General features: G+C 63.4%; 57 protein-coding genes (2 of these 57 cut by a window edge). 27 read left to right on the top strand and 30 right to left on the bottom strand.

Going from position 1 to position 55,079, the window contains the following annotated elements:
- From AAFO92_RS09240 to lexA, 6 genes are all read left to right on the top strand, one after another.
- A protein-coding gene (locus AAFO92_RS09240) for an aminodeoxychorismate/anthranilate synthase component II (protein ID WP_347534443.1) crosses the window boundary here: on the top strand, positions 1-41 show its final stretch. 541 nt of this gene lie to the left of the window's left edge; only the last 41 of its 582 coding nucleotides appear in the window; its start codon lies off the left edge, out of view; the stop codon is at positions 39-41.
- Entirely contained in the window at positions 38-1,060 is a 1,023-nt protein-coding gene (trpD, locus tag AAFO92_RS09245) for an anthranilate phosphoribosyltransferase (RefSeq protein ID WP_347534444.1), read from the top strand. The genes AAFO92_RS09240 and trpD overlap by 4 nt, the downstream gene beginning before the upstream one ends.
- Positions 1,057-1,872: an indole-3-glycerol phosphate synthase TrpC gene (trpC, locus tag AAFO92_RS09250; protein ID WP_347534445.1), complete on the top strand. Its 816-nt coding sequence runs from the start codon at positions 1,057-1,059 to the stop codon at positions 1,870-1,872. Before trpD ends, trpC begins: the two co-directional genes overlap by 4 nt.
- Positions 1,873-2,349: a cyclic pyranopterin monophosphate synthase MoaC gene (gene moaC / locus AAFO92_RS09255; protein WP_347534446.1), complete on the top strand. Its 477-nt coding sequence runs from the start codon at positions 1,873-1,875 to the stop codon at positions 2,347-2,349.
- The gene (gene glp / locus AAFO92_RS09260; RefSeq protein ID WP_347534447.1) at positions 2,346-3,518 is read left to right on the top strand and encodes a gephyrin-like molybdotransferase Glp; all 1,173 of its coding nucleotides are present in this window, start codon (positions 2,346-2,348) and stop codon (positions 3,516-3,518) included. The genes moaC and glp overlap by 4 nt, the downstream gene beginning before the upstream one ends.
- A gap of 352 nt (positions 3,519-3,870) precedes the next feature.
- Positions 3,871-4,572, top strand: a complete 702-nt coding sequence (gene lexA / locus AAFO92_RS09265; protein WP_347534448.1) for a transcriptional repressor LexA — start codon at positions 3,871-3,873, stop codon at positions 4,570-4,572.
- Here lexA and AAFO92_RS09270 read toward each other — a convergent pair.
- The gene (locus tag AAFO92_RS09270) at positions 4,566-6,572 is read right to left on the bottom strand and encodes a ComEC/Rec2 family competence protein (protein ID WP_347534449.1); all 2,007 of its coding nucleotides are present in this window, start codon (positions 6,570-6,572) and stop codon (positions 4,566-4,568) included. The two genes, lexA and AAFO92_RS09270, sit on opposite strands and share 7 nt — an antisense overlap.
- A gap of 80 nt (positions 6,573-6,652) precedes the next feature.
- Between AAFO92_RS09270 and gltX the strand changes: the two genes are divergently transcribed.
- On the top strand, positions 6,653-8,053 hold the full coding sequence (gltX, locus tag AAFO92_RS09275; protein ID WP_347534450.1) for a glutamate--tRNA ligase: 1,401 nt from the start codon (positions 6,653-6,655) through the stop codon (positions 8,051-8,053).
- Between the two features lie 68 nt (positions 8,054-8,121).
- Positions 8,122-9,417 (top strand): citrate synthase, encoded by a 1,296-nt coding sequence (gltA, locus tag AAFO92_RS09280; RefSeq protein ID WP_347534451.1) that lies wholly within the window; start codon positions 8,122-8,124, stop codon positions 9,415-9,417.
- Positions 9,418-9,764: 347 nt separating this feature from the next.
- On the opposite strand, the gene AAFO92_RS09285 is transcribed toward gltA, so the two are convergent.
- The 10 genes from AAFO92_RS09285 to AAFO92_RS09330 all read right to left on the bottom strand — a co-directional run bounded on the left by AAFO92_RS09285 (position 9,765) and on the right by AAFO92_RS09330 (position 21,093).
- Positions 9,765-10,544, bottom strand: a complete 780-nt coding sequence (locus AAFO92_RS09285; protein WP_347534452.1) for an enoyl-CoA hydratase-related protein — start codon at positions 10,542-10,544, stop codon at positions 9,765-9,767.
- 73 nt (positions 10,545-10,617) lie between these two features.
- Positions 10,618-11,067, bottom strand: coding sequence for a cytochrome c-type biogenesis protein (locus AAFO92_RS09290; RefSeq protein ID WP_347534453.1), 450 nt, complete (start codon positions 11,065-11,067; stop codon positions 10,618-10,620).
- Positions 11,064-13,031: a heme lyase CcmF/NrfE family subunit gene (locus tag AAFO92_RS09295; protein ID WP_347534454.1), complete on the bottom strand. Its 1,968-nt coding sequence runs from the start codon at positions 13,029-13,031 to the stop codon at positions 11,064-11,066. The genes AAFO92_RS09290 and AAFO92_RS09295 overlap by 4 nt, the downstream gene beginning before the upstream one ends.
- 79 nt (positions 13,032-13,110) lie before the next feature.
- Positions 13,111-13,686, bottom strand: a complete 576-nt coding sequence (locus AAFO92_RS09300) for a holin family protein (RefSeq protein ID WP_347534455.1) — start codon at positions 13,684-13,686, stop codon at positions 13,111-13,113.
- Positions 13,677-14,288, bottom strand: a complete 612-nt coding sequence (locus tag AAFO92_RS09305; protein WP_347534456.1) for a holin-associated N-acetylmuramidase — start codon at positions 14,286-14,288, stop codon at positions 13,677-13,679. The genes AAFO92_RS09300 and AAFO92_RS09305 overlap by 10 nt, the downstream gene beginning before the upstream one ends.
- A 63-nt stretch (positions 14,289-14,351) precedes the next feature.
- A complete protein-coding gene (gene ccmE, locus AAFO92_RS09310; protein ID WP_347534457.1) occupies positions 14,352-14,798 on the bottom strand; it encodes a cytochrome c maturation protein CcmE in 447 nt (148 codons plus the stop codon).
- Positions 14,799-14,807: 9 nt separating this feature from the next.
- Entirely contained in the window at positions 14,808-15,836 is a 1,029-nt protein-coding gene (gene argC, locus AAFO92_RS09315) for an N-acetyl-gamma-glutamyl-phosphate reductase (protein ID WP_347534458.1), read from the bottom strand.
- Between the two features lie 60 nt (positions 15,837-15,896).
- The gene (gene murI, locus AAFO92_RS09320) at positions 15,897-16,709 is read right to left on the bottom strand and encodes a glutamate racemase (protein WP_347534459.1); all 813 of its coding nucleotides are present in this window, start codon (positions 16,707-16,709) and stop codon (positions 15,897-15,899) included.
- Positions 16,710-16,730: 21 nt separating this feature from the next.
- Positions 16,731-17,594, bottom strand: coding sequence for a lysophospholipid acyltransferase family protein (locus AAFO92_RS09325; protein WP_347534460.1), 864 nt, complete (start codon positions 17,592-17,594; stop codon positions 16,731-16,733).
- An 82-nt stretch (positions 17,595-17,676) separates the two neighbouring features.
- Positions 17,677-21,093, bottom strand: coding sequence for an indolepyruvate ferredoxin oxidoreductase family protein (locus AAFO92_RS09330; RefSeq protein WP_347534461.1), 3,417 nt, complete (start codon positions 21,091-21,093; stop codon positions 17,677-17,679).
- A gap of 160 nt (positions 21,094-21,253) precedes the next feature.
- Between AAFO92_RS09330 and AAFO92_RS09335 the strand changes: the two genes are divergently transcribed.
- Both AAFO92_RS09335 and AAFO92_RS09340 read left to right on the top strand, forming a co-directional pair.
- Positions 21,254-22,159, top strand: a complete 906-nt coding sequence (locus AAFO92_RS09335; RefSeq protein WP_347534462.1) for a LysR family transcriptional regulator — start codon at positions 21,254-21,256, stop codon at positions 22,157-22,159.
- A gap of 220 nt (positions 22,160-22,379) precedes the next feature.
- Positions 22,380-22,841, top strand: coding sequence for a GNAT family N-acetyltransferase (locus AAFO92_RS09340; RefSeq protein WP_347534463.1), 462 nt, complete (start codon positions 22,380-22,382; stop codon positions 22,839-22,841).
- Here the strand turns inward: AAFO92_RS09340 and AAFO92_RS09345 are convergent.
- Positions 22,834-23,970: a Xaa-Pro peptidase family protein gene (locus AAFO92_RS09345; protein ID WP_347534464.1), complete on the bottom strand. Its 1,137-nt coding sequence runs from the start codon at positions 23,968-23,970 to the stop codon at positions 22,834-22,836. The genes AAFO92_RS09340 and AAFO92_RS09345 overlap by 8 nt on opposite strands.
- Positions 23,971-24,123: 153 nt before the next feature.
- Between AAFO92_RS09345 and purL the strand changes: the two genes are divergently transcribed.
- From purL to grxD, 5 genes are all read left to right on the top strand, one after another.
- Positions 24,124-26,289 (top strand): phosphoribosylformylglycinamidine synthase subunit PurL, encoded by a 2,166-nt coding sequence (gene purL / locus AAFO92_RS09350; protein ID WP_347534465.1) that lies wholly within the window; start codon positions 24,124-24,126, stop codon positions 26,287-26,289.
- A gap of 85 nt (positions 26,290-26,374) precedes the next feature.
- Positions 26,375-26,908, top strand: a complete 534-nt coding sequence (locus AAFO92_RS09355) for a type III secretion system chaperone (protein ID WP_347534466.1) — start codon at positions 26,375-26,377, stop codon at positions 26,906-26,908.
- A gap of 77 nt (positions 26,909-26,985) precedes the next feature.
- Entirely contained in the window at positions 26,986-27,225 is a 240-nt protein-coding gene (locus AAFO92_RS09360) for a BolA/IbaG family iron-sulfur metabolism protein (RefSeq protein ID WP_347534467.1), read from the top strand.
- A complete protein-coding gene (locus AAFO92_RS09365; protein ID WP_347534468.1) occupies positions 27,222-27,458 on the top strand; it encodes a hypothetical protein in 237 nt (78 codons plus the stop codon). The genes AAFO92_RS09360 and AAFO92_RS09365 overlap by 4 nt, the downstream gene beginning before the upstream one ends.
- Positions 27,455-27,817, top strand: coding sequence for a Grx4 family monothiol glutaredoxin (grxD, locus tag AAFO92_RS09370; protein WP_347534469.1), 363 nt, complete (start codon positions 27,455-27,457; stop codon positions 27,815-27,817). Before AAFO92_RS09365 ends, grxD begins: the two co-directional genes overlap by 4 nt.
- 130 nt (positions 27,818-27,947) lie before the next feature.
- Here grxD and AAFO92_RS09375 read toward each other — a convergent pair whose 3' ends face one another.
- Complete coding sequence (locus AAFO92_RS09375; RefSeq protein WP_347534470.1) at positions 27,948-28,988, bottom strand: permease; 1,041 nt, start codon at positions 28,986-28,988, stop codon at positions 27,948-27,950.
- Positions 28,989-29,080: 92 nt separating this feature from the next.
- Between AAFO92_RS09375 and AAFO92_RS09380 the strand changes: the two genes are divergently transcribed.
- Positions 29,081-29,944 carry a LysR substrate-binding domain-containing protein gene (locus tag AAFO92_RS09380; protein ID WP_347534471.1) on the top strand — a complete coding sequence of 288 codons (864 nt, stop codon included), beginning with the start codon at positions 29,081-29,083 and terminating at the stop codon, positions 29,942-29,944.
- Here the strand turns inward: AAFO92_RS09380 and AAFO92_RS09385 are convergent.
- Together AAFO92_RS09385 and AAFO92_RS09390 are read right to left on the bottom strand one after the other, a co-directional pair.
- Positions 29,941-30,336, bottom strand: coding sequence for a cell division protein ZapA (locus AAFO92_RS09385; RefSeq protein ID WP_347534472.1), 396 nt, complete (start codon positions 30,334-30,336; stop codon positions 29,941-29,943). The two genes, AAFO92_RS09380 and AAFO92_RS09385, sit on opposite strands and share 4 nt — an antisense overlap.
- Entirely contained in the window at positions 30,336-30,827 is a 492-nt protein-coding gene (locus AAFO92_RS09390) for a hypothetical protein (RefSeq protein WP_347534473.1), read from the bottom strand. Before AAFO92_RS09390 ends, AAFO92_RS09385 begins: the two co-directional genes overlap by 1 nt.
- A gap of 189 nt (positions 30,828-31,016) precedes the next feature.
- On the opposite strand from AAFO92_RS09390, the gene tkt reads away from it, so the two are divergent.
- Positions 31,017-33,032 carry a transketolase gene (gene tkt, locus AAFO92_RS09395; RefSeq protein ID WP_347534474.1) on the top strand — a complete coding sequence of 672 codons (2,016 nt, stop codon included), beginning with the start codon at positions 31,017-31,019 and terminating at the stop codon, positions 33,030-33,032.
- 277 nt (positions 33,033-33,309) lie between these two features.
- Here tkt and AAFO92_RS09400 read toward each other — a convergent pair whose 3' ends face one another.
- Together AAFO92_RS09400 and AAFO92_RS09405 are read right to left on the bottom strand one after the other, a co-directional pair.
- Positions 33,310-33,870, bottom strand: a complete 561-nt coding sequence (locus AAFO92_RS09400; RefSeq protein ID WP_347534475.1) for a hypothetical protein — start codon at positions 33,868-33,870, stop codon at positions 33,310-33,312.
- Positions 33,867-35,624, bottom strand: a complete 1,758-nt coding sequence (locus AAFO92_RS09405) for a peptidoglycan-binding domain-containing protein (protein WP_347534476.1) — start codon at positions 35,622-35,624, stop codon at positions 33,867-33,869. The genes AAFO92_RS09400 and AAFO92_RS09405 overlap by 4 nt, the downstream gene beginning before the upstream one ends.
- Positions 35,625-35,871: 247 nt before the next feature.
- Here AAFO92_RS09405 and gap point away from each other — a divergent pair, with 247 nt between their 5' ends.
- Together gap and AAFO92_RS09415 are read left to right on the top strand one after the other, a co-directional pair.
- Positions 35,872-36,873 carry a type I glyceraldehyde-3-phosphate dehydrogenase gene (gene gap, locus AAFO92_RS09410; RefSeq protein ID WP_347534477.1) on the top strand — a complete coding sequence of 334 codons (1,002 nt, stop codon included), beginning with the start codon at positions 35,872-35,874 and terminating at the stop codon, positions 36,871-36,873.
- Between the two features lie 71 nt (positions 36,874-36,944).
- Entirely contained in the window at positions 36,945-37,088 is a 144-nt protein-coding gene (locus tag AAFO92_RS09415) for a hypothetical protein (protein ID WP_347534478.1), read from the top strand.
- A gap of 206 nt (positions 37,089-37,294) precedes the next feature.
- Here AAFO92_RS09415 and ureG read toward each other — a convergent pair whose 3' ends face one another.
- From ureG to AAFO92_RS09455, 8 genes are read right to left on the bottom strand one after another with little or no spacing between them, the layout of a single operon-like run.
- Positions 37,295-37,906: an urease accessory protein UreG gene (gene ureG / locus AAFO92_RS09420; protein WP_347534479.1), complete on the bottom strand. Its 612-nt coding sequence runs from the start codon at positions 37,904-37,906 to the stop codon at positions 37,295-37,297.
- Positions 37,903-38,550: an urease accessory UreF family protein gene (locus tag AAFO92_RS09425; RefSeq protein ID WP_347534480.1), complete on the bottom strand. Its 648-nt coding sequence runs from the start codon at positions 38,548-38,550 to the stop codon at positions 37,903-37,905. The genes ureG and AAFO92_RS09425 overlap by 4 nt, the downstream gene beginning before the upstream one ends.
- 3 nt (positions 38,551-38,553) lie before the next feature.
- On the bottom strand, positions 38,554-39,027 hold the full coding sequence (locus tag AAFO92_RS09430) for an urease accessory protein UreE (protein ID WP_347534481.1): 474 nt from the start codon (positions 39,025-39,027) through the stop codon (positions 38,554-38,556).
- A gap of 10 nt (positions 39,028-39,037) precedes the next feature.
- Positions 39,038-40,750, bottom strand: a complete 1,713-nt coding sequence (gene ureC, locus AAFO92_RS09435) for an urease subunit alpha (protein WP_347534482.1) — start codon at positions 40,748-40,750, stop codon at positions 39,038-39,040.
- Entirely contained in the window at positions 40,750-41,055 is a 306-nt protein-coding gene (locus AAFO92_RS09440) for an urease subunit beta (RefSeq protein ID WP_347534483.1), read from the bottom strand. Before AAFO92_RS09440 ends, ureC begins: the two co-directional genes overlap by 1 nt.
- Positions 41,052-41,207 (bottom strand): hypothetical protein, encoded by a 156-nt coding sequence (locus AAFO92_RS09445; RefSeq protein WP_347534484.1) that lies wholly within the window; start codon positions 41,205-41,207, stop codon positions 41,052-41,054. The genes AAFO92_RS09440 and AAFO92_RS09445 overlap by 4 nt, the downstream gene beginning before the upstream one ends.
- 11 nt (positions 41,208-41,218) lie before the next feature.
- The gene (locus tag AAFO92_RS09450) at positions 41,219-41,521 is read right to left on the bottom strand and encodes an urease subunit gamma (RefSeq protein WP_347534485.1); all 303 of its coding nucleotides are present in this window, start codon (positions 41,519-41,521) and stop codon (positions 41,219-41,221) included.
- A 1-nt stretch (position 41,522) separates the two neighbouring features.
- Positions 41,523-42,449: an urease accessory protein UreD gene (locus AAFO92_RS09455; RefSeq protein ID WP_347534486.1), complete on the bottom strand. Its 927-nt coding sequence runs from the start codon at positions 42,447-42,449 to the stop codon at positions 41,523-41,525.
- Positions 42,450-42,745: 296 nt separating this feature from the next.
- On the opposite strand from AAFO92_RS09455, the gene urtA reads away from it, so the two are divergent.
- The 5 genes from urtA (at position 42,746) to urtE (ending at position 48,718) form a co-directional block, all read left to right on the top strand.
- On the top strand, positions 42,746-44,026 hold the full coding sequence (urtA, locus tag AAFO92_RS09460; RefSeq protein WP_347534487.1) for an urea ABC transporter substrate-binding protein: 1,281 nt from the start codon (positions 42,746-42,748) through the stop codon (positions 44,024-44,026).
- Between the two features lie 62 nt (positions 44,027-44,088).
- On the top strand, positions 44,089-46,047 hold the full coding sequence (gene urtB, locus AAFO92_RS09465) for an urea ABC transporter permease subunit UrtB (RefSeq protein WP_347534488.1): 1,959 nt from the start codon (positions 44,089-44,091) through the stop codon (positions 46,045-46,047).
- 2 nt (positions 46,048-46,049) lie between these two features.
- The gene (gene urtC, locus AAFO92_RS09470) at positions 46,050-47,282 is read left to right on the top strand and encodes an urea ABC transporter permease subunit UrtC (RefSeq protein WP_347534489.1); all 1,233 of its coding nucleotides are present in this window, start codon (positions 46,050-46,052) and stop codon (positions 47,280-47,282) included.
- Positions 47,279-48,019, top strand: coding sequence for an urea ABC transporter ATP-binding protein UrtD (gene urtD, locus AAFO92_RS09475; RefSeq protein ID WP_347534490.1), 741 nt, complete (start codon positions 47,279-47,281; stop codon positions 48,017-48,019). The genes urtC and urtD overlap by 4 nt, the downstream gene beginning before the upstream one ends.
- Before the next feature lie 3 nt (positions 48,020-48,022).
- Entirely contained in the window at positions 48,023-48,718 is a 696-nt protein-coding gene (gene urtE / locus AAFO92_RS09480; protein WP_347534491.1) for an urea ABC transporter ATP-binding subunit UrtE, read from the top strand.
- A 151-nt stretch (positions 48,719-48,869) separates the two neighbouring features.
- Here the strand turns inward: urtE and AAFO92_RS09485 are convergent, their stop codons facing one another.
- From AAFO92_RS09485 to AAFO92_RS09500, 4 genes are all read right to left on the bottom strand, one after another.
- Positions 48,870-49,223: a cupin domain-containing protein gene (locus tag AAFO92_RS09485; protein WP_347534492.1), complete on the bottom strand. Its 354-nt coding sequence runs from the start codon at positions 49,221-49,223 to the stop codon at positions 48,870-48,872.
- A 13-nt stretch (positions 49,224-49,236) separates the two neighbouring features.
- Positions 49,237-49,728: a pantetheine-phosphate adenylyltransferase gene (gene coaD, locus AAFO92_RS09490; protein ID WP_347534493.1), complete on the bottom strand. Its 492-nt coding sequence runs from the start codon at positions 49,726-49,728 to the stop codon at positions 49,237-49,239.
- A 65-nt stretch (positions 49,729-49,793) separates the two neighbouring features.
- Complete coding sequence (locus tag AAFO92_RS09495) at positions 49,794-50,228, bottom strand: CBS domain-containing protein (protein WP_347534494.1); 435 nt, start codon at positions 50,226-50,228, stop codon at positions 49,794-49,796.
- A gap of 60 nt (positions 50,229-50,288) precedes the next feature.
- A complete protein-coding gene (locus AAFO92_RS09500) occupies positions 50,289-51,185 on the bottom strand; it encodes a LysR family transcriptional regulator (protein ID WP_347534495.1) in 897 nt (298 codons plus the stop codon).
- Positions 51,186-51,286: 101 nt separating this feature from the next.
- Here AAFO92_RS09500 and AAFO92_RS09505 point away from each other — a divergent pair, with 101 nt between their 5' ends.
- Positions 51,287-52,786, top strand: coding sequence for a CoA-acylating methylmalonate-semialdehyde dehydrogenase (locus AAFO92_RS09505; protein WP_347534496.1), 1,500 nt, complete (start codon positions 51,287-51,289; stop codon positions 52,784-52,786).
- A 138-nt stretch (positions 52,787-52,924) separates the two neighbouring features.
- Complete coding sequence (locus AAFO92_RS09510; RefSeq protein WP_347534497.1) at positions 52,925-53,275, top strand: hypothetical protein; 351 nt, start codon at positions 52,925-52,927, stop codon at positions 53,273-53,275.
- A 134-nt stretch (positions 53,276-53,409) separates the two neighbouring features.
- On the opposite strand, the gene AAFO92_RS09515 is transcribed toward AAFO92_RS09510, so the two are convergent.
- Positions 53,410-54,075, bottom strand: a complete 666-nt coding sequence (locus tag AAFO92_RS09515) for a VPLPA-CTERM sorting domain-containing protein (protein WP_347534498.1) — start codon at positions 54,073-54,075, stop codon at positions 53,410-53,412.
- Between the two features lie 455 nt (positions 54,076-54,530).
- Here AAFO92_RS09515 and AAFO92_RS09520 point away from each other — a divergent pair, with 455 nt between their 5' ends.
- Positions 54,531-55,079 carry the start of a carboxylate-amine ligase gene (locus tag AAFO92_RS09520; RefSeq protein ID WP_347534499.1) on the top strand. 582 nt of this gene lie beyond the right edge of the window, so only the first 549 of its 1,131 coding nucleotides appear in the window; it begins with the start codon at positions 54,531-54,533; its stop codon lies off the right edge, out of view.

A 55,079-nucleotide genomic window follows, 5' to 3' on the forward strand; every position in this document is an offset into this window, starting at 1 on the left:
TGCTGAAGAATTTCCTCGACACGATGAAGGTGCCTGCATGAGCGACGACATCAAACCGCTGATCGGCGCCGCTGCTGACCGGCCGCTGACGCGGGACGAGGCTGAGACCGCATTCAACATCCTGTTCGAGGGCGAAGCGACGCCCAGCCAGGTGGGCGGGCTGCTGATGGCGCTGCGGACGCGGGGGGAAACCGTGGATGAATATGCCGCCGCTGCCGCCGTCATGCGCGCCAAGTGCAACAAGGTGCGTGCGCCCGAGGGGGCGATCGACATCGTCGGCACCGGCGGCGACGGCAAGCACACGCTCAACATTTCGACCGCGACGGCCTTTGTCGTGGCCGGCGCGGGGGTGCCGGTGGCCAAGCACGGCAACAAGAACCTATCGTCGAAATCGGGCACAGCGGATGTACAGGCGCAGATGGGCATCAACGTGATGGTCGGCGCAGAAGTTGTTGAAAAGGCGATTGAAAACGTCGGTATCGGCTTCATGATGGCGCCAATGCACCACCCCGCGATGGCCCATGTCGGCCCGGTGCGTGCCGAATTGGGCACCCGCACCATCTTCAACATCCTCGGGCCGCTGACCAACCCCGCCGGGGTCAAGCGCCAGCTGACCGGCGCGTTTTCCCGTGCCATGATCCGCCCGATGGCGGAAACGCTGGGCCAGCTCGGCTCGGAACGCGCCTGGCTGGTGCATGGCAGCGACGGCACCGATGAGATGACGATCACCGGCGTGACCTGGGTCTGTGCGCTTGAAAGCGATGGCACCGTGCGTGAACTGGAACTGCACCCCGAGGATTTCGGCCTGCCCGTGCACCCGTTCGAGGCAATCGTGGGCGGCACACCGCAGGAGAACGGGGCGGCCTTTCGCGCCCTGCTGGACGGCGCACCCGGCGCCTATCGCGATGCGGTGCTGCTGAATGCCTCTGCCGCGCTGGTTATTGCCGGGGCGGCGGATGATCTGAAATCCGGGGTTGCGCTGGCCGCCGAGAGCATTGATACCGGTGCCGCCCTGGCCAAGGTCACCGCCCTCGCCACCCTGACATCGGAGGCCGCATGAACACGCCCACCATCCTGGAAAAGATCAAGGCCTACAAGCTGGAAGAAGTGGCCGCCGCCAAGGCCGAAACCCCGGTCGAGGCGCTCGAAGCCACCGCGAGAGAGGCCGGCCCCACCCGCGGGTTTACCGAGGCCCTGCAACACGCGGCCCAGCCCGGTTATGGCCTCATCGCCGAGATCAAGAAAGCGAGCCCCTCCAAGGGCCTGATCCGCGCGGATTTCGATCCCGAAGCGCTGGCACAGGCCTATGCCGAGGGCGGCGCGGCCTGCCTGTCGGTTCTGACCGACACCCCCAGCTTCCAAGGCGCCAAGGAATACCTGACCCAGGCCCGCAATGCCTGTGACCTGCCGGTCCTGCGCAAGGATTTCATGTATGACCCCTACCAGGTGACAGAGGCGCGTGCGCTTGGCGCCGACTGCATCCTGATCATCATGGCCAGCGTCGAGGATACCCAGGCGGCCGAGTTGGAAGATGCCGCGATGGGCTGGGATATGGACGTGCTGATCGAGGTGCATAACGAGGCCGAACTGGAACGCGCCGCGTTGCTGAAATCGACCTTGATCGGGATCAACAACCGCGATCTCAACACTTTCGAGACGACGCTGGACACCACCCGCAAACTGTCCAAACTGGTACCGGTCGACCGGATGATCGTCTGCGAAAGCGGGCTGTCCACGCCCGAAGACCTGGCCGACATGGCGCGTTACGGCGCACGATCCTTCCTGATCGGGGAAACGCTGATGCGCGCCGATGACGTGGCCCTGGCCACGCGCGAGCTCCTGGCCTCTCCGCTGACCCCCGGAGGCATGTGAATGTCCGGGCTCACGCATTTCGATGGCAAGGGCGACGCGCAGATGGTCGATGTGTCGGACAAGGAAGTGACGGATCGGATCGCGGTCGCCGCCTGCCACGTAAGGATGATGCGCGAAACCTTTGATATCATTGCCGAAGGACGCGCCAAGAAGGGCGACGTGCTGGCCGTTGCCCGGCTGGCCGGGATCATGGGCGCCAAGAAAACCGCTGACCTGATCCCGCTTTGCCACCCGCTGCCGATCACCAAGGTGACGGTGGATCTGTCGCTTGATGACAGCCTGCCCGGCGTGCAGATCGAGGCGACGGTGAAAACCACCGGCCAGACGGGCGTCGAGATGGAGGCGCTGACCGCCGCCAATGTCGCCGCGCTGACCGTCTATGACATGTGCAAGGCGGTGGATCGCGGCATGGAGATCGGCGGCACCCGTGTCATCCTGAAAGATGGCGGAAAATCAGGACGGTACGAGGCCAGATGATCACCGTCGATCAGGCGCTTGAGCAGCTATTCGCGCTGGTATCGCCGCTGCGGGCGGAAACCGTTCCGCTGACCCAGGCCGTGGGCCGCGTCCTGGCCGAAGACGCGGTTGCAACGCGCGACCAGCCGCCCTTTGCCGCCTCGGCGATGGACGGGTATGCGGTGCGGGGCCAGGAGGTCTCGGTAGGTGCGCGGTTCAAGGTGATCGGTGAATCCGCCGCCGGTCATGGCTTTGACGGCATCTGCGGCGCAGGCGAGGCTGTCCGCATCTTTACCGGCGCACCGCTGCCCGAGGGGGCCGATCATGTGGTCATCCAGGAGGATGTCGCGCGCGACGGCGATTGTGTCACCCTGACCGACCGGCTGGGCGACGGCGACAACGTACGCCCCGCGGGGGCCGATTTCCGCGCCGGTGACAGGCTGAAGGCCCCGCGCCTGCTGCGGCCATCGGACATTGCGTTGCTGGCGTCGATGAACATCGCCGAAGCCGTGGTGGCGCGGCGGCCGGACGTGGCGCTGATCTCGACCGGGGATGAATTGGTGATGCCCGGCGAAGATCCAGGCCCCGATCAGATCATCGCGTCGAATACGTTCGGGCTCAAGGCCCTGCTGGACGGGATCGGCGCGCGTGCCCGCATCCTGCCGATTGCAGGCGACAGCAAGCCGTTGCTCGAAGCGGCCTTCGATCTGGCGAAAGATGCCGACCTGATCGTGACCATCGGCGGCGCTTCGGTGGGCGATCATGATCTGGTGGGCGACGTGGCCGAAAGCCTGGGGATGGAGCGCGCCTTCTACAAGATCGCCATGCGCCCGGGCAAACCGCTGATGGCGGGCCGGATGGGCAATGCGGTGATGGTGGGCCTGCCGGGCAACCCGGTTTCGGCGATGGTCTGCGGCCATGTCTTTCTGGCCCCGGTGATCAGGGCGATGCTGGGCCTGGGCGCCGGCCCCGCGCCCCGCCGCAGCGCGCGGCTTGGTGCCGACCTACCTGCCAACGGCCCGCGCGAACATTACATGCGCGCCTTCGTGCGGGATGGCGAGATCACCGCTGAGGCCCGGCAGGACAGCTCTCTGCTCACGGTTCTGGCCGATGCCAACGCCCTGCTGATCCGACCCGCGCATGATGGGCCGCGGAAGGCTGGCGACAACGTCTCTTATCTGCAGATCTGACACCGCCGCAGGTCTCGCCCACGTCATCACGGGTCCTCTTCGAGACCTCAGCCGTCTCCCGCGCCATTGATACCGGGACCGTTTTCTTCGAAGAAAACGGGGCGGAAAATTTGCAATTTTCCGATAAGGAATTTTCGAAAATTCCGTTTCCGACAGTGGCACGTTCGTCCGCAATGCAGACTAGCGCCAACCGCTTGACGCAGGGTTCCGGGCGCGGCACCTCGTCCGGGCGCGGGGTCCAAGCCGATGACCGCAGCAAGATGCTGCGACAGGCGGGGCGTTATCCACAGTTGACACAAAACGGGAACATGCGTAGAACAAAGCAAAACACCATGACCGGAGGGTCTGTCAGATGCTGACCAAGAAGCAGTTGGATTTGCTGGAATTTATCCATAAACGTGTGCAACGTGACGGTGTTCCCCCCAGTTTCGACGAAATGAAAGAGGCGCTGGACCTGCGGTCCAAATCCGGTATTCACCGGCTGATCACCGCGCTGGAGGAACGCGGCTTCATCCGGCGCCTCGCCCATCGGGCACGGGCGCTGGAGATCGTGAAACTGCCCGAAACCCTCGGGGGCGACGCCACGCATGGCTTCTCGCCCCGGGTGATCGATGGCGACAAGCCCGATTTGTCCAAGCCCGCCAATGCGCAACCGGTCGAGGTTGCGGCCGCCGTGGAACTGCCGGTGATGGGCCGGATCGCCGCCGGCGTGCCGATCGAGGCGATTTCGCACGCGTCGCACAACGTGGCGGTACCGGGCAGCATGCTGAGCGGTTCGGGCGAACATTACGCGCTTGAGGTCAAGGGCGATTCCATGATCGACGCCGGGATCAACAATGGCGATGTCGTGGTGATCCGCGAAACCAGCGTGGCCGACAATGGCGACATCGTCGTCGCGCTTGTCGAGGATCAGGAGGCGACGCTGAAGCGGTTTTTCCGCAAGGGGAACGCCATCGCGCTGGAGGCCGCGAACCCGGCCTATGAAACGCGGGTCTTTCCCGAGGACAAGGTCAAGGTCCAGGGCTGCCTTGTCGGTCTGATCAGAACCTACTGAGAGTTCCACAGCCGCGCGCCGGTGATCTGGCGTGCCGAGACCGTCCGAACGCCATCCGCCGTACGGTAAAGCGCCAAAGCGCCAGATTTCGCCAATGTTTCCGGGTGGATCACCCGGCAGGGCAGGTCGCGGGGCGGATTGACATTCATCACCACCCAGTCGGGATTGGCACAATCGGTCAATGCCTCGGCCTCGCGCTTGCCACGGATGGCGGTGATGTTGAAGGCGGCTGGCAAGGCCTCGTTCCAACGGTCGGCGGCCTGTTCCTGAAGGGCCGCGTCGCCATCGTTCTCCAGCCAGTTCAGCGCGATGAAGCCGCCGCCTTTTGCCTTGCTCAGCGCGCGGCCTTCCTCGGTCATGACACCGACCAGCGCGCCGGTATCGGCGATCAGAACGTCGGGCCGCGTGGTCTGCGACCACAAGGCAAAGGCCGCGATCACGGGCACCACCCCCACCAGCCGTGCGCGCCCCTGCCAGAGGACGACTGTCAGTGCGCCGAGCGCCATCAGCGGCAGGACATACGGGTCGGGGCTGACAACCGTGCCGCGCGCGCCTTCGAGGCCGGAGACGAAATGCGCAACGCCCAGGATCCAGCGCAGCCCCAGCCCCATTAACCAGAGCGCGATGCCCTCTAGCCCGAGCGGCAGCAGGCAGGCGGCCAGGACCGCGGCCGGCATCACCAGCACGCCCATCAGCGGCACGCTGAGCAGGTTGGCGACCAACCCGTAATGGGCGATCTGGTTGAAATGCGCTGCAGCCACCGGCGCGGTCGCCAGCCCGGCCACCAGCGACGAGATGATGACCGACGAGGCCGCCTGCATCCAGCGCGGGCCCAGCCTGATCTTGTGATCCCGGAACCATCCGAACACCGCGACCAGCGCCGTGGTGGCAGCAAATGACATCTGGAACCCCGGTCCCAACAGCGCCTCGGGACGCAGGACAAGCACGATCACCGCCGCCACCGCCACCGCCCTGAGGCTGAACACGCGCCGGTCAAACAGCACCGCCACCAGGGCCACCGCCACCATGACAAATGCCCGCTCGGTGGCGACATTGCCCCCCGATAGCGCCAGGTATCCCGCCGCCACGCACATCGCCATCACCGCCGCCAGTTTCTTGGACGGCACCCGCAGGCCAACATAGGGAATGGCGGCAAGGCCGATGCGGAAAACGGCAAAGACGAACCCGGCCAGAAGCCCCATATGCAGGCCAGAGATCGCCAGCAGATGCGCCAGGTTCGACACGCGCAGCGCTTTCAGGGTGTCCTGCCCCATGCCGGCGCGGTCCCCGGTCATGATCGCCGCGGCAAAGGCACCCACCTCACCGGGCAACGCCGCCTGCACCCGTGCCGACAGCGCCATGCGCGCCCCGAACAGCCGCTGCCCCTCCCCTGGTGCCGCGATCGCCAGCAGCGGCGTGCGCGTATAACCGACCCCGCCCAGTTTCAGGAACCATGAATGGCGCTGGAAATCGAAACCGCCGGGTTCAACCGGCCCGCCCGGCGGCGCGATATGGGCCGTGGCAATCACCCTCAGGCCCGGAACAGGATCGACGAATCCCTGCTGACCATGCAGCGAAATCCGCACCCGTTCCGGGGTTTCTTCGGGCGGCAGGTTGCGCAGCACGACCTGGTCCAATGTCAGGCGCACCGCGTCGCTGGCCGAGCGGTCGATCCCCACGATCCGCCCCTCCACCGGCCCGTAATAGCGCCAGCCGATCACCGGGGCGTCCATCTGGTGCGCGCGCAGACCCGCCAGGCAGAATCCGGCGGCAACCAGCGCCACCGCCCAGAGCAACGGCGCGAGCATGACGCCCGCCCATCGCGTCGCCACCGCCAGCAGCACCGCCGCTGTCCCGATCCAGCCATAGCTGGTGATCGGCGGTTCGGATTTGATCGCGAAATAGATCACGATCCCGACCGCCAGGAACACCGGCACCCACGGGAACAAATGCCCCCGCTGGGTCAGCCACGCGGTTTGCAGGACATGCCCCAAGGCCAAGACTTGTCACCCCTCTGGCGGGTCGATAGACAGGCGTTAACGCTATCTCCATCCCGGTTACCGAAAGGTTAATTTGCCCCATGTCACAACATGTCGTGACCCGTTTTGCCCCTTCTCCGACAGGTTTCCTGCATATCGGCGGCGCACGCACGGCGCTGTTCAACTGGCTCTTTGCCCGCCACCATGGCGGCGAATTCAAACTGAGGATCGAGGACACGGACCGTGCCCGTTCGACCGAGGCGGCGACACAGGCCATCCTGGACGGAATGCGCTGGCTGGGTCTGGACTGGGACGGCGAGGCGGTCAGCCAGTTCGGCAGCGCCGCGCGCCATGCCGAGGTGGCGCGTGACCTGCTGGCCAAGGGCCATGCCTATAAGTGCTTTTCCACCCAGGAGGAAATCGCCGCCTTCCGCGAGGCCGCGCAGGCCGAGAAACGTTCCACCCTGTTCCAGAGCCCCTGGCGCGATGCCGATCCGGCAACCCACCCTGACGCGCCATACGCGATCCGCCTGCGCACGCCCACCGAGGGCACGACCGTGATCCGCGACGAGGTGCAGGGCGAGGTGACGATCCGCAATGACCAGTTGGACGACATGATCCTGCTGCGCAGCGACGGCACGCCCGTCTACATGCTTGCGGTTGTGGTGGACGATCACGACATGGGTGTCACCCATGTGATCCGGGGTGACGATCACCTCAACAACGCCGCGCGGCAGATGGGCATCTATACGGCGATGGGATGGGACGTGCCGGTCTGGGCGCATATTCCGCTGATCCACGGACCCGACGGCAAGAAGCTCAGCAAGCGGCACGGCGCGCTTGGGGTCGAGGAATACCGCGCCATGGGCTATCCCGCCGCGGGGATGCGCAACTATCTTGCGCGGCTGGGTTGGAGCCACGGCGACGACGAGTTCTTTACCGATGCGCAGGCGCGCGAATGGTTCGACCTTGGCGGCATCGGCAAATCCCCGGCGCGGTTCGATTTCAAGAAACTGGAAAACCTCTGCGGCCAGCACATCGCCGCCGCGGACGATGCTGCACTGCTGCATGACCTGTCGGATTTCCTGGCCGCCACCGGCCAGACACCATTGACTGACGTTAGGGAAGCGCTGTTCCGAAAGGGTATGTATTGCCTGAAAGAACGGGCCAAGACTTTCCCGGAATTACTTGAAAAGGCTGAGTTTATCCTGGCCGATCGCCCGATCCGGCCGGATGAGAAATCAGCGAAGATGCTGGATGATGTATCCCGTGGTATACTGCGAGAATTGACGCCGCACCTGCAAAATGCTACTTGGACCCGAGAGGAACTGGAAATTACCGCCAACCGGTTCGCCGAAAATCACGATATGAAGTTCGGAAAACTGGCCGGACCCCTGCGTGCGGCACTGGCTGGCAGAAGTGCGACACCAAGTGTGTTCGACATGATGCTGGTGCTGGGTCAGGATGAAAGCATTGCCCGGCTCACCGATGCCGCCCGCTGACGGACGCGCAGACCGTACGGCAATAATCAGAACAGGCCGCCCTGGGGCGCGACGACGGAGGAGATCAAATGACTGACAGCAAACAAACCGCAAAGCTGGAAATTGGCGGGAAATCCTACGAGCTACCGGTTTTTTCTCCGACCGCCGGGCCCGATGTCATCGACATTCGCAAGCTTTACGGGCAGGCTGGGGTGTTCACCTATGACCCCGGCTTCACCTCAACCGCAAGCTGTGACAGCACCATCACCTATATCGATGGCGGCAAGGGTGAGTTGCTGCACCGGGGCTACCCGATTGATCAACTGGCGGAAAAATCGCACTACCTCGAGGTCTGCTACCTGTTGCTCTACGGTGATCTCCCCTCGGCCGCCCAGCTGGAGGATTTCGAAAGCCGGGTCACCAACCACACCATGCTGCACGAGCAGATGCACTTCCTCTTCCGCGGCTTCCGCCGGGACGCGCATCCGATGGCGATCATGGTGGGTGTCGTCGGCGCGCTCAGCGCCTTCTACCACGACAGTACCGATATCAATGACCCCTGGCAGCGCGAGGTTGCCACCATCCGCATGATCGCCAAGATGCCGACCATCGCGGCGATGGCGTTCAAGTACACCATCGGTCAGCCCTTCGTCTATCCGCGCAACGATGTGGACTATGCTTCGAACTTCCTGCGCATGTGTTTTTCGGTGCCGGCCGAGGATTACGAGGTCAACCCGATCCTCAGCCGCGCGATGGACCGGATCTTTACCCTGCACGCGGATCACGAACAGAACGCGTCGACCTCGACGGTGCGGCTGGCGTCCAGTTCCGGGGCAAACCCGTTTGCCTGCATCGCCGCCGGCATCGCCTGTCTCTGGGGCCCCGCGCATGGCGGCGCCAACCAGGCCTGCCTCGAGATGCTGCGCGAAATCGGCACCGTGGACCGGATCCCCGAATATATCGCCCGCGCCAAGGACAAGGACGATGATTTCCGCCTGATGGGTTTCGGCCACAGGGTCTACAAGAATTTCGATCCGCGCGCCAAGGTGATGAAACAGTCCGCCGACGAGGTGCTGGAGCTTCTGGGGGTCGAGGACAACCCGACCCTGCAAGTGGCGAAAGAACTGGAAAAACAGGCGCTTGAGGATGATTACTTCGCTGACAAGAAACTGTTCCCGAACGTTGATTTCTATTCCGGGATCATTCTTGAGGCGATGGGGTTCCCCACCTCGATGTTCACCCCGATCTTTGCCGTGTCACGCACCGTGGGCTGGATTTCGCAGTGGAAGGAAATGATCGCCGATCCGCAGCTGAAGATCGGCCGCCCGCGGCAGCTTTACCAGGGATCTACGCTGCGCGACTACGTGGATATCGAAAAGCGCTGATCCACAACGCCGCACGGGAGTATTTTGAGCAAGATGAAGAACCGCGCGGTGCGGCACTGACGGCCTTGAGTCCAGAGCGATCAGTCAATGCGAGCGGCGCGATCGCCAGACAGCGGGGTGGCGAACCAGCTTGGTTCGGCGCAGTTTATCCCTGCCAAGATCGATAAAGACCAGAAGGATGCACCGGCATCAGCCAATCGCCAGCCCGGGGGGCGGTCTGGCGATCGCGCGGCGGCCTGCGGCCTTGGTTCCGCGCGAGGGGCACCCGACCGCTTGGCCGTTTCGTTCGCCCGGCTGCCCCCAAGCACTGACCGCCTGCGATCCGGTAGGTGGCAACGACGGCGCGGTTAGCGCCCCTCGTACTGCGCCGGGCGTTTTTCTAGGAAGGCCACGACGCCTTCCTTGAAATCGCGGGTCTTGCCGCAATCGCCCTGCAGCTCGGCCTCAAGGTCCAACTGCCTCTCGAAACCGTTTTCCCAGCTGTTGCGCACCGCCTGTTTGAGGTTTGCATAGGCCTGGGTCGGGCCCTTGGCCAGATGCGCCGCGCGGGCACGCCAATGGCTGTCGAACGTATCGTCCGCGACCGCCTCCCAGATCATGCCCCAGTCATCCGCCTGGCGGGCGCTGATCGGCTCGGCAAAAAGCGCGGCGCCCATGGCCTTGGCCGCGCCCATCTGGCGGGGCAGCCAATAGGTGCCGCCGGCATCGGGGATCAGGCCGATCCGGGTGAAGGCCTGCAGGAAATAGGCGCTTTCGGCTGCGATCACCACATCCGCAGCCAGCGCCAGGTTGGCCCCTGCCCCGGCCGCCGGGCCGTTGACCGCGCTGATCGTGGGAATGGGGCAGCCGCTGATCGCGCGCAGCATCGGCATGTATTCGTCCTTCAGCACCCGCTCGAGGTCAATCGATGCCGCGTTGCCGCTGTCGCTCAGGTCCTGGCCGGAACAGAACGCCTTGCCCTTGCCGGTCAGCACCAGCACCCGTGCCTTGCGCCCGGCAAATCCGGCCGCATCGGTGATCTCTGCCCGCATCTGCGTGTTCAGCGCATTCATCTTGTCCGCGCGGTTCAGGCTGAGAACGGCAACATCGTCCGCCAGCTCAAGCGTGATCGTCTGGTAATCCTTCACGGGCGGTCCCCTTTCCTGTCATACGCGCGCAGTCAAACCCGATTTCTGCGCCGGGCGAAAGGGGAACGACGCGTCATTCCTTCATGATTTCCTCGATCCGGGCCTGTTCTTCCTCGCTCAGCCCGACAACCGCATCCGACTTGACGGCGGTGCGCCGCAGGTAGAGCGCCGCCAGCCCGCCCCCGAGGATCAGCATGACCGGCCCCGCCAGCCACAAAAGCAGGTTGGACCCGCCGCGCTGCGGTTTCAGCAGCACATATTCGCCGTAGCGATCAACGATAAAGGCAATCGCCTCGGCATCGCTGTCGCCCGCCACCAGCCGTTCACGCACCAGCAGGCGCAGGTCGCGGGCCAGATCGGCGTTGGAATCGTCAATGCTCTCATTGCGGCAGACCAGGCAGCGTAACTCCTTGGACAGCTCGCGCGCGCGGTCCTCAAGCACCGGGTCGTCCAGCACTTCGTCAGGCTGGACCGCCCAGGCCGGCGCGCACAGAAGGCTCAGGATCAGGATCATGCGTTTCATTCCGCGGGCACCCCCGCCGTGGGCGCCTTGCGCGCACCGGCGGCAACGCGGTAGCGCCGGTCGCTCAGCGACAGCGCGCCGCCAAGCGCCATCAGGATGGACCCGCCCCAGATCCAGTTTGCCAGCGGCTTGTAATAGCTGCGCACCGCCCATCCGCCGCCCGCCTGCGGATCGCCGATCACGACGTAGATGTCGCGCAGAAACCCGTTGTTCAGCGCCGCCTCGGTCGTCGGCATCCCGGCCACCGGGTAAAGACGTTTCTCCGGGTGCATGGTGGCAATCACATTTCCGCCTTTCGACAGGGTGACATCTGCGGTGGTGGACAGGTAGTTCGGCCCCTGTATATCGCGCACGCGGTCCAGCGTGATCGTATACCCGGCCAGATCAAGGCTGTCGCCCACCTGAACCACGCGAATATCCTCGACCTCCCAGGCCATCATCGCAGCGACACCCGCGATGGTCACGCCAAGGCCGCCATGCGCCACCGCCTTGCCCCAGTCGGCACGGGGCAGACGGCGCAGCCGCCGCAGGCGGTCCGTGCCGCGACCCGTGCGCCCCCAGAGATCCATGACCGAGCCGGAAACAAGCCAGGCCGCCAGAAACAACCCGACAGGGCCAAGCGCGGATCGCCCGCTCTGCATTGCCCAGGCCAGTGCACCGATGGCAACCGCCAGCAGAAGGGGCCAGCGCAGGGTCTTCAGCACCCTTCCCAGCCTGGCCCGCTTCCAGGGCAGCATCGCGCCCACCGGCAGGACCAGGCCAAGCGCGATCATGAAGGGCGTGAAGGCCAGGTTGAAGAACGGCGGCCCGACGGACAGCTTGCGGTCAAAGAACAGCTCGGCCACCAGCGGCCAGATCGTGCCGACAAACACGACAAAGGCCGCAACGCAAAGCAGGACATTGTTCACCACCAGCACGGATTCGCGGCTGATCAGCCCAAAGACGCCCCGTGCCTGCATCACCCCCGCCCGCGCGGCAAACAGGGTCAGCCCCCCCAGCATGAAGACCGCCAGGATGCCCAGCAGGAAGACGCCGCGTTCGGGGTCGTTGGCAAAGGCATGAACCGAGGTAATGACACCCGAGCGGGTGATGAAGGCACCGATCATCGAAAACCCGAAAGCGATGATCGCCAGCAGGATGGTCCAGCTTTTCAGCGATTCGCGTTTTTCCACCACGATCGACGAATGCAGCAGCGCCGCCGAGATCAGCCAGGGCATGAAACTGGCATTCTCAACCGGATCCCAGAACCAGAAACCGCCCCAGCCCAGCTCGTAATAGGCCCACCAGCTGCCCAGCCCGATACCGATGGTCAGGAATATCCAGGCGGCAAGCGTATAGGGCCTGACCCACCGGCCCCAGGCGGCATCGACCCGGCCCTCGATCAGGGCAGCGACAGCAAAGGAGAAGGTCATCGAAAGCCCGACATAACCCAGGTACAGAAACGGCGGGTGAAAGGCGAGGCCCGGATCCTGCAAGAGCGGGTTCAGGTCACGCCCGTCAAAGGGCGGCACCGCCATGCGCAGGAACGGGTTGGAGGTAAAGAGGATAAAGGCAAAGAACGCCGCGCCGATCATCGCCTGGACCGCCAGGACGCGGGCGCGCAGACTGGGGGGCAGATTGCCGCCAAACCACGCCACCATCGCCCCGAACAGCGTGACGATCAGCACCCAAAGCAGCATCGAGCCTTCGTGATTGCCCCAGACACCGGTGATCTTGTAAAGCAGCGGCTTGGCCGTGTGGCTGTTGCTGACCACCAGCTGCACCGAAAAGTCCGAAAGAACAAACGCATGGGTCAGCGCCGCAAAGGCCGTGGCCGTCAGGATGAATTGCAGCGTTGCGGCCGGTTCGGCCACGGCGATCCAGCCGGGCAATCCTCGATGCGCCCCGACCAGCGGGACAACGGCCTGAAAACAGGCCGTGAAGAATGCCAGGATCAGGGCGAAATGGCCAAGCTCTGTTATCATGGCCCGCAGTATAGGTTGCCGCACCTAGCGGGCCAATCCGAAAACGCGTTTCCGCGTGTACACATTGTCGCGGGTTCTGTCAGGCGGCAGCGCGGCGCCAATCGTCCAGCGCGGCATTCTCACCCGGTGACACCGCGGCCAGCGTCAGCTCGGCATCCGGGCCGGTATCCGCCGCACCGGGGCTCTGGGCGCGCAGTTTCCGTAGGGCGGCGATGTTGTCGACGACCTGCGGCGCGCGCGCCATCGTGGCCGCGAGCGAGCGCTGGAACTCCTGCCCTTTCAACTGATGCCGTGCGCCGAAATAGAAGGACACGATCGCCCCCAGAAGCCACCAGAGCGGTTCGGGCACCAGCGCGATCCCCTGCATCCGTTCGGCAAACCAGATCGGGTCGGTCATCGCCGCGACGAACAACGCCAGCGTGCCCAGGGCCATTGCCGGGCGCGGCAGGCGATTGAGCCCGTCCATGAAACGATCGAACCAGCCGCGCTGCCGCGGCGCGAACTCGCCGGCATATTGCACCATAACCTGCCGGCGCATATCGGCGTCGCGCTCAGCACCGGCCTCGGCGTTCTCGCGGAACACCTCGGCGGTCTCGGCCACCACATTGCGCCCGCCGCCGAATACCAGGTTCAGCAACTGGCCGATCAACCCCATGATGCGGTCCTCTTTTTGAACTCCGCGGCGCTCAGGTGGTAGCGGGGTGAAATGAATTCCTCGGCGCGACGGATCCAGCCGCCCTTGCCCCCTGCCCGCGTGCGCGCATATTTCCGCGAGGCGGGGCGCCTGTCAGCCAGGCGGAAGTAATAACTGCGCCGGGCAATTCCATAGGCATCAACCAAATGATCGGGCGCGGCGTTGAAGGCTGCAGTGGCGGCGGCGGCGGTCTTGGGGCCGATGGCGCCATCAACGGCAAGGGGCTGACCCATCTGCCGCAGCAGCCGTTGCAGGATTTTCACCGCGTTCGATCCCGCGTTGACATACATGTCAAAGACGCTGGCCTGCAACGGTTCGGGCAGGCGGGCAATGCCGGGGCGGCGGAAATAGTGGTCGATGAAAATCTCTTCGGCCTGCGCCCGGGTCAGTTGCCGCACGTCACGCACATTCACCACGCCGTCTCCGGTCAGGTCCAGCCCGAGCCGGCGCATGGTGTGAATGGTGACGCCGTATTTCGTGGCCCCGCCCGGATCGTCCGGGTCATTCACGAAACCACCCTCTCGGGCGACGATCTCTCTGGCAATTTCCGAAACGCTCTGCATGCCCACCGCCATTTTCCGGGAAAAATTGGCGCCGAGACTGCGGGGGTAAGGTTAACGGGGCGCTTAGCTACCGTCCGGCGGCTGGTAGACGCCCTGTTCTTTCAGCGCATCGACCACTTCCTTGGGCATGTAATCCTCGTCGTGCTTGGCAAGGATCTCGGTAGCCTTGAACACGCCATTTTCCAGCGTACCGGTGCCGACCATGCCCTGATTTTCCTCGAACAGGTCGGGCAGGATGCCGGTATAGGTCACCGGCACCACCGCGCCGCCATCGGTCACGTTGAAGCGCACCGTCTCGCCCGCGCCGCGCACAAGGCTGCCCTCTTCGACGAGCCCGCCGATGCGAAACACCTCTGTCGCCGCCGGCGGTTCAGCCACAACCTGGCTGGGCGAGCGGAAGAAGTTGATGCCGTCACGCAGGGCATAGCCAATCAGGGCGGTCGCGGCAATCAGCGCAACAACCGTGGTGGAAATGATCTGAATCCGGCGCTTTTTCCTCAGCGACTTCATGCGTGCCCCCTAGGGAAATACCGGGGCCAGCATCAGGCCCAGCGTCTCATCCTCACCTAACATCAGATTGGCGTTCTGCAAGGCCTGCCCGCTGGAGCCTTTGGTCAGGTTGTCCAGTGCCGCGATCACGATGGCGCGTCCCTCGATCCGGTCGCCGGTCACGCCGACATGGCAGAAATTGCTGCCCCGGACATGCCGCGTGCTGGGATGCTGGCCAAAGGGCAACATCTGGACGAACGGCTCCGCGGCATAGGCGCGGCTTAACGAGGCATGGACCGCCTCCGCGTCACCCTTTACGTAAACAGTGGCCAGTATCCCTCTGTTTGCAGGCAACAAATGCGGTGTGAACTGCACCTTGACCGGCCGCCCGGCAACCGCGGAAAACTCCTGATCGAACTCTGCCAGGTGCCGGTGCGTACCGCCGACCCCATAGGCATGGCTGCCCTCGGACAGCTCGGCATGGAGCAGATTTTCCTTGAGCGACCGCCCCGCCCCGCTGACGCCGGTTTTCAGGTCGATGATGATGTCATCCAGATCAATCACCCCATCCGCGATCAATGGCCGCAGCGCATATTGCCCGGTGGCGGCGTTGCAACCGGTACCGGCGACCAACTGCGCGGTCCGGATCTCGTCGCGGTAGAATTCGGTCAGGCCATAGACGGCCTCGGCCTGGCACTCCAGCGCATCGTGCTGCCCACCGTACCACCTGGCATAGACCTCCGGGTCGCGCAGCCGGAAATCGGCGCTCAGATCGACGATTTTCAGCGTCTTGGGCAGCGCCTTGATCACCGCCTGTGACGTGGCATGCGGCAGGGCGCAAAAGCAAAGATCGACCTTCGAAAAATCGATCTCGTCGATCTTGACCAGATCGGGCAGATCCAGATGGCGCAGATGCGGAAACACCGCGGCCATCGGCTGGCCCGCCTTGGAATTGGCGGCCAGCGCCACGATCTCCATCGCGGGATGGGTGGCGATCAGCCGGACAAGTTCGGCGCCCGTGTAACCGGAGGCGCCCAGGATGGCGATTTTATGGGTCATGGCAGACCTCTTTCTTGTATATCGTGATAGCGTTTAGAAAATAATCGGCGCGGCGGCAATCTATGCGGCCTGAAACTCGATCTTTCGTCGCAGGAACTGGGTCGCGCGGTCCGAGACACGCTTGGCGTCTCCGGTTGTCAGGAACTTCGTCTCGGCCCCCTCACCCGCCATGTTCGGGTGGCGCGTCAGGTAATCCGCCAGGCTTTCCGCCACCAGGCTGGCTTGCGAAAACACCTTCACACCATCGCCCAGGGCGGCCTGAAATACGTCTTCCATCAGCGGGTAATGGGTGCAGCCCAGCACCGCCGCCTGTGGCTCGGGCATCTTGCGCTTGAGCGCGTCGACATGGCTGCGCACCAGGGCTTCGGCCAGGATCAGGTCACCATCCTCGATCGCGTCCACGACACCGCCGCAGGCCTGCGCCTCGACATCCACGCCGATGGCGCGAAAGGCCAGCTCGCGCTGAAACGCCCGGCTGGAAACCGTCGCCGGCGTGGCAAACAGCGCCACATGCTTGACCGCCACCTCGCGCGGCGGAGAATTGTCGCCCCATTGCCGCTCGGTCAGGGCTTCGATCAGCGGCACGAACACGCCCAGCACACGCTTGCCCGGCGGCACCCCTGCCTCCTGCATCCGCCGAAGCGCGGCGGCCGAGGCGGTATTGCAGGCCAGGATCACCAGGTTACAGCCATCGTCCCACAGCCGTGTCACCGCGGATTTGGTCAAGTCAAAGATGTCATCGGCGTCTCGCACACCATAGGGCGCATGGCCGTTGTCACCGAAATATATGAAGGACATCTCGGGCAGACGCTTCTGCACGGCGTCCAGAACCGTCAGCCCGCCCAGGCCACTGTCGAAAATTCCTACTGCCATCTGTCCTGCGCCCAGGTGCTGTCAATCCCATTCGAACCCGACCGACCGCGAGTCAACCGGTTCCGGTGATAGCTCATACGTTTTATGACGCAGGAATTCCATCAGTGATTTTGCATTTTTCGCAAGCGGGTCCAGAACATCGCGATTCAGCGGCCTGCCTACCGAGATCCTGACCGGGCTGTCCACGCGCCTGCCGAACTCCTTGATCAGCAGGCCCATGCGCAGGGTCTGGTGCATATGGCTGGCGACCTGGAACAACCGGCTGTTCTGCCCCTCGAAGAACAGCGGCACAACCGTGGCCCGCGATTTCGCCACCATGCGCGCCGTGAACCCGCGCCAGCCGGGATCCATCGGCTGCGAGAACGGCCTGGCCGAGGTGGCGACCGCCCCGCCGGGGAAAATACCGATCGACCCATCCTGCGCCAGCAGGTTCAGCGCCTGCCGGCGCGTTTCCAGATTGGTGCGCACACCCTCTCGGGTTTCCTCAAAGCTGACCGGCAGGACGAACCGGTTCAGGTCTTCGGCCTTGCGGAAAACGGAATTGGCCAGGATGCGGAACTCTCCGCGTGTCTGGCGCAGGATCAGCCCCATCATCAGCCCGTCGAGAATGCCGTAGGGATGATTGGCGATCAGAATAAGCGGCCCGTTGCGCGGGATGTCGCCAAGGCTTCCCCGCCGCACGTCCAGCGACAGCCCGTAGCGTTCTGCCATCACCTGCCAGAAATCGCGCCCGGCGGCGACCTCGTCTTCGTAGCCGCGCGCACGCTTGATCAGGGTGATCCGGCCGGTCAGGTTCTCCATCGTCCGGATGACGGCCCGCCCGCCCCGCGTCTCGGCCGAGTGCGAATAGCTGACGTCGCGCACGACGCGGGGATGAGGCTGCATTGACGGCCCTCCGGCGGCGATTCTGTCGCCCGTTGCTCAACCAGAATATATTGATCCACCAATTCTTACAGTTTCATGACACTCACTGTGCCGCTTCGGACAGCGGCTCACCACCGGCCCGGATCGTTACCAGCAATTCCTCACGGCGCTTGGCGGCCTTGGCCTCGTTCGCTTGTTTGACGGGGCCGAAACCCCGGATCTGCAGCGGCAGCAGCGCCAGCGCCAACACCGCATCACGAGTCTGAGCATCCAGCTTCGGCAGCACCTCGGTCATGTCGCGTTCATATTGCCTGATCAGCGCGCGTTCCATCCGGCGTTCGGCGGCATAGCCGAAAATGTCCAGCGGGGTGCCGCGCAGGCCCTTCAGCTTCGCAATGATTTTCAGCGGTCTTGCCATCCACGGCCCGAAGCGACGCTTGACCGGCCGCCCGTCGGACCCCTTCTTCGACAGGATCGGCGGAGCGAGATGGAAGGTCATCCTGAAATCGCCGTCGAATTCGGCCGCGGCCTTTTCCTGACTGGTCAGCAGAAGCCGCGCGACCTCGTATTCATCCTTGTAGGACAAGAGCTTGTGATAGCCCTGTGCGACCGCCAGTTTCAGGCCTTCATCCTCGATCCCGTTGACCAGCTTGCGATACCGCTTGGCCAGCCGCTTGCCCTGATAGGCCACCAGGTGATCCGCGCGGTAGGCGATCTTTTCCTCGGGCGATTTCGGCAGTTCGATCACTTTCGGCTGGGTCAGCCCTGCGGCATCGCCGGGATGCAGCGCCGCCCAACGGCCGATTTCGAATGCGCGAAGGTTCCTGGCGACGGCCGCACCGTTCAGTTCGATCGCCGCGGTGATCGCCTCGTGGCTCAGCGGGATCAGCCCGCGCTGCCAGGCCGCCCCAAAGATCATCATGTTGGAAAAGATCGAATCGCCCATCGCCGCCCGCGCCAGTTCGGTCGCGTCGAACAATTGCACCCCGTCCTTCAACCGCGCCTGCAGCGCCAGTTCCAGCCGGTCGGTCGGCAGTTTGAACTCGGTATCGCGGGTGAAATCGCCGGTGATGATCTCGTGGCTGTTCACCACCGCGCCGGTGCGCCCGCGCTTGGTCAGACCCAGGGTCTTGGCCCCGGCGCTGACCACCAGATCACCGCCGATCAGCGCATCGCATTCGCCGGTGGCGACGCGGATGGCATTGATATCGGCGGGGCGCTCGGCCAGACGGCAGTGGATATGCACCGCGCCACCCTTCTGCGCCAGCCCGGCCATTTCCATCATGCCCGCACCCTTACCGTCGATCTGCGCCGCCTGCGCCAGAACCGCGCCGATGGTCACCACACCGGTGCCGCCGACGCCGGTGATCACCACGTTATGGGTGCCGTCGATCTTGGGCAGTTCCGGCTGCGGCAGATCGGGCAGGTCAAGCTCGGCGGTTTGCTGTTTCCTGATCTCGGCGCCTTCCAGCGTCACGAAGGACGGGCAGAACCCCTTGAGACAGCTGAAATCCTTGTTGCAGCTCGACTGGTCGATCGCCCGCTTGCGGCCCAGCTCGGTCTCGACCGGGACGATCGACACACAGTTCGACTGCACCCCGCAATCGCCGCAGCCCTCGCAGATATCGGTGTTGATGAACACCCGTTTGTCCGGGTCCGGGAAAGTGCCCCGCTTGCGGCGGCGGCGCTTTTCGGCAGCACAGGTCTGGATATAGACAATGGCCGAGACACCGTCGATCTCCGACATCCGCTTCTGCACATCCATCAGATCTGACCGTTCCCTGATTTCAACACCTTGCGGGAACATCTTGACGTCAACATCCTCCTTCTCGTCATAGACAACCGCCAGGTGCTTGACGCCCATCGCCTTCAGCTCGGCCACGATCCGCGGCGCGTCCAACCCGCCCTCGTTCGGTTGCCCGCCGGTCATGGCGACCGCGTCGTTGTAAAGGATCTTGTAGGTAATGTTCGTGCCGGCAGCCAGGGCCGCGCGAATGGCCTGCACACCCGAATGGTTGTAGGTGCCGTCACCCAGGTTCTGGAACACGTGCTTGCGGGTAGAAAACGGCGCCTCGCCGATCCAGTTCGCCCCCTCGCCGCCCATATGGGTAAAGCCGGTGGTCTCCCGGTCCATCCACTGCACCATGTAGTGACAGCCGATCCCGGCATAGGCGCGCGCACCCTCGGGCAGCCTGGTGGAGGAATTATGCGGGCAACCCGAACAGAAATAGGGCAGCCGCGATGCAATCTCCTCGGCATTGTCATTGCGCCGCGCGTCGGCCAGCAGTTCCAGCCCGGCCTTCACCCGGTCGGTGCCGCGCCCTTCCTCAATCAGGATTTCGCCCAGTTTCTCGGCAATCATGATCGGGTCCAGCGCGCCGCGGGTCGGGAATAGCTCGTCGCGGTGCAGGCCGCCTGCGCCGCCCTTGTACCAGCCGTAGACGCGGTACCGGTTATCGTCGAACAGTGCCTCCTTGATCTGGATCTCGATCAGCTTGCGCTTTTCCTCGACCACAACGATCAGGTCCAGCCCCTCGGCCCAGTCATGGAATCCCTTCATGTCCAGAGGAAAGGTCTGCCCGACCTTGTAGGTGGTGATGCCCAGCCTTTCGGCCTCTGCTGCGTTGATGCCCAGCAGGTCCAGCGCATGAACCAGATCAAGCCAGTTCTTGCCCGCGGCGACAAATCCGATCTTGGCACCCGGCTTGCCGAACATGCGCTTGTCCATCTTGTTGGCGTGGCTGAACTCTTCCGCCGCGAAGCGCTTGAAATCGATCATCCGCGCCTCTTGCAGATGCGGCGTATCGCCCAGCCGGATGTTCAGCCCGCCCTCGGGTATGGTGAATTCGGGCGTCACCAGTTGCATCCGGTCGACGCGCCCGTCGACCACCGAGGTCGCCTCGATCGTGTCCTTCATGGTCTTCAGCCCGACCCAGAGCCCGGAAAACCGGCTGAGCGCATAGCCATAGATGCCGTAATCGATGATTTCCTGCACCCCAGCCGGGCTGACCACCGGCATGTAGGCATCCACAAGCGCCCATTCCGACTGGTGCAGCACGGTCGAGGATTCGCCGGTGTGGTCGTCGCCCATCGCCATCAGCACGCCGCCATGTCTGCTGGTGCCGGCCATATTGGCGTGGCGCATCACGTCCCCGGTGCGGTCAACACCCGGCCCCTTGCCGTACCACAGGCCGAATACGCCATCAAACCGGCCTTCGCCGCGCAGTTCCGCCTGTTGCGTACCCCACAGCGCGGTCGCCGCCAGATCTTCGTTCAGGCCCGCGTTGAAGGTGACGTTGGCCTCGCCCAGCAGCTTGGCGGCACGGGTCATCTGCAAATCCACCGCGCCCAGCGGCGATCCGCGATACCCGCTGACATACCCCGCCGTGTTCAGCCCCGCCGCCCTGTCGCGCGCCGCCTGCGTTAACATCAGCCGCACAAGCGCCTGCGTCCCGTTCAGCAGGACGGGCGATTTCTCCAGGTCGAACCGGTCTTTCAGTGACACTTCTTGCTTGCTCATCATGGCCTCCCACGGCGTGGCGTGCTGCATCTCAGTATAGGGCGATAATAGGTCAAAACATCTGACCTACAAAGCGGAAATTGGTGGAATGAGCGGTGTATCTCGGCAGGTTTTTTGCTATTGCGTGGTCAGGGGGAGTATTGAACAGAAAGTTGCGGTTATGGATTGGGACAAGCTCAGAATATTTCACGCGGTAGCTGATGCCGGTAGCCTGACACATGCCGGCGACCAGCTGCACCTGTCGCAATCGGCAGTGTCCCGCCAGGTTCGGGCGCTCGAAGAATCACTCAATGCCACGCTGTTCCACCGCCATGCCCGAGGGCTGATTCTGACCGAACAGGGCGAATTGCTGTTCGACGCCACGCGCGCGATGATGAAGCGGCTGGATGCCGCCACCGCCCGGATCCGCGACAGCGAGGAAGAAGTCTATGGCGAGCTGCGCGTCACCACCACCATCGGATTCGGCACGCTGTGGCTGGCCCCGCGCCTGCCCAAGCTCTATGAGAAATTTCCCGATCTCAAGATCGACCTGATGCTCGAAGAGAAGGTGCTGGACCTGCCGATGCGCGAGGCCGATGTCGCCATCCGCATGAAAGAGCCCAGCCAGGCCGACCTGATCCGCAAACGCCTGATGACCGTGCACATGCGCCTCTACGCCGCGAAATCCTATTTTGACACGCATCCCATGCCTGAGAGCCCGCAGGAGCTGCATGACCACCGCCTGATCTGCCAGAACCCGCGATCGGCGCAGGTCGGGGCCGGTGCCGTGCTGGTGAAAGAGCTGATGACGCACGACATCCCGTCGCGCCTGACGGTCAACAACTATTACGGCGTGCTGCAAGGCGTGCTGAACAATCTGGGAATCGGTGTTCTGCCGGATTACCTGAGCAACGATTTTCCGCAGCTGGTCCCGGTGCTACCAGAGGTAGAATCAACCGAAGTACCGGTCTTTCTGGCCTATCCCGAGGAATTGCGTCACTCAAAACGCATCGCCGCGTTCCGGGATTTCGTTCAGGAAGAAATTTTTGCTTACAGGAAAAACATGCAAAAACAGTCGGCTACCTGACATCGGGCTGCGGTATGCGCACAATGCATAGCAGCATTGCCATGCGCGGTGAAGGATTACGCTTGATCGACTCGCTCCCGATGCCTAATTCACCCCCTGAAGGTGATAGCCGCAAGGCGGTCACCATCATACCTCCCTGTTGGACTAAGGCCGAGCTTTTTGCTCGGCCCTTTTTTTTGCGCGGCGTTGAATAACCGTGCCCGCCCGCGTATCCATCGGCATGGCTTCGCTTCTGATCCGACCGCCGCACCGGTCCGAACTGGATGACCTGTCGGCCCTGAAAATCCGCTCCAAGGCCTATTGGGGATATGACGCAGACTTCATGCAGGCCTGCGCGGAGGAGCTGACACTGCGGCCTGAGCATCTGACCAACAGCGCCGTGGCAGTGGGTGAGCTGGACGGCACCCCCGCCGGTGTCGCGCGAGTAAGTGTCACCGGGCAAAATGCCGATCTTCTGGGGCTGTTCATTGACCCGCCCTTTATTTGCACCGGGATCGGCCAGCAGCTGTTCTGCTGGTGTGTGACCACCGCCCGCGAGTTGGCCGCAACGCGCATGCTGATCGAGGCTGATCCCGGCGCTGCAGGTTTCTATGAACGGATGGGCGCCCGGCGGATCGGGTCCGCGCCCTCGGAGTCAATACCTGGCCGGATTTTGCCGCTCCTGGAGTTCTCGCTCAGATAACCGGGATGTCGGGTCCGGCCAGGGGCGACAGAAGGCGGGGCCCGTCGGCACGGATCACGATGTTTTCCTCATGCACCATCAATTTCCCCTTGCCGGTTTCGATCCCCGGCTCCAGGGTGATCACCATACCCTCGTGCAGGATCGTATGATCCCTTGCCGTCAGCGACAGCCCCTCGGTCAGTTGCATGCCCAGGCCGTGGCCCAGCCGCCCCGCACTTTCGCCGCCGCCCACGATATCGGCCATCGCGCGCCACAGATCGCTGGCACGCGCGCCCACCCGCGCCACGTCAAGCCCCGCCTGCGTGGCCTCGATCAGGCGGGCATGGGCATCCCTGGCGGTCTGGCTAGCGCGGGTGACGGCGAAATTCCGGTCAAAGTCACAGAAATATCCGTCCAGCACCGCGCCGGTATCCAGCATCAGCACATCGCCCGGCGCCAACGCGGTATCGCTTGCCGGAGAGATCACGTCACCATAGCCGCCCTGCCCGGCGCCGCCGGCCAGATATGGCACCCAGTCAGCCCCTTCGTCCAGCAGCAGCCGCTGAAAATCGCGAAACACCGTCGACAGCGGCACGCCTTCGCGGGCGATCTCCCCGACACGGGCAAAGGCCCGGCCCGCAACCGCACAGATGGCCGCGATCTTGTCGATCTCGGCCGGTGATTTGACCATGCGCAACGTCGCGACGATCCCCCGGTCATCGGTAAAGGTCAGCCCCGCCGCGCTCTTGACCCTTTCGAAATCGGTCAGTGGCATCCGCAGGTGGCTTTCGGGGCCCGAAGGCACCCCGACCTTGCCGTCCGTCACCAGTTCGCGCAACGTCGTCGCCAGCAGGGTGACGCCGTCATCGGCCGGCTCGGGCGCCGACCAGGTGCGGATATCGCTGATCCAGGTCTTGGACATCAGCGCCGCCCCGATCGAGGGGATGACAGCCACCGGGTCACCGTTGGCCGGCACCACCAGGAACCACGGCCGGCTCGGGCTTTCCCAGAAGCGGGTCAGAAAACCGGTGAAATAGCGAATATCGGGTTCGGTCGTCAGCAGGATCGCCCCCAGCCCGGCATCTGCCATGCGGGTTTGCGCGGCCTTCAGCCGGCCTTTGTATTCGCTGTCCGGAAAACCTGCCCCCATCTTGACGTTCCTTTGCCGGAGTAACCTGTCCGCTTCCGGCCAGACAATCCGATAAGCATGATTTGGTCAAGCAACCTCGCCACTGCCCCTTTTCCCCCGGCGCGCGATACCCTAAAGAGGCGCCAACGCTAGATTTTGGGGGATTCCATCCACATGCAGGACCCGGCAATCACGTCCGAGCTGATCGCGGCACACGGCCTCAAGCCCGACGAATACGAACGTATCCTTGACATAATCGGGCGCGAGCCGAGCTTTACCGAGCTTGGCATCTTCTCGGCCATGTGGAACGAACATTGCTCTTACAAATCGTCCAAGAAATGGCTGCGCACCCTGCCCACCGAAGGCCCGCAAGTCATCTGTGGCCCCGGAGAAAATGCGGGTATCGTCGATATCGGCGACGGCCAATGCGTTGTTTTCAAAATGGAAAGCCATAACCATCCGTCCTATATCGAACCCTACCAGGGCGCCGCCACCGGCGTGGGCGGCATCCTGCGCGATGTCTTCACCATGGGCGCGCGCCCCATTGCGGCGATGAACTCGCTTTCCTTCGGCGAGCCGTCGCACCCGAAAACCCGCCAGCTGGTGCATGGCGTGGTGGCGGGCGTCGGCGGCTATGGCAACTGTTTCGGCGTGCCCACGGCGGGCGGCGAGGTCCGGTTCGACAAGGCCTATAACGGCAATTGCCTGGTAAATGCCTTCGCCGCAGGGCTGGCCGAGACCGACAAGATCTTCTATTCCGCTGCCTCTGGCGTCGGGATGCCGGTCGTCTATCTGGGGGCCAAGACCGGGCGCGACGGCGTCGGCGGCGCCACCATGGCCAGCGCCGAATTCGACGAGTCGATCGAGGAAAAGCGCCCGACCGTGCAGGTCGGCGATCCGTTCACCGAAAAACGGCTGATGGAGGCCACGCTGGAGCTGATGGCCACCGGCGCTGTCATCTCGATCCAGGACATGGGCGCGGCGGGCCTGACTTGCTCGGCCGTCGAGATGGGCGACAAGGGCGGTTTGGGCGTAAAACTGACGCTTGAGGACGTACCGCAGCGCGAAGAGAACATGACCGCCTATGAGATGATGCTCTCGGAATCCCAGGAACGGATGCTGATGGTGCTGAAACCCGAGCTCGAGGCCGAGGCGCGGGCGGTGTTCGAGAAATGGGACCTGGATTTCGCCATCGTCGGCGAGACCATCGCCGAGGACCGCTTCCTGATCCTGCACCATAACGAGGTAAAGGCCGACCTGCCGCTGTCGAAACTCAGCTCTACCGCGCCGGAATATGACCGCCCGTGGGAGGAAACCCCCGCCGCCGCGCCGCTTGACCCGGCCAGCGTGGCGCAGGTCGACCCGATTGAGGGGCTGAAGGCGCTGATCGGCGCCCCCAACTATTGCTCGCGCGAATGGGTTTACGAACAATATGACACGATGGTCATGGCCGATACCGCCCGCACGCCCGGGCTGGGATCGGGGCTTGTGCGCGTGCATGGCAGTGACAAGCTCCTGGCGTTCACCTCGGACGTGACGCCGCGCTACGTCAAGGCGAACCCGGTCGAGGGCGGCAAACAGGCGGTGGCCGAGGCCTATCGCAACCTCACCGCCGTGGGCGCCCTGCCGCTGGCCACCACCGACAACATGAACTTCGGCAACCCCGAAAAGCCGCAGATCATGGGGCAGTTCGTGGGCGCGATCAAGGGCATCGGTCAGGCGGTATCGGCGCTGGATATGCCGATCGTGTCGGGCAATGTCTCGCTTTACAACGAAACCGACGGCGCCGCGATCCTGCCCACGCCGACCATCGGCGCGGTGGGCCTGATCCGCGATGCCGGCGCGGCGATCAACGGCCGGGCCAGCGAGGGCGACGTGGCCCTGCTGGTGGGCGAAACCGCGGGCCACCTGGGCCAATCCGCGCTGCTGGCCGAACTTTGGGACCGCGCCGAAGGCGATGCGCCCCCGGTCGACCTGGCGGTCGAGAAAAGCAACGGCGATTTCATCCGCGCCAACCACGCACAGATTGCCGCCTGCACGGACCTGTCCGATGGCGGCCTTGCGCTGGCCGCGTTCGAGCTGGCCGAAGCGGCGGGCGTGGGCGTCGAGATCGACGCCGATCAGACCGCCACCCTCTTTGGTGAAGATCAGGCGCGGTACCTGATCGCCTGTTCCGCGGATCAGGCCGAGGCGCTGAGCGCCGCGGCCACCAAAGCCGGCGTGCCGGTGCAGGTCGTGGGCCGCTTTGGCGGCGATGCCGTGCGGTTCGGCGCGTCGCGGGCTTCGCTGAACGAACTTTCGGCGCTCTACCGCACGACTTTCGGGTCGGTATTCGACTGAACATTTGTTCACGTTTGCTTTAGCGGCGTGGCAAACGGGCGTTGCCCGTGCGAGATGTGGGACAGACTTGGAAAAGGACTGTCCCATGCGCCGTTACCTTCTTGCCTTCTGCCTTGCCATCGCCCCGCTGACCCTTGCCGCGCAGGAAGACCCGGAGACTGCCGAGCCGCCGATGACGCTGGAACGGCTGGGCCAGATCATCGAGGTGCTAGACGCCGAGGCGAAAACCAACGGCGCCGCCTGGCAATTGACGATCGCGGATACGATGATCTTCGTCATCACCGACGAGGATGCCGACCGGATGCGCGCCATGACACCGATCCGCAGAAGCGAGGAGGTCACGCCGGAGGAGATGATCCGGCTGATGCAGGCGAATTTCGACTCGGCGCTTGATGCCCGCTATGCCATCGCGCAGGGCACGCTCTGGGCCACGTTCATTCATCCGCTGTCGCCGCTGGAGAAGGACCAGTTCATCTCGGGTCTGGGTCAGGCGGTGAACCTGGTCAAGACCTATGGCACGCTTTATTCCGGGGGGGCGATGCAATTCGGCGGTGGTGACAGCAACGCCATCCAGCGCGAGCTGATCGATGAACTGCTGAAGAAGGGCGAGGAAATCTGAGCCTTCGCGTGCCGGCGGCATCTTGCACTCGGCGGTTGCGCGTTCTACATCTTGGGCAAGAACCAAGGAGCGCATATATGGCCATTCTCGCCTCGGATATCGAAGCACTGATCCGCGAAAGCTTCCCTGATGCCACGATCAGGGTCGAGGGCGATGATGGCGCGCATTTCGCGGCCGAGGTGATCGACGAGAGCTTCCGCGGCCAGAACCGGGTGCAGCAGCAGCGTGCCGTGATGGCAGCACTCAAGGGCAAGATGGATGGGCCGCAGGGCGAAATCCACGCCCTGGCGCTGACGACGAAGGCCCCAGACCAATGAGCCTGTTCGGGTGGATCGTCTGTGCGCTGATCGTGCTGTTCGTGGGTGCGCTTGCGGTGATGGGCAAACGCAAGGATTCCGGCCCCCGGGGCAGCGAGCCCGGCAAAGGCTATCACACCCTGACCTCTGATTATCAATCTGGCATGGGGGGTGGTCATGTAACGACGTGGAAAGTGCCGCGCGACCCCCAGGAATATGCCAAGAGATTCGTACCAAAGGACACACCGAAATGACCGACGCCAAGACCCAGATCGCCGAAACCGTCAAAGCCAATGACGTGGTGCTGTACATGAAGGGCACCAAGGACATGCCGCAATGCGGATTTTCCAGCCGTGTGGCCGGGGTGCTGAACTTCATGGGCGTTGAGTTCTCGGACATCAACGTGCTGGCCGATGACGCCATCCGCCAGGGGATCAAGGACTATTCCGACTGGCCCACCATCCCGCAGCTTTATGTCAAAGGCGAATTCGTCGGCGGCTGCGACATCATCACCGAGATGACACTCTCGGGTGAGCTGGACACGTTGTTCGACCAAAACGGGGTGGCGTATGACAAAGAGGCCGCCAACAAGATCCGCGAAGCCAACGCCTGACACCGTCTGTAACCAAGATTGGTGCGCTGGCGCGCACGCAGGATCTCTCGTCGTCGGCCTCCGACCTCCTCCTCGGGCCGCGAAATGCGACGCGCGCGACAGGGTGGCACGCGCGCCGCATCGGGCCGGGTCAGAGCGCCGTTACCGCGTCAAACCCGTAGCCGGCCAGCAGTGATCCGAAGATCGCCAACGCGAGGTAAAGCAGGAAGGGTTGCAGCCGCAGCACCGGAAAGATCGCCATTGCGCCCCAGATGCTGACCACCCCGCCCGAGACCAGGAAGGCCATCGCCGCGCCCGGGGACATGCCGTGTTCGATCAGCGCGCGGGTGAGCGGCAGGGCCGCGTATCCATCGACATAGGCCGGGGCGCCTACGAAAACCGCCAGTGGAATGGCCCAGGCGGTCTTGTGCCCGACATAACTGCTGAGCGCTTCGGGGTGCAGCAGGGCATTCAGCACATGTTCGGCCGCGAAAGCGGGGATCAGGCAGATCAGGATCAACCGGGTGGTGGCCCAGACCTGGCGGCGAAACACATCGCGCCGCGTACCGTCCGCCCAGATCGCCATGCGAAACGGCATCTTTTCCCCGCAACGCGCCGCCACGATCCGCCCCACCAGCGCATTATTCCGCAGCGGATCGGCACACCATCCCGCTCTTGCAAAGAGCAATGTCCCCGCCCCGCCAAGCAGGCCCAGCAGGACGGCCGCAATCGTCTTGCCCAGGGCAAAGCTGATCCCCAGGGTCGCCGCGGTGGTGGCCAGCATCGCCGGATCCGTCACCGGCGAGGACAGCCAGAAGGCCATCACAGGGGCCAGCGGCACCCCGCCCGCCAGCAGACCAGCCATCAGCGGCAGCACCGTGACCCCGCAGACCGGCGTGACGGCACCAATCGCGGCAGCCGCAAAGACCGCCCGGCGCATATTCCCCTCGAATGCCGCGGCGATATGGGTGTCCGCGCCGCTGGCGATGATCCATCCGGCCAGCAAAATGCCGGGGATCACCAGCGGCGCGATGACGACAAGGCTCCAGCCGACAAAGACCGCCGTCTCCAGCGCCGCCTGCGGCCAATAGATGGCGGCGGACGCTGCTGCGATCGCCACGATGACCAGTGCGATCCGTGACGCGCGGGGCCGGTCTGGTCGTTTGGTTTGCTGGTCTGCGTGATGTGCCATAGCTGCGCTCTTTCCGTTTTCCATTGCCAATATGCGGTCGGGATAGGTAAAAGAAAAATGAATAGTTAATATAGTAGATATGAGATTTTCGAATGGATAGACTCGATAGCGACCTGTTGCGGACCTTTCTTGCGGTCGCCGAGACCGGCAGCGTTACCCTTGGGGCGGCGCAAATTCTGCGCACGCAATCAGCCGCCAGCCTGCAGATCAAGCGGCTGGAGGAAACCCTAGGCCAGCCGGTCTTCCTGCGCCACGGGCGCGGGGTCAGCCTGACACCGCTGGGCGAACGGTTGCTGCCCACGGCACGCCAGATCACGACGGCGCTGGATACCACGCTGCGCACGCTGACGGCGGACGGGCTGACGGGGCGGCTGCGCCTTGGGTTTCCGGACGACCACAGCCACGGCATCCTTGCACAGATCATCGCAGCGTTCTCGCAATCACATCCCTCGGTCGAGCTGGAGGTGGTCTGCGACCTCAGCGCGCGGTTCCCGACGATGATGGAGAACGGCACGCTTGACCTGGCGGTATATGAGACCGAAACACCCGACGACCCGTCCGATGTTCTCTGGCAGGACCAGACCTATTGGGTGAGCTCGCGCAACCACGACCTGCTGGCACGGCCCGAACTTCCGGTGGCGCTGTTCGACCGCGCATGCTGGTGGCGCGACGCCGCACTGGACGCGCTGGAGGCGATGCGGCGCCCCTATCGCATCATCTATTCCAGCCAGAGCGTCCAGGGCGTCGCCGCAGCGGTCGAGGCCGGTATTGCCGTGGCACTGATGGGCAGCAACGTCATCGGTGACAAGATCATGGTCCTGGGGCCCGGGGAGGGGTTTCCCGACATGCCGAAATCCAACCTGGTCCTGCGCACATCCGGTCAGGACACCCCTGCCCTGCACAGCATCGAGGCCGCCATTCGCAAAGCTTTCGCCCGCCGCTCGGGCGCGGGTTAGCCCGCGACCTTGCCGTCAACCGTTTCCGCCAGCGCCTCGGCCCGGGCGGCTATTTCTGCCAGCGTATCGGTCACATGGTTCGGCACCACCGGCACCTCGACCCGTTCGGCCTCGGGGCGCGGTGCGCTCCGAAACTGTTCCAGTTCGGCCTCTTTCTCGGCCATCCGGTCCTCGGCCTCGCGCAGCTTGTCCTGGATGCCGGCCGTCTTGTCAGCCAGCATCAGCCCGGCCATCAGCAGCATCCGGGCCTCGGGAATGCGCCCGATCTGCGCGGCCAGAACCGACGCCTCCTCGTCCAGCATCTTCGCCGCCGCATGCAGGTAGTGCTCTTCGCCCTCCTGGCAGGCCACGTCAAAATTCCTGCCACCGATTTCAATCGTCACCTCGGGCATCAGGCATCCTCCTCCTGGTCGGCATCCGCGGGTTGGGCACCGGCAATCAGCCGTGCGAGATCTGCCATCACGGCGTCGGTCTCGGCCCGGTCTGCCGATCGCGCCGCGCGCAGCCCTTCCAGCTCGGCCAGCATGGATTTGTTGAGCAGGTGCGGTTCGGCCACACCGGCTTCGTTGGCTTCGCGCAGGGCCTTGTTGTTCTCGCGCAGTTGCTGGTTGGCCTTGCGCAGCGATTGCAACTCGCTGTCCAGTTTGCGCATCGTCTCGGCCTGCCGGTCGCCGGCTTCGGCCTGCTGTTTCTGTTTCTGCGACACGACCTTGAGGCGCTCCTCCAGCTGTGCGCAGGCCAGTTTCTCGTCCTCAAGCGCCTTGCGCAGCGACTCGAGCTCGGTCGCATCCGCGCCACCGCCGGGCGACCAGCCGTCCAGCCCCTGACCGATCCGGTCCAGTGCCGCGGTTATCCTGCGTTCCAGCTCGTCTATCTGGCTCATGCCTCAACCCCCTCAACGTTCATTTTCGCAACCGGCGCGAATCGCGCCGTCGCCTGCCACTGCCGGAGTGTACCCAATGACCGGACAAAATGCGCCCCTGAAACGTGTTGTTCTTCTGGCCGGGTTGATCTTTGGGCCGGGGCTGATATGCAGCCCGCATCTGTTGCCACTGCCAAAGGAAGACGCCCCGTGGACATCGCTGCCCTGCGCCAAGCCAATCCCGATCACTGGTCCAAAGCCGCCGCCATCCGCGCGCTGACGCTTGATGCCGTCCACGCCGCCAATTCCGGCCATTCGGGGATGCCGATGGGCATGGCCGATGTCGCCACGGTACTGTTCGAGAAACACCTGAAATTCGATGCCTCGGCCCCCAACTGGCCGGATCGCGACCGGTTCATCCTGTCGGCGGGCCACGGCTCGATGCTGCTGTATTCGCTGCTGCACCTGACCGGCTATGACGGCATGGAGCTGGACCAGATCAAGAATTTCCGCCAATGGGGCGCCCGGACGGCGGGCCACCCGGAAAACTTCCTGCATGACGGGATCGAGACCACCACCGGCCCGCTGGGCCAGGGCATCTCGAACGCCGTGGGCTTTGCCATGGCCGAAGAAATCCTGCGCGCCCGTTACGGACGCAAGCTGGTCGATCACCATACCTATGTCATCGCCGGGGATGGCTGCCTGATGGAAGGCGTCAGCCACGAGGCGATCGGCCTGGCCGGACGGCACAGCCTGGGCAAGCTGATCGTGTTCTGGGACAACAACGACATCACCATCGACGGCAAGGTCTCGCTCTCGGACAAGACCGATCAGGTCAAGCGTTTCCGCGCGGCGGGCTGGCAGGTGATCGAGATCGACGGCCACGACCCCGATGAGATCGACGCCGCGATCACCGCCGCCAAGAAGACCAAGAAACCGACAATGATCGCCTGCAAGACCCATATCGCGCTTGGCCACGCCGCACAGGATACGTCCAAGGGCCACGGTGCGCTGACGGACGAGGCGCAGATGATCGCGGCCAAGCAGGCCTATGGCTGGACAACCGGCCCCTTCGAGGTACCGGGCGACATCAAGGCGGCCTGGGAGCAGATCGGCCGGCGCGGTGCCGCGGATCACGCTGACTGGCAGGCGCGCTTCGATGCGGCCTCGGACCGGCGGCAGGCGGAGTTTACCCGGGTTTTCGCAGGCGACGCACCAAGCAAGCTTTCGGCCCGGATCAAGGCGTTGAAGAAACAGATCTCCGAGGAAAAACCGAAGGTTGCCACCCGGAAGTCATCCGAAATGGTGCTGGAGGTGGTCAACCCGATCATGCCGGAAACCGTCGGTGGTTCCGCCGACCTGACCGGCTCGAACAACACCAAGACCGGCGATCTGGGTATCTTTGACACCGACAACCGCAAGGGCCGCTACATCTACTGGGGCATTCGCGAACATGGCATGGCGGCGGCGATGAACGGCATGGCGCTGCATGGCGGCATCCGGCCCTATGGCGGCACGTTCATGTGCTTCACCGATTATGCCCGGCCGGCGATGCGGCTGGCCGCGCTGATGAAGGTGCCGACAGTTTTCGTGATGACCCATGACAGCATCGGCCTGGGCGAAGACGGCCCCACCCACCAACCGGTCGAACATCTGGCGATCAGCCGGGCGACGCCGAACACGATGGTGTTCCGCCCCTGTGACACGGTCGAAACCGCCGAGGCCTGGGAACTTGCGCTGACCTCAAGATCAACACCGTCGGTCCTGTCGCTCACCCGCCAGGGCCTTGCGACCCTGCGGCATGAGCACAAGAACAAGAACCTCACCGCCCAGGGTGCCTATGTGCTGGCCGACGCCGAGGGCAAGCGCCAGGCGATCCTGATCGCCACCGGCTCCGAGGTCGAGATTGCCATGAAAGCCCGCGACATCCTGCAGGCCGAGGGCATTGGCACCCGCGTCGTTTCGATGCCCTGCATGGAGCTTTTTGCCGAACAGGACGAGGCCTATCGCAAGCGCGTCCTGCCCGGCGGGCCGGTGCGCGTGGGCGTCGAGGCCGCCGTGCGCCAGGGATGGGATCGCTGGCTGTTGGGCGAACGCGGGCACGAGGCCAAGGCGGGTTTCGTCGGCATGTCGGGCTTCGGCGCATCCGCCCCGGCGGGGACACTCTTCGAGAAATTCGGCATCACCGCCGAGGCGGTCGCCGAACAGGTCAAATCACTGCTCTGAGCGTTCGCACGTTCAAGCGGCCCGGCGACGATTGTTGCCGGGCTGGTTTCTAATCTTTCTTCGAACAGATGGCGAGGTTGCGAACCAAGATGTGTTGACGCAAACGGAATTTTCGAAAATTCCGTATCGGAAAATTACAATTTTCCGCCCCGTTTTCTTCGAAGAAAACGGTCCCGGCATCAACTCAGCGGGTGACCGCGAAGGGCTCGAAACTTTCAGGTAAGCAGGCTTTACCACGGTCAACGCCGAACGCCTCTTGATCCAACTCAACGGGCTTTTAGGCCGATGGCTCCAGCTCGCGCGCCAGCAGATCACCCGACAGCTCGATCTGGCGCAGCTTGGTCTCGACGACCTTCACCTTCCCGACCTTCACGGTAAGTTTCGGCTGCAGCGCACCCGCCGAAACCTTGGTCACCTTGCGGTCAATTACCGTCAGCGCCACGCCGGATGCTTCAACCTCCAGCGTGACCGGCAATGGCACGGTGCGGACATCCATCATCTGGCCGATGCTCAGCCGGATTTCGGGCGTATGCGACACTTTCAGCTTGTGCTTGGCCAGCGCCGCCACGCGCGGCTTGCCGTCCACCGGCCCCTCCCGGCCGGTCAGCGCGGCGATGCTCTTTACACCTTGCCAACCCGCAAGCAGCGCATCCAGGACCGAGATCGACAGCGCGCTTTCCACCGCGTCTGCCACGCTTTTCTGCAAGGTGTCGCCATCCAGGCTGACCCCCGCCAGGCCCGCCCCGCCATCGTCAGACCTGAGCGCGGATTTGACCGCGTCAACCACATTACTGAATTCCGCCGGGGCGATGGTTTCCGCAATGGTTTCCTGGGTCATTGGTTCACCCTTTCCAGTTCCGCTTCAAACACAATCTTCGTCACCGGACCCACGCCGTCATCAACCGTCAGCACCAGTTCCGGCAATTCCCCGCCCGTGACCTCGATCACCGGCGTGGCATCCGGGTGGGCGATGACGTGGACCGAAGGCGGGACGGAGGGCATCTTGGCGTCCTGCCGCCGGAAGGCGCGGCGCAAAAGCCAGGCAACCAGGCCCAGAAGGACGATAAGGGCCACGCCCGCGATGGTCATGGGGTCTTGCCATATGGGCCGGCCCCGCTGCGGCACGGGCGGTGGCGGGGGAACGGGCCCCGGGACGCCGTCGGCGGTCAACACCGTGATCGGCAAGGGACCCGTGCCGCGATAGGGTGGCCCGGCAGATCCCGGAACCAGGTCCGGCGCGGCATCCGGTTCCGGCACCGGGAAAAGCGTCAAGGTCAATACCGGCACGTCGGGGGCGATCAGCCTGATGCGCCGCAATTCGATACGGCGGCGGGCAGTGCTGCGCCGCCCCTCTTGCGCCCAGAGAACCACCGCGCCCCCTTGCCCCGGCGCAGGCATGACCACCGGCATTTCGACCGGTGTTCCGAAGAATTCGACCACGCCCCGCTGCCCGTTGCCGGGGTTGTCGTAGAAAACGCGGCCCCTGCCCGCCCCTTCCAGACTGGCCATTACCGAGGTTTCGGCCGCGTCGCTTTCGATCAGGTTTCCGGTCAGGCCCTCGCCTGTCAAGAACAGGCGCAACGCTTCGGGGCGTTCCAGGGTAATCGCCGTTGTTGCCAAAGGCGTCGCGCCCTGTCGCGGCAATGCGGCAAACGATACCTGCCGGGTACTACCCTCGGGCGTCTCGACGCCGAACAGCAGGCCGCCGCCCGTCGCCCGCTGACTGAGAGCCTGTGCGCCATCCACCCGCATCTGCACCCACGCGACCTCGCCGGTGTTACCCGGATCGATAACGCTGACCGTCACCGAAGTCAGATCCGCCGTCACCTCGTCGGGCACCGTCACCCTGAGAGAGATCTGCCGAATTGCCAACCGCCGGTCCAGCGCCCGCGCAATGGCAGGCCAGCTGAACGCCCCGGTAATGCCGGCCTGGGTGACCGCCCGGCAGGTATTGGGCCCCGCCAGCCCGTCAATCCCGCCACCGTAAAGGCCCAGTGCGGCCAAATTGCGCTGCACCGCACGCACCGCATCCGCGGTGACATCATCAACCCGTCCACACACCGGGACGCGACGGATTGCAACGGGGATGATCGCGGAGGCATTGCCACGCCCGTCCCATGCCTGAATGGTCACCCGTACCGGCCGGTAATGCGCGGCCAGCCGGACGTTCGCCACGTAGGTCGGTCCACCGGCGCGGGTCATCGCCACCCGGCCGGCCTCGGTCCCGGCGACTGCGCGGGCGATCCCGCTGGCATCGGTAATATCGGCAATGATGCGCGCGCTGCCACGGTCGCTTGAGAACACCTCCTGCCGTGGCCGGATTACCGGCCCCTGCCGGTCGGCGGCCTGAACATCATCCTGCGAAGTCCCCCCGCCGCGCGGCTCGGTGGGTTCGGCCGCGCCCGGGCGCGTCACCTCATCGACAAAATGCTCGATTATGCCTTGCAGCAGCGGGTTGATCGGCTCTTGCGTCTGACCGGGGCGGCCGGTCTGGCCCGTCGCACCCCCCTGGTATTGCGCCAGCGCCACGCCGGGCAAGTTCAACGCCATTAGGCTGATCCACAGGATCACCGAGAGAACATGCGCTCTCATGTCAAAACACTCAGTAGCAATCAGGTCCGCGGCCATGTTGTGGCCGGACCACTTCAACTATGGCGGGTAACATAGCATCAAATTACCGTCGGCGCCACTGCCCCGGCCGTTAGCGCCACCAGCCAATAACAGGAAAACTTGTTCTCCTGTTTATCGCTAACACTGGAAATTCAGGCGATTTTCGGCTTTCAGGCCCGCAACGGCAGGTCTATATCGCGGGCAAGAAACCGCATCAGAGGAACCCGCCATGACCATCAAAGTTGGTATCAACGGCTTTGGCCGTATCGGTCGCTGCACCCTTGCCCATATCGCCCAAAGCAGCCGCGACGACATCGAGGTCGTCAAGGTCAATGCCACGGGCCCCCTGGAGACCGCGGCACATCTGATCAAATATGACAGCGTGCATGGCCGCTTTGCCAACGAGATCACGCTGGGCGATGGCACGATGGATCTTGGCAAGGGTCCGATGCAGATGTTCTCGACCTACGACATGGACGAGCTCGATTGGTCGGGCGTCGACGTGGTGCTGGAATGCACCGGCAAATTCAACGACGGCGAGAAAGCCAAGAAACACCTGGAGCGCGGCGCCGGCAAGGTGCTGCTGTCGGCCCCCGGTAAGAACGTGGACCGCACGGTGGTCTTCGGCGTCAACGATGGTGACCTGCAGGCCGGCGAGAAGATGATCTCGAACGGGTCGTGCACCACCAACTGCCTGGCGCCCGTCGCCAAGGTGCTGCACGAGGGTATCGGGATCGAGAGCGGCATCATGACCACGATCCACGCCTATACCGGCGACCAGCCGACACTGGACCGCCGCCACAAGGACCTCTACCGCGCCCGCGCCGCCGCGATGTCGATGATCCCTACTTCGACCGGCGCCGCCAAGGCTTTGGGCGAGGTGCTGCCCGCGCTGAAGGGCAAGCTCGACGGATCGGCCATCCGGGTGCCCACCCCCAACGTGTCGGCGGTGGACCTGACCTTCGTCGCCGGCAGGGACGTGACCGAGGCGGACGTCAACGACGTGGTGGCCGAAGCCGCCGCAGGTCCGCTCAAGGGCGTCCTTGGTTATGACCCGGAGCCCAAGGTTTCAATTGACTTCAACCATACCGAGGAAAGCTCGATCTTCGCACCGGCGCAGACCAAGGTGATCGGCAACCGCCTGGTGCGGGTGCTGGCGTGGTATGACAATGAATGGGGCTTTTCCGTTCGCATGGCCGATGTGGCCGTGGCGATGGGCAAGCTGGGTTAACCTTTGAAATCTTGCGCAATTTCGTCCCGTCCGGCATACCGGGCGGGATTTTTCGTTTTGGGCCGGAGCAGATGACCAACCAGATCGCCATCGCCTTGGGGGCTGTCATTCTGATCGGCCTGGGTCTGGATTGGTATTTCGGCGACTGGTCGGCGACACTTTACCTGAGCCGGAAACTGGCTGACCTGATCGAGTGGATGGCGTTCTGGCGGTAATGCCAGACGCCCGTTCGCCCGGCAGATGCCCGCGCCGCGCCGGAAATTCCGGATGCTGCTATATTTGCCAAGCCTGGCAAACCGCAGACCACGGCCATTGACAGCAACCTGACCTTGCCCAGGCCCGACCCTTGGAAAACGACCCGTCGCCGCCCCGCGCGGCAGCCTGCGGTCTCTCGATCTCGTATCTGGCAGATCGGTGCGTGTCAAAAGCCCGCGACACGGCGCATCTGCTCTACCACGCCCTCGACACCCTCGCGCTTGTTTAGGGTGCAGAAAAACGTTGGCAGGCCCGACCGCATGCGCGCCGCATCTTGTTCCATGACAGACAGGTCAGCCCCGACATGAGGAGCAAGGTCGGTCTTGTTGATCACCAGAATATCCGAGCGGGTAATCGCCGGACCACCCTTGCGCGGGATGTCCTCGCCCGCCGCGACATCAATGACATAGATCGTCAGGTCCGCCAGTTCCGGGCTGAAGGTGGCCGACAGGTTGTCACCGCCGCTTTCGATCAGCACCAGTTCAAGGCCGGGATGGCGCGCAGTCAGTTCCGCGACCGCCGCGAGGTTGATCGACGCATCTTCGCGGATCGCGGTATGGGGGCAGCCGCCGGTCTCGACACCGATGATCCGGTCCGAGGGCAGGATCTGCATACGCATCAAAGCTTCGGCGTCTTCCTTGGTGTAGATGTCATTGGTGACAACGCCGATCGAATGATCCCTGGACAGGGTTTCGGACAATGCGGCGGTCAGGGTCGTTTTCCCGGCACCGACGGGACCGCCGATACCGATGCGAAGCGGGCCATGGGGGCTGCTCATGTGCGGAATATCCTTGAATACTGGGTTTCGTGTTTCATCGACGCGATGTCCGAAATAAACGCGCTCGCTGCAAGTTGATCGACCGCGCCACCGCTTGTTTCCTCGGCAATGCGAAGGCAGAGCGGGCTGAGCGCACGGTGAAGACCCTGTGCCGCGGTCTGGCCCAGGGGCAGCAGGCGCTGGCCCGCGGCGATGAGATTCGATACCATCGCCGAGAGGTACATCTTGGCCGTAAGGGTCTGCGGCAGCCCTTCCAGATACGCGGCACGGCCCAGCGCCACAGGATAGGTCAGGCCGTCGATCTCTGCCCCCCAGATGGCGGCCGTTACCCGGCAAAAGGCGGCCCCCTGCTGATCGGTTTCCAGCAATCGCTCGCGCGAGGCGGCGAAGGCACGTGCAATGGCTTCGACCCCAAGCAGCGCCTCGGGGTCTGGCGCGTTATATGCTGCGGCGATGAGCGTGGCGTCATTACGGCCCGACCCGTGCGAAAGGACATCCTCCAGCCAGTTGCCAAGCTGCCTGCCATCGCGCACCCAGCCGGCTTGCACGGCGGCCTCAAGCCCGTGCGAATAGGCAAAGGATCCGACGGGATAGGCCGGCGACAGCCATTGCGCAAGCGTGAGGATATGGGCGTGTTCGGTCATGGCTCAATGCGGGTGGGCATGCGCGGCACCATGTTCATGCCCGTGAGAATGCGAATGGGTGCGCCCGTGGCCATATGCGCCGCCCTCGGGCGTGAACGGTTCCTCGACATCGCGCAGTTCCGCGCCAAGCCGTGCCAGCATGTCGCGGATCACGTGATCGCGCTGGATAAGGATGCGCCCGTCATCGATCTGGGCAGGCATATGGCGGTTGCCGATATGCCAGGCGAGACGCGTGAGGTTTCCCCTGACCTCCAGAAGCTGCTCAGCCGCGGGAATAACGGCGATGAGCCGCCCGTCTTCCAGCACAAACACATCCCCCGCATTCAGGCTGGTGGTGTGTTCCAGATCGACGAGAAACCGAAGGCCGCCACCGGTCGTAAGCACCTTGCGGCGCAGGAACCGGTCATCGTAGGTCAGCGTGACATGGTCGTCGGCATCGTGACCATGACGCACGGTATGGGCTTTGGGCAGATCCATCAGCGGCTCCTCAGAACATGAAATAGCGTTGCGCCATCGGCAGAACCTCGGCGGGCTGGCAGGTAAGAAGCTCGCCGTCGGCGCGAACCTCGTAGGTTTCCGGGTGCACCTCGATTGCCGGGCAGGCATCGTTGAGCCGGAGGTCTTTCTTGCCGATGCTGCGCGTGTTGCGCACGGCCACGGTCTGTTTCGCCAGCCCCAGATTTTCGCGCAGCCCCGCATCCTGTGCCGCAGCCGACACGAAAGTCACGGCAGAGCGTTCAACCGAGCGGCCATAGGCGCCGAACATGGGCCGCGAATAGACCGGCTGCGGCGTGGGGATCGAGGCGTTCGGGTCGCCCATCTGCGCCATGGCGATGGTGCCGCCCAACAGAACCATTTCGGGCTTCACGCCAAAGAATGCCGGTTTCCACAACACCAGGTCGGCGCGCTTGCCCTCTTCGATACTGCCGATCTCATGGGCCACGCCATGGGCAATCGCCGGGTTGATGGTGTATTTCGCGATATAGCGGCGAACACGGAAATTGTCGTTGTCGCCGGCCTCTTCGCTCAGGCGGCCGCGCTGCTTTTTCATCTTGTCGGCCGTCTGCCAGGTGCGGATCAGCACCTCGCCCACGCGGCCCATCGCCTGGCTGTCGCTTGCGATGATGCTGAAGGCGCCCATGTCATGCAGGATATCCTCGGCTGCAATCGTCTCGCGCCGGATGCGGCTCTCGGCAAAGGCCACGTCCTCGGGAATCGACTTGTCGAGATGATGACAGACCATGAGCATGTCGAGATGCTCTTCCAGGGTGTTCACGGTAAACGGGCGCGTCGGATTGGTCGAAGATGGCAGCACAAATTCTTCGCCGCAGATCCTGATGATGTCGGGCGCATGTCCGCCGCCCGCACCTTCGGTATGAAACGCGTGGATCGTGCGCCCTTTCATCGCTGCGACGGTGTTTTCGACAAAGCCGCTTTCGTTGAGCGTGTCGGTATGGATCATCACCTGAACGTCCATCGCATCGGCCACCGAAAGGCAACAGTCGATCGCGGCGGGGGTCGTGCCCCAATCCTCGTGCAGTTTCAGGCTGCATGCGCCGGCCAGAACCTGCTCTTCCAGCGCCGCGGGCAACGAGGCATTGCCCTTGCCTGCGAACGCAAGGTTGATTGGAAAGGCGTCCGCCGCCTGCAACATGCGGCCGATGTGCCATGGCCCGGGCGTGCAGGTCGTGGCCAGCGTGCCATGGGCCGGGCCAGTGCCGCCGCCCAGCATTGTGGTAAGCCCCGAATGGAGCGCGTCTTGGATCTGCTGCGGGCAGATGAAATGGATATGCGAATCAAAGCCCCCCGCGGTAAGGATGCTGCCCTCGCCGGCGATCGCCTCGGTGCCGGGGCCGATAATGATGTCGACATCCGGTTGCGTGTCAGGATTGCCCGCCTTGCCGATCTTGGCGATGCGCCCGTCCCTCAGGCCGACATCGGCCTTGTAGACGCCCGTATGATCGACGATCACCGCGTTCGTGATCACCGTGTCAACCGCACCTTCGGCGCGCGTTACCTGTGATTGTCCCATCCCGTCGCGGATGACCTTGCCGCCGCCAAACTTGACCTCTTCTCCGTAGGGGCCGGTCAGGTCGCGCTCCACTTCGATGATCAGGTCGGTATCCGCCAGCCGCAGCCGGTCGCCCGTGGTGGGGCCGAACATCGCCGCGTAATCGGCACGGTTTATCGTGGCTGGCATCAGAGCGCCCCCATGACTTGCTGGTTGAATCCGAAGATCTTGCGATCTCCTGCGATGGGGATGAGGGTCACTTCGCGGCGCTGGCCCGGCTCGAAGCGGACCGCTGTTCCAGCAGCGATATCAAGCCGCAGACCGCGCGCGGCGGGGCGGTCGAATTCCAGTGCCGTGTTCGCCTCGGCAAAGTGATAGTGGCTGCCCACCTGCACCGGCCTGTCACCTGTATTGGCCACGATGAGCGTGATCGCCGTGCGTCCGGCGTTCAGCTCCAGGCTGCCCTCGGCGGGAAAAATCTCGCCGGGGATCATTTGCGCCGCGCCAGCGCAAAACCGACCGCCGCAGCGCCAAGCGCGAGGCTGAGCAGCAAAAGCCAGCTTTCGCCGCCATGGGGGTGAACATGCGCGCCGTCATGGGCCAGCGCGGGGGATGCAAGAAAGAGTGGCGCAAGAGCGTATTTCATGAGGGATCTCCTTAGCGGATCGGGTTGTGAACGGTCACAAGCTTGGTGCCGTCGGGAAATGTGGCTTCGACCTGGATTTCGACGATCATCTCGGGCACGCCCGCCATACATTGATTGCGGGTGATGATCTGCGCGCCCGCCTCCATCATGTCGGCAACCGAGCGTCCGTCGCGCGCGCCTTCGACCACCGCGTCGGTGATCAGCGCAATCGCCTCGGGGTGGTTGAGTTTCACGCCGCGCGCAAGTCGCTTGCGTGCCACCTCGGCGGCCATGGCGATCAGCAGCTTGTCTTTTTCTCTCGGGGTCAGATTCATGTCAGATCATCCAGCATCGGGGAAGGCTTTCTTGCAAAAGCAGGGAAAGGATGGGCACGAGCGTCAGGCGCAACGCGTAGCCGTCAGTGGCCAGCAGGCGCGCCACCAACATGTCGGGGCGCAGCAGGCTTGCGCCGCCGGTGTCGGGCAGCAGCGCGCGCACCGCGTCCAGGCGGGCCTCGGCCTCGGGGGCGACAAGAACCAGCGTTGCCATCGCCGCCGCGCCGTCTGCGATATGCCGGCGGGCAAGATGCGCCGCGACATCCCCCGCCAGATCAATCCCGTCCCGGTATAGCGGCGTGCCCGTGCGGCGAATTTCCACCCTGTCGCGAAACGCCGCGCTGCGCAGCGTTTCACCCATCGCGCGGCGCCCGAAGACCAGCGGCTCGCAATAAAGCGCGCGGGCGCCCGGCGCCAGATCCAGTACCAGCGACCTCGAAAGCGCGGCGCCGTCAAACAGGATCGTTTCCTGGGGCAGCCAGTTGATCTGCGCGTCCTTGTCCGCGAAAAGCCGGGTTTCGATCAGCCCGCTCTGGCCGGGTTGCGCCCGGTAGGCACGTTCCGCCGCCTGGGTGGTCAGCGTCAGCCGCGTGCCCGGCCCGGCAGCGGCGTCGAGCGAGAAAACATCATCCCCCGTCACGCCCCCTGCCGTATTGATCAGCACGGCCTGAAGCCCGTTACCCTGCACCCGCGGGAAAAGGCATTTGAGCGATCCCGCCTGGCGCAGCCCGTCAATGGCACTGTCCGCGCCAAGAAGCTTGGCCGAAACGGCAACGGACCCGCGGGCGCGGGGCTGAACGGCGGTCGCGTCTGCGCGGCATATGGTCGAAGGGGCGGTGATGTCAGGTCTCTGGGTTGGCGGTTTGGTCCAGACTTGTCCGGATGCCGCCCCGAAGCGCCACGCTGAACCGGGCCTTGCGCCGCGCAAGAAGCGAATTTTGCGTATAATTTGGGCGACAGGTGGGCCGTCGCACAAAAAATGATCGAAATCGTGGCTCGCCCGGCAGTTTGGCACCGGCGGGATTGCAATCAGTGCCGCACTGCAGAAACGCTCTGGAGGCCTGTCGGTGACAACGCCGCAATTACAGGTGTGTGACGACCGGACGATTGGAACTCGGAGCCAGCCGCCACACGAGATGCAACATAAAGCTGCGGAAGCAGTGGTAAGGAAGAACGCTTGAATTCTCAAGCCTTGTCACCTGCTGCGCTCCGCGAGGAGACAACATGAAATTTTTGAAAACTGCTCTGGCTGCCGCCACGGCTTTGACTGCCCTCAACAGCGCCGCCATGGCGACCGACTGCCCGGTCAAAGTGGGCGTGCTGCACTCGCTTTCCGGCACCATGGCGATTTCCGAAACCACGCTCAAAGACACGATGCTGATGCTGGTCAATGAACAGAATGCCAAGGGCGGTCTGCTGGGCTGCGAGATCGAGGCGGTTGTGGTCGACCCGGCCTCCGACTGGCCGCTTTTTGCGGAAAAGGCGCGCGAATTGCTGACAGTACATGATGTCGATGTGATCTTTGGCAACTGGACCTCGGTATCGCGCAAATCGGTTCTGCCGGTGATCGAAGAACTCAACGGCCTCCTGTTCTATCCGGTGCAGTATGAGGGCGAGGAAAGCTCGAAGAACGTCTTCTATACCGGCGCCGCTCCGAACCAGCAGGCGATCCCGGCAACGGATTACTTCCTCGACGAACTGGGCGTCGAGAAATTCGCGCTTCTGGGCACCGACTATGTCTATCCCCGTACAACCAACAACATTCTGGAGGCCTATCTTCAGTCCAAGGGCATCGCAAAAAGCGATATCTTCGTGAACTACACGCCCTTCGGCCATTCCGACTGGTCCAAGATCGTTGCTGACGTCGTGGCGCTTGGCGCGGATGGCAAGAAGGTCGGCGTGATTTCGACCATCAATGGCGATGCCAATATCGGGTTCTACAAAGAGCTTGCCGCCGCGGGCGTCAGCGCCGATGACATCCCGGTTGTTGCCTTCTCGGTGGGCGAAGAAGAGCTGGCCGGGCTCGACACCTCGAACCTCGTGGGCCATCTCGCCGCGTGGAACTATTTCCAGTCGGCCGACTCGGAAGCAAACGAGGCCTTCGTCGCCAAGTGGAAAGACATCATGGGTGAAAACCGCGTGACCAACGACCCGATGGAGGCGCATTACATCGGCTTCAACATGTGGGTGAACGCCGCGACCCAAGCGGGTTCCACCGACGTCGATGCCGTGCGCGCCAAGATGTACGGCCAGGAGTTCCCCAACCTGACGGGTGGCGCCGCCGTGATGCTGCCGAACCACCACCTGGCCAAGCCGGTGCTGATCGGCGAAATCCAGGCAGACGGCCAGTTCGACATCATCAGCCAGACCTCTGAGGTTCCGGGCGACGCCTGGACGGACTACCTGCCGGAATCGGCGGTTCTGAAATCGGATTGGGAAAAGCTGGGTTGCGGGATGTACAATACCGAGACTGCAACCTGCGTTCAGACGCTGTCGAACTACTGATCTGAAACCAGAGCACGGGAAGGGGCGCGCGCCCCTTCCACATCGCAGGGACCATCGCCAAGATGACACGCTTACTGACCGCAGGTCTGGCCCTGCTATGGATGACATTGGGCGCATTGGCACAGGATGCCGCCGCACCGATGCAGGCGATATTGCAGCAACATGCGCAAACCATCGTCAAGAGTTCACGCAAGACCATCGAACCCGCCATTGCCGCGGTCGACGGCAGCGGCCTGGCGCAGGCGCAGGACGTGCTGGAAGCCTGGCAATCCAAAGACATGTGGCAGCGCCAATCAGACGGTTTGTTCTTTCGCGCGGACGAGGGTGAATCGGGCACGTACCGGCTGACGGATTTCGACACCGGCGAGATCATCGGAGAGGCGGACAAATCGGACCTCAGACAGATCAAGCCCAATAGCGGCATCCGCGCGCTTCTCGGCGCGGCGCTGGTGCGGTTTCAACTGACCGATCCGGACCCGGCGAAGCGGCAAGAGGCGCTTGCTGCCATTGAACGGACACCCGAAGCGGCAGCACTTGCCCCGCTCAGGGCGTCGATCGGCGATGAACCGGACGCTGCCATCAAAGCCAAGAAGCAGCGGCTGGAACGCCTGCTGACCATCTCATCGGATACCGACCCGTTGGCGCGGGTTGCGGCGATCGAGGAGATGTCCGGTGATCTGGGGGTCGATCTGCGCGCGGCGCTGAACCCGCTGGTCGCCACACGGCTTGAGATCGCCCAGGGTGATTTTCCGGCCGGGCTCAACATTGCCCGTGAATTGCGGATTGGCCCGGACATTTCGATTGACGCCGCCTACGACCATCTGGTCGCAGCCCGGCTTGCACCGGCGCGCGGCTCGTCCGATGCCACGAAATCCATTCTTGCCGCGAATATCGAAGAGGGCCGCGTAGGCGGCATCCCATTGGCAAACCTTGTCAGCGAAGAGGCCCGCACTAGGGCCTACGCCGCGCTGGTCGACGCAGGCAGGGCGCCCGCGATCCCCGGCGACGACGACATCGCCCGCGCCGTGGCCGCGCATCGCTTTGCCGAAGTCTATGCGGACCCCTCGGCGCAAGTCACCGCCGCGGCGGTCGAATCCCTGACCCGGATCGAAACCCTTGTCGGGCTGAACCAGTCCGTCGATCTGATGCTGGACGCGATCTCGTTGGCCTCGATCTATTTCCTTGCGGCGATCGGGCTTGCGATCACGTTTGGTGTCATGGGGGTCATCAACATGGCCCATGGCGAGTTCATCATGATGGGGGCCTATACGGGCTTCGTTGTCCAGCAGATCATTCCCAACCATACGGTCTCGATACTGGTCGCCATCCCGCTGGCCTTTGCCGTGACCTTCGCAGCCGGCGTCGCGATGGAGCGGCTGGTGATCCGCTGGCTCTATAACCGACCGCTCGAGACCCTTCTGGCGACCTTCGGCATTTCGATTGCCCTGCAGCAGCTGGCCAAGAACATCTTTGGCACGCAGGCCCGCCCCCTTACCGCGCCGGCGTGGCTTGATGGGGCATGGGTGGTCAACGACATCATCTCGATCAGCCTGATCCGCATCGCGATCTTTGTCCTGGCGCTGCTTTTTCTGGGGCTGTTCCTCTACATCATGCGCGGCACCCGGCTGGGGCTTGAGACCCGCGCCGTCACGCAAAACCGCCGCATGGCCGGCTCGATGGGGATCAACCCCGAGCGGGTGAACATGCTGACCTTCGGCCTTGGATCGGGCATCGCCGGCATCGCCGGGGTGGCGATCGGCCTGTTTTCCAAGGTCACGTCCGAGCTGGGTTCGGACTACATCGTGCAGAGCTTCATGACCGTGGTTGTCGGCGGCGTCGGCAACATCTGGGGCACGCTGGCAGGCGCCACGATGATCGGTTTTCTGCAGAAGGGGATCGAGTGGCTGAACCCTGCCAACACGCTGGCCGCTCAGACCTACATGATCATCTTCATCATCATCTTCATACAGTTCCGACCGCGCGGCATCGTCGCGCTCAAGGGCCGGGCCGCGGGGGACTGACCATGGAACATAGCTTTTTCGCACGCAATCCGTCGGTTCTGGTGGTGCTGTCCCTTCTGGCGCTTTTCACACTCCTGGTCACGCTGATGTCCGAGGGCATGGGACAGGGGCTTGTCTCGACCTCGTTCGTCAAGACGCTGGGCAAGACGCTGACACTGGCGCTTGTGGCTGTGGCAATGGATCTGGTCTGGGGGTATGCGGGCATCCTCAGCCTTGGGCATTTCGCCTTTTTCGGGCTGGGCGGCTACATGATCGGCATGTGGCTGATGTATGAACGCACCCGCCTGATCGTGGTCGAAGCAATGTCAGGGTCTACCATCCCGCCCACCCAGGAAGAAATCGTCAGCGCAACCGGCACGCAGATTTTCGGGGTGGTCGGATCCTCGGAATTCCCGCTGGTCTGGGCGTTTTCCGGCAGCCTGACCATGCAGCTGATCCTGGTGGTCGCCGTGCCCGGCCTTTTGGCGCTGGTCTTTGGCTGGCTTGCTTTCCGGTCACGGGTCGCGGGCGTCTACCTGTCGATCCTGACCCAGGCGATGACACTGGCCCTGGCGCTGTACCTGTTCCAGAACGACAGCGGTCTGCGCGGCAATAACGGGCTGTCGGGCCTGCAGAACCTGCCGGGGCTTGACCACGTGTCGCAAGACATCGTTTCGCTTTGGTTCTTCTGGGCCTCGGCCGCCGCGTTGGGATTGGGCTATTTCTTTGCCGCCTGGATCGTATCCGGCAAGTTCGGCAGCGTGATCCGCGGCATCCGCGATAACGAGGCGCGGGTGCGCTTTCTTGGCTATTCGGTCGAGGGGTACAAGCTTTTCGTCTTTACCGTATCGGCGATGATTGCCGGGATCGCGGGCGCGCTGTACTACCCGCAGGCGGGCATCATAAACCCGGCCGAAATCGCGCCCGTTGCGTCGATCTACCTGGCGGTCTGGGTGGCCATCGGCGGGCGCGGGCGCCTTTATGGCGCGATCATCGGCGCGATCCTCGTTTCGCTGGTGTCTTCATGGTTCACCGGGGGTCAGGCCCCCGATCTGAATCTGGGCTTCTACACCGTCAGATGGGTCGATTGGTGGACCATCCTCCTGGGCCTGTCCTTTGTCGCCATCACGCTCTTTGCCCCCCGGGGCATTGGCGGGCTCTTCGATCTGTGGGGCAACCGCACAGCGCCGGACCGGCATGGCGCGGACCTTGGCCCGGACAAGGGATCGCTGCGCGAAAAGGAGGCAAGCAAATGAGCACCTTGCTGGAAGTCTCCGGCGTCTCGGTGTCCTTTGACGGGTTCAAGGCGATCAACAACCTGAGCTTTCGCATCGGCGCGGCCGAACTGCGCGCGATCATCGGGCCGAACGGGGCAGGCAAGACCACCTTCATGGATATCGTCACGGGCAAGACGAAACCCGACGAGGGGCGTGTCATCTGGGGTGAGAAAAGCCAGTCCCTGATCGGGCTGTCCGAGGCCAGGATCGCCCGCGCCGGCATCGGGCGCAAATTCCAGAAACCCACCGTGTTCGAAGACCAGACAGTGCGTGAAAACCTGCTGATGGCGCTCAGTAACAACCGCAGCCCGTTCAAGGTTCTGTTCTACCGGCCGGCCAAAGCCGACCTGGAGCGTGTCGGCGAATTGGCCGAAGAAATCGGCCTGAGCGATCAGCTCGGCCGCAAATCGGGTGAACTGAGCCACGGCCAGAAACAATGGTTGGAGATCGGGATGCTTCTGGCACAGGAACCCCGGCTGCTTTTGGTGGACGAGCCTGCGGCGGGCATGACGCCTGCGGAACGGGAACACACGACCGCGCTTCTGGTCGAAGCGGCCCGGACACGTGCAGTTGTCGTGGTCGAGCATGACATGGAATTTGTCCGCCGCCTGGATTGCCGGGTGACCGTTCTCCACGAGGGCTCGGTACTGGCCGAGGGCAGCCTTGGCCATGTTACCTCGAACCAGGAAGTGATCGACGTGTATCTGGGACGCTGAGCCATGCTGAACATCGAAAACCTCACCCTGCATTATGGCCATAGCCAGATACTCCATGACGTCTCGATGACGGCGGAGGCCGGAAAGGTGACCTGCGTGATGGGCACGAACGGGGTCGGCAAGACCAGCCTGATGCGCGCCATCGCAGGCAGTCATCCGCGTTCGGACGGACGCCTTGTGCTGGATGGCGAAGATCTGGGCAAGCTGCCCGCACATGCGCTGGCGAAAAAGGGGATCGCCGTGGTACCGCAGGGGCGCGAGATCTTTCCGCTGCTCACGGTGCGGGAGAACCTTGAAACCGGCTTTGCCTGTCTGCCCAAGGCAGAACATGTGGTCCCCGAAGAGATTTTTGACCTCTTTCCGATTCTCAGGGAATTCCTCGGGCGGCGCGGCGGTGACCTTTCGGGCGGACAACAACAACAGCTCGCCATCGCGCGGGCACTGATCACCAAACCCAAGCTCTTGCTGCTGGATGAGCCGACCGAGGGGATCCAGCCCAACATCATCCAGCAGATCGGCCGGGTCATCGAACTGCTGCGGGACCGCGGCGACATGGCAATTGTTCTGGTCGAGCAATATTTCGACTTCGCGTTCGATCTGGCTGACCGGATTGTCGTGCTGAAGCGCGGCGAAGTGATATTTTCCGGGGACAAATCTTCGATAACGCGCGAGCAGCTGTTGCCCAAAGTGTCGGTCTGAGAGCGGGGGCCTTTGCCCGAAGGGCCGCCGCCTTTGAGGTTTGCGCGCAGCTCTTCGGCCAAACGTTCGCGTCGCGCCCGCGGTGTTACTTCGTCACGGCAACGACCAACCTTGCCGGCTCAGTGGCTTACGACGTTGGCCTGCAAGGCAATCAGCTATAGACCAGCAAGATGATCGCGCCGTCCTTGCTGCCGCCCCGATGCACCACACCGGGCGCGCGAATAGCAAAATCACCAGGTCCATAGGTGTTTTCGTCGTCGTAGAACGACCCCTCGATCACATAGATCTGCTCGGCCTCGTCATGGGCGTGCGGCGGCGCCTCGGCCCCCGGCGCAACCTTCATCAGCCAGGTCCGCTGCCCCGAGGCGTCATCCTCGTGAAGCGGCTTGATCAGGAACCCTTCGGTGCCGGTTTCCTGCCATCCCGCGTCGAGTGTCCGCGCCACCAGCGTCCCGCCTGCGGGGCGGGGCAAGGCGGTGGTGGTGTTCCTGAAAATCTCTGCCATGCCCCCTCGCCTCTCAGGCGTATTTGCCCAGTAGCGCCAGCCTGACATCGGGGGTGACGAATTTCGACACATCGCCGCCCAGCCGGGTGATTTCCTTGACCAGTTTCGAGGCAATCGCCTGGTGGCCCGCATCGGCCATCAGGAACACCGTCTCGATCGACGCGTCCATCGCCCGGTTCATGCCCACCATCTGGAATTCATATTCGAAATCCGCCACCGCCCTCAGCCCGCGGACGATCATTTGCGCACCGACGTCACGGGCGCAGTGGATCAGCAGATTGTCGAACGGATGCGCGACGATCTCGGTGCCAGTCTGCTCGGACAGGCGGGCGCATTCCGCCTCGACCATCGCCACGCGTTCCTCAAGCGTGAAAAGCGGCCCCTTGTCGCGGTTGATCGCCACGCCGATCACCAGCCGGTCCACCAGCAGCGCGGCGCGGCGGATAATGTCTATATGACCCAAGGTTATGGGATCGAATGTGCCGGGATAGAGGCCGATGCGCATGGGCATGTTCCGTGTAATCAAAGTCGGGCATCACGCAGCCCGAAAACTGCGGAAAATGCAAGATGTCAATGGCCCATGATCATACCCTGAAGGGCATCTTTTTCCATTGCCAGCTCTTGCAGGCGCGACTTGACCACGTCACCGATGGTCACAATCCCGACCAGCTGGCCATCCGCCACGACGGGCATGTGACGGAAACGGCCGTCGGTCATCCGCGTCAGCACCGCATCCGAGGTGTCCTGCCGCGAACAGCAGACCGGATTGCGGGTCATCAGATCCTCTACCTTGTCGGTCAGGCAGGTCGCACCGCGCATCGCCAGCGAGCGTACGATGTCGCGCTCTGACAGGATGCCATCGGCGGTATCGCCGTTCTTGGACACCACCAGACCGCCGATCCGTTTTTCGGCCAGTATACTGGCCGCTTCGGAAACCAGCATGGAGGGTTTCACCGTAATGACGCCCCCATCGCCTTTCGACTTAAGGATCTGTTGCACCAGCATGGGCTGCCCTCCGAAATAATCGTTTCAATGAACCGAGGTTCCCGCATGCGCAACGCCCTGTCAAGTCAGCGCCTCCAGCCGGGCAACCTCGTGCCGCATTCCTTCGACCAGCGCGGTCGCAAAGCGGTTGAGACGCTCCAGCCGCCGGTCATCCGCATGGCGCACCAGGTAAAAACTACGTGTCAGGCTCAACTGCTCCGGCAAGACCTTCTGCAGATCCTGCGCCCAGGGAATGGAAAAATCATGCACGATCCCGATGCCGCTGCCATGCCGTACCCAGTTGATCTGAACCGAGACGGAATTCGACGACAGCGCGACATGTTCAACCCCGGTTTCGCTGAGGTAGTCCAGTTCTTTGTCAAAGATCATGTCCTGAATGTAGCCGATCACGCGATGCCCCCTGAGATCCGATAGCGTTCGGATCGGGGGATGTTTCTGTAGATATTCCCGCGAGGCCGCCAGGTGCAGCTTGTAATCGGTGATCTTCTGCACCGTCAGACGGCCGGCATTCGGCGGGCTGACCGCCACCACCATATCGGCCTCCCGCCGGGTCAGGTTGAACACCCGCGGCAAGGCGACCAGCTGGATTTCCAGGTCCGGATTGTCGTTCGAGATCTGTTCACAGACCTGCGGCAGCACGAAGTTCGCCGATCCGTCCGGCGCACCGATCCTGACCTGCCCGCTGAGGCTGCCGGTGGTGCCCCGCAGCTCCTCGGCGGCCTCCTGCATGGCCTGTTCCACCCGAACCGCGTGGCCCATCAGCCGCTGACCCGCATCGGTCAGCGCATAGCCCGTGGGAGATTTGGCAAACAGCGGCGCCCCGTAGACGGCTTCCAGCCGGGCAACGCGCCGTCCCACCGTCGCCGGGTCGATCTTGAGCACCCTGCCCGCCCCCGACAGGCTGTCGTGGCGCGCCACGGCCAGAAAAATCTTCAGATCGTCCCAATGGGCGTCCATGCGGCTACCTTTTGCATTTTTGCAAGTCTCTTTTGGAATATTGCCCCTTTTACAATCAAAATTGCAACGCTACCTTGCGCAGATATTTCAAGGAGGATGAAATGCAGGAACTGACGCATTTTCTGAACGGCGAACGGGCCAAAGGTACATCCGGCCGGTTTGACGACGTTTTCAACCCTGCCACCGGCGAGGTGCAGGCAAAATGCCCGATGGCGGATGTGGCGGAAACCACCAAGGCGATCGAGGATGCCGCCGCGGCGCAGGGTGCCTGGGGCGCCACGAACCCGCAGAGACGCGCCCGCGTGATGATGGCCATGGTCGGCCTGATGAACCGTGACATGGACAAGCTGGCTGAAATGCTCAGCCGCGAACATGGCAAGACCATCCCCGATGCCAAGGGCGATCTGCAGCGCGGGCTGGAAGTGATCGAATACTGCATCGGCGCACCGCAGATGCTGAAGGGCGAATATACCGATGATGCCGGCCCGGGGATCGACATGTATTCCATGCGTCAGCCGCTGGGTGTCGTCGCGGCGATCATGCCCTTCAACTTCCCTGCGATGATGCCGCTTTGGCATGTCGGCCCGGCGCTTGCCTGTGGCAACGCGGTGGTGCTGAAACCGTCCGAGCGTGACCCGTCTGTCCCGCTGGCGCTGGCCGAGCTGTTTGTCGAGGCCGGTCTGCCCAAGGGCGTGTTCCAGGTGGTCAACGGCGACAAGGAAGCGGTCGACACGCTGCTGGATCACGAACTGATCGGCGGCGTCTCCTTCGTGGGGTCGACGCCCGTTGCCCAGTATATCTACAGCCGCGCCACCGCAAACGGCAAACGCGCGCAATGCTTCGGCGGTGCCAAGAACCACATGATCGTGATGCCCGACGCCGATATGGACCAGGCCGCCGACGCGCTGGTCGGGGCCGGTTTCGGCGCCGCGGGCGAACGGTGCATGGCCGTCTCGGTTGCCGTCCCGGTGGGCGATGAGGCCGCCGATCGCCTGCTTGAGAAACTGATTCCGCGCGTCGAAAAGCTGCGGGTTGCACCCTATACGGATGGCGATGACGTCGATATGGGCCCGGTCGTGACCGCAGCCGCCAAGGAACGTATCCTGGGCCTGATCCAGTCCGGCGTCGATCAGGGCGCCAAGCTGGTCGTCGACAACCGCGATTTCAAACTGCAGGGCTATGAAAACGGTTTCTTCGTCGGCCCGCATCTGTTTGACCACGTCACCCCCGACATGGATATCTACAAGCAGGAAATCTTCGGGCCCGTGCTGAGCACCGTGCGCGCCGGATCCTACGAAGAAGCGATCGGCCTGGCGATGGATCACGAATACGGCAACGGCACCGCGATCTATACCCGCGATGGCGACACCGCCCGCGACTTTGCCCACCGGATCAATATCGGCATGGTCGGGATCAACGTACCGATCCCGGTGCCGCTGGCCTATCACACCTTCGGCGGCTGGAAGAAGTCGATGTTTGGCGATCTGAACCAGCACGGACCGGATTCGTTCAAGTTCTACAGCCGCACCAAGACCGTGACGTCGCGCTGGCCCTCGGGCATCAAGGAAGGCGGCGAATTCAACTTCAAAGCCATGGACTGACCCGTCCATTACGGTTCAATTCAAAGCGTCCGCCCCGGCGGGCGCTTTTCCTTTTGCGGCATCGGCCGGCCACGCTTTCAACACAATTTCGCCGGTTTCCTTTCCTAGCCTTTGCGTTGACACAGCATGGGGATGTCGATGTTGAAACTGTTTGGCTCCAAACAGGCGCAGCCCGAACTGCACGCGCCGGAACTGGAAAAACGCTACACGCGGTTCCCGCATACGCACCAGCGGACATCGGTTCATTATGCCGAAAAGACCACCAGGCGCCCGTGCGAGGTGGCCCCCGTCATGCCCCGGCGCCCGTCGGCGCGAAAACCCAAGGAAGAGGTCACGCCCGCAAGCCTGGCCGATCAACTGCATTCCGAGGCCGACATCTCGACCGCGCTGCTGCGCCGTGCCCTGCCGCTGCGTTTCGCGGATATCGACGAAGAGACGCAGGATGCAGCCAAAGAGGGGGTTGCCGACCTGCAGGCCCGCTTTCGCTGAGGCCGGGCAAGCCCCCGATCCGGCTGGCGTACGCAACAGGCCGCCCCGACCACGGGACCCAATAAGAAAACCCGAAGGCCGGTGACCTTCGGGTTTCTCAGTTCCATATTGCAGACTTACGTCTTTGGAGAGGCTCAGCCTTTGCGACGACGCATCAGGCCAAGGCCGCCAAAGGCGCTCAGCAGCAGCCAACCCGCTGCCGGCAGCGGAATGACACCGCCACCGCCGTCTTTGAATTCAACGGTCATCGAGCGAATCTTGAAGTTGTCGTTGGTATCGGAGGCACCGATGCCGAAGACCGTACCGGTCCATGTCGAACCGAAGGTATAGGTCGGCGAACCGTTGGGACCCGGATCCACGCTCGAGAAGAACGAGCCATTCGGGTTGTACATACGGAAATCGAACTGGTCGTTGCTGTCGATCAGCGAGAAACCGACGCTCACCAGCGTAACGGTCTGGTCGAACGTGAAGATCGCCATTTCGTCGCCGTTGGTTGTCGATCCGTCCACTTGGTGGCTATCGCCGCCACCGCACCCGGTGCCGCTGCCGGTCACGGTCCCGCTGCAGATACCGATGCCACCGCCATAGCGGCCCAGGTTCCAGGCAGGGCCCGTGATGTTGCCGTTGGTGTTGTTGTAGTCCGTTGCCGTAACGGTCAGCCCGGGCGAACCGCCACCGCCGAACGAAAGACTGGGCACCGGCAACTGATTGCCGGAGAAATTATATGTAACGGTCGCAGCATGTGCGCCGGTGGCCGCTACCGCGAGCGCTGCTGCCACAATCAAATTCTTGAGCTTCATTGATCCTTCACCCTTTCATTACCACTAACACGGCCGATGCCTTTGGTAATCCGACATCAGCACTTATTTTTTGGTGTGCCCAAAATAAGAAAAATCCAACTTTCGGCCAATCCATAAAATTGCCACATTTCAAAATTCGCCCTTGCCGCGCAGGCTTGTTACGCGGTGCGTCCTCCAAAAACATGTAGCAAAACATGGACCTGCCGGGATGTTGGCGGTAACAGCGTGGCGTCGGTCCGAAAAAAGGGATTATTCAAATATTTCAATAATTTCAATCAAGGGCTGCAGTCTGGAAAAAATATCTCGCGTCAAGGTAGTAACCCCAAAAGATAACCGCGACTCACCTTCGTTCAGATTTTCGTGACCGCCCAGCGATTCCGGGTGACAGACCAACCGGCTTGCCAAGCAACGTTACCTGTGCATCGTGGAACGGGTTCATTGCCAGGAGAAAGCGTTTGGCGTCAGACCCCGAATTCACGATTGGCATCGAAGAGGAATACCTGCTGGTCGATCGCGACAGCCTGGCCCTGGCCGAGGCGCCGCCCGGGCTGATGGATGCGTGCAAGAGCGAGCTTGAAGACCAGGTCAGCCCGGAATTCCTGAACTGTCAGATCGAGATCGGCACCAAGGTCTGCAAGAACACCGCCGAGGCGCGCGAAGACCTGAAGCGCCTGCGCAGCTGCGTTTCGGAAAACGCCGCCAAGTTCAACCTCACCCCCATCGCCGCCTCGTGCCACCCGTTCTCGGACTGGCGCGACCAGAGCCATACGGACAAGGAACGCTACAACGATCTGTCCCAGGATCTGGCGGGCGTCGTGCGCCGGATGCTGATTTGCGGGATGCACATCCATGTCGGTATCGCCAATCCCGACAGACGCATCGACCTGATGAACCAACTGGCCTATTTCCTGCCTCACACGCTGGCGCTTTCATGTTCCTCGCCGTTCTGGCAGGGGCGCGATACCGGTCTTGACAGCTATCGCCTGACCGTCTTCGACAACCTG

Source organism: Roseovarius sp. CAU 1744, from assembly GCF_039839345.1.
Lineage (GTDB): Bacteria > Pseudomonadota > Alphaproteobacteria > Rhodobacterales > Rhodobacteraceae > Roseovarius.

What these genes read in the sequence shown, in the direction of transcription:
- AAFO92_RS09330 (WP_347534461.1), bottom strand. Translation starts at nt 21,093, where the DNA reads ATGAGCAAGCAAGAAGTGTCACTGAAAGACCGGTTCGACCTGGAGAAA.
- gltA (WP_347534451.1), top strand. Translation starts at nt 8,122, where the DNA reads ATGACTGACAGCAAACAAACCGCAAAGCTGGAAATTGGCGGGAAATCC.
- AAFO92_RS09510 (WP_347534497.1), top strand. Translation starts at nt 52,925, where the DNA reads ATGTTGAAACTGTTTGGCTCCAAACAGGCGCAGCCCGAACTGCACGCG.
- AAFO92_RS09450 (WP_347534485.1), bottom strand. Translation starts at nt 41,521, where the DNA reads ATGAATCTGACCCCGAGAGAAAAAGACAAGCTGCTGATCGCCATGGCC.
- urtA (WP_347534487.1), top strand. Translation starts at nt 42,746, where the DNA reads ATGAAATTTTTGAAAACTGCTCTGGCTGCCGCCACGGCTTTGACTGCC.
- AAFO92_RS09360 (WP_347534467.1), top strand. Translation starts at nt 26,986, where the DNA reads ATGGCCATTCTCGCCTCGGATATCGAAGCACTGATCCGCGAAAGCTTC.
- purL (WP_347534465.1), top strand. Translation starts at nt 24,124, where the DNA reads ATGCAGGACCCGGCAATCACGTCCGAGCTGATCGCGGCACACGGCCTC.
- AAFO92_RS09505 (WP_347534496.1), top strand. Translation starts at nt 51,287, where the DNA reads ATGCAGGAACTGACGCATTTTCTGAACGGCGAACGGGCCAAAGGTACA.
- ccmE (WP_347534457.1), bottom strand. Translation starts at nt 14,798, where the DNA reads ATGAAGTCGCTGAGGAAAAAGCGCCGGATTCAGATCATTTCCACCACG.
- AAFO92_RS09495 (WP_347534494.1), bottom strand. Translation starts at nt 50,228, where the DNA reads ATGCTGGTGCAACAGATCCTTAAGTCGAAAGGCGATGGGGGCGTCATT.
- AAFO92_RS09430 (WP_347534481.1), bottom strand. Translation starts at nt 39,027, where the DNA reads ATGGATCTGCCCAAAGCCCATACCGTGCGTCATGGTCACGATGCCGAC.
- moaC (WP_347534446.1), top strand. Translation starts at nt 1,873, where the DNA reads ATGTCCGGGCTCACGCATTTCGATGGCAAGGGCGACGCGCAGATGGTC.
- urtC (WP_347534489.1), top strand. Translation starts at nt 46,050, where the DNA reads ATGGAACATAGCTTTTTCGCACGCAATCCGTCGGTTCTGGTGGTGCTG.
- AAFO92_RS09325 (WP_347534460.1), bottom strand. Translation starts at nt 17,594, where the DNA reads ATGCAGCCTCATCCCCGCGTCGTGCGCGACGTCAGCTATTCGCACTCG.
- AAFO92_RS09390 (WP_347534473.1), bottom strand. Translation starts at nt 30,827, where the DNA reads ATGAGCCAGATAGACGAGCTGGAACGCAGGATAACCGCGGCACTGGAC.
- AAFO92_RS09345 (WP_347534464.1), bottom strand. Translation starts at nt 23,970, where the DNA reads ATGGGGGCAGGTTTTCCGGACAGCGAATACAAAGGCCGGCTGAAGGCC.
- ureG (WP_347534479.1), bottom strand. Translation starts at nt 37,906, where the DNA reads ATGAGCAGCCCCCATGGCCCGCTTCGCATCGGTATCGGCGGTCCCGTC.
- urtE (WP_347534491.1), top strand. Translation starts at nt 48,023, where the DNA reads ATGCTGAACATCGAAAACCTCACCCTGCATTATGGCCATAGCCAGATA.
- gap (WP_347534477.1), top strand. Translation starts at nt 35,872, where the DNA reads ATGACCATCAAAGTTGGTATCAACGGCTTTGGCCGTATCGGTCGCTGC.
- AAFO92_RS09405 (WP_347534476.1), bottom strand. Translation starts at nt 35,624, where the DNA reads ATGAGAGCGCATGTTCTCTCGGTGATCCTGTGGATCAGCCTAATGGCG.
- AAFO92_RS09385 (WP_347534472.1), bottom strand. Translation starts at nt 30,336, where the DNA reads ATGCCCGAGGTGACGATTGAAATCGGTGGCAGGAATTTTGACGTGGCC.
- urtD (WP_347534490.1), top strand. Translation starts at nt 47,279, where the DNA reads ATGAGCACCTTGCTGGAAGTCTCCGGCGTCTCGGTGTCCTTTGACGGG.
- gltX (WP_347534450.1), top strand. Translation starts at nt 6,653, where the DNA reads ATGTCACAACATGTCGTGACCCGTTTTGCCCCTTCTCCGACAGGTTTC.
- murI (WP_347534459.1), bottom strand. Translation starts at nt 16,709, where the DNA reads ATGGCAGTAGGAATTTTCGACAGTGGCCTGGGCGGGCTGACGGTTCTG.
- AAFO92_RS09440 (WP_347534483.1), bottom strand. Translation starts at nt 41,055, where the DNA reads ATGATCCCCGGCGAGATTTTTCCCGCCGAGGGCAGCCTGGAGCTGAAC.
- AAFO92_RS09380 (WP_347534471.1), top strand. Translation starts at nt 29,081, where the DNA reads ATGGATAGACTCGATAGCGACCTGTTGCGGACCTTTCTTGCGGTCGCC.
- trpD (WP_347534444.1), top strand. Translation starts at nt 38, where the DNA reads ATGAGCGACGACATCAAACCGCTGATCGGCGCCGCTGCTGACCGGCCG.
- lexA (WP_347534448.1), top strand. Translation starts at nt 3,871, where the DNA reads ATGCTGACCAAGAAGCAGTTGGATTTGCTGGAATTTATCCATAAACGT.
- AAFO92_RS09295 (WP_347534454.1), bottom strand. Translation starts at nt 13,031, where the DNA reads ATGATAACAGAGCTTGGCCATTTCGCCCTGATCCTGGCATTCTTCACG.
- urtB (WP_347534488.1), top strand. Translation starts at nt 44,089, where the DNA reads ATGACACGCTTACTGACCGCAGGTCTGGCCCTGCTATGGATGACATTG.
- AAFO92_RS09485 (WP_347534492.1), bottom strand. Translation starts at nt 49,223, where the DNA reads ATGGCAGAGATTTTCAGGAACACCACCACCGCCTTGCCCCGCCCCGCA.
- AAFO92_RS09445 (WP_347534484.1), bottom strand. Translation starts at nt 41,207, where the DNA reads ATGAAATACGCTCTTGCGCCACTCTTTCTTGCATCCCCCGCGCTGGCC.
- grxD (WP_347534469.1), top strand. Translation starts at nt 27,455, where the DNA reads ATGACCGACGCCAAGACCCAGATCGCCGAAACCGTCAAAGCCAATGAC.
- AAFO92_RS09355 (WP_347534466.1), top strand. Translation starts at nt 26,375, where the DNA reads ATGCGCCGTTACCTTCTTGCCTTCTGCCTTGCCATCGCCCCGCTGACC.
- AAFO92_RS09375 (WP_347534470.1), bottom strand. Translation starts at nt 28,988, where the DNA reads ATGGCACATCACGCAGACCAGCAAACCAAACGACCAGACCGGCCCCGC.
- AAFO92_RS09335 (WP_347534462.1), top strand. Translation starts at nt 21,254, where the DNA reads ATGGATTGGGACAAGCTCAGAATATTTCACGCGGTAGCTGATGCCGGT.
- AAFO92_RS09305 (WP_347534456.1), bottom strand. Translation starts at nt 14,288, where the DNA reads ATGCAGAGCGTTTCGGAAATTGCCAGAGAGATCGTCGCCCGAGAGGGT.
- AAFO92_RS09415 (WP_347534478.1), top strand. Translation starts at nt 36,945, where the DNA reads ATGACCAACCAGATCGCCATCGCCTTGGGGGCTGTCATTCTGATCGGC.
- argC (WP_347534458.1), bottom strand. Translation starts at nt 15,836, where the DNA reads ATGACCCATAAAATCGCCATCCTGGGCGCCTCCGGTTACACGGGCGCC.
- AAFO92_RS09300 (WP_347534455.1), bottom strand. Translation starts at nt 13,686, where the DNA reads ATGGGGTTGATCGGCCAGTTGCTGAACCTGGTATTCGGCGGCGGGCGC.
- AAFO92_RS09365 (WP_347534468.1), top strand. Translation starts at nt 27,222, where the DNA reads ATGAGCCTGTTCGGGTGGATCGTCTGTGCGCTGATCGTGCTGTTCGTG.
- ureC (WP_347534482.1), bottom strand. Translation starts at nt 40,750, where the DNA reads ATGCCAGCCACGATAAACCGTGCCGATTACGCGGCGATGTTCGGCCCC.
- glp (WP_347534447.1), top strand. Translation starts at nt 2,346, where the DNA reads ATGATCACCGTCGATCAGGCGCTTGAGCAGCTATTCGCGCTGGTATCG.
- AAFO92_RS09400 (WP_347534475.1), bottom strand. Translation starts at nt 33,870, where the DNA reads ATGACCCAGGAAACCATTGCGGAAACCATCGCCCCGGCGGAATTCAGT.
- coaD (WP_347534493.1), bottom strand. Translation starts at nt 49,728, where the DNA reads ATGCGCATCGGCCTCTATCCCGGCACATTCGATCCCATAACCTTGGGT.
- AAFO92_RS09340 (WP_347534463.1), top strand. Translation starts at nt 22,380, where the DNA reads ATGGCTTCGCTTCTGATCCGACCGCCGCACCGGTCCGAACTGGATGAC.
- trpC (WP_347534445.1), top strand. Translation starts at nt 1,057, where the DNA reads ATGAACACGCCCACCATCCTGGAAAAGATCAAGGCCTACAAGCTGGAA.
- AAFO92_RS09515 (WP_347534498.1), bottom strand. Translation starts at nt 54,075, where the DNA reads ATGAAGCTCAAGAATTTGATTGTGGCAGCAGCGCTCGCGGTAGCGGCC.
- AAFO92_RS09425 (WP_347534480.1), bottom strand. Translation starts at nt 38,550, where the DNA reads ATGACCGAACACGCCCATATCCTCACGCTTGCGCAATGGCTGTCGCCG.
- AAFO92_RS09500 (WP_347534495.1), bottom strand. Translation starts at nt 51,185, where the DNA reads ATGGACGCCCATTGGGACGATCTGAAGATTTTTCTGGCCGTGGCGCGC.
- AAFO92_RS09290 (WP_347534453.1), bottom strand. Translation starts at nt 11,067, where the DNA reads ATGAAACGCATGATCCTGATCCTGAGCCTTCTGTGCGCGCCGGCCTGG.